Annotated in this window: 50 protein-coding genes (1 of these 50 running past the window's edge); 17 read left to right on the forward strand and 33 right to left on the reverse strand. The window is 62.9% G+C overall.

The features are described 5' to 3' along the window. Window positions 1-91: 91 nt before the first annotated feature. Window positions 92-268: a type II toxin-antitoxin system HicB family antitoxin gene (locus E8Q41_RS21940; protein ID WP_246660288.1), complete on the forward strand. Its 177-nt coding sequence runs from the start codon at window positions 92-94 to the stop codon at window positions 266-268. A 94-nt stretch (window positions 269-362) separates the two neighbouring features. On the opposite strand, the gene E8Q41_RS21945 is transcribed toward E8Q41_RS21940, so the two are convergent. From E8Q41_RS21945 to E8Q41_RS21955, 3 genes are read right to left on the reverse strand one after another with little or no spacing between them, the layout of a single operon-like run. Beyond that, a complete protein-coding gene (locus E8Q41_RS21945) occupies window positions 363-1,118 on the reverse strand; it encodes a hypothetical protein (protein ID WP_137157710.1) in 756 nt (251 codons plus the stop codon). Between the two features lie 8 nt (window positions 1,119-1,126). Further along, on the reverse strand, window positions 1,127-1,543 hold the full coding sequence (locus tag E8Q41_RS21950; protein WP_137157711.1) for a hypothetical protein: 417 nt from the start codon (window positions 1,541-1,543) through the stop codon (window positions 1,127-1,129). 24 nt (window positions 1,544-1,567) lie between these two features. Beyond that, window positions 1,568-2,101, reverse strand: coding sequence for a M15 family metallopeptidase (locus E8Q41_RS21955; RefSeq protein ID WP_137157712.1), 534 nt, complete (start codon window positions 2,099-2,101; stop codon window positions 1,568-1,570). Window positions 2,102-2,560: 459 nt separating this feature from the next. Here E8Q41_RS21955 and E8Q41_RS21960 point away from each other — a divergent pair, with 459 nt between their 5' ends. Then, window positions 2,561-3,280 carry a hypothetical protein gene (locus tag E8Q41_RS21960; RefSeq protein ID WP_137157713.1) on the forward strand — a complete coding sequence of 240 codons (720 nt, stop codon included), beginning with the start codon at window positions 2,561-2,563 and terminating at the stop codon, window positions 3,278-3,280. Here the strand turns inward: E8Q41_RS21960 and E8Q41_RS21965 are convergent, their stop codons facing one another. After that, window positions 3,281-4,294 (reverse strand): AraC family transcriptional regulator, encoded by a 1,014-nt coding sequence (locus E8Q41_RS21965; protein ID WP_137157714.1) that lies wholly within the window; start codon window positions 4,292-4,294, stop codon window positions 3,281-3,283. It lies immediately after the preceding gene. Between the two features lie 121 nt (window positions 4,295-4,415). Here E8Q41_RS21965 and E8Q41_RS21970 point away from each other — a divergent pair, with 121 nt between their 5' ends. The 3 genes from E8Q41_RS21970 to E8Q41_RS21975 all read left to right on the forward strand — a co-directional run bounded on the left by E8Q41_RS21970 (window position 4,416) and on the right by E8Q41_RS21975 (window position 8,079). Next, a complete protein-coding gene (locus E8Q41_RS21970) occupies window positions 4,416-5,858 on the forward strand; it encodes an APC family permease (protein ID WP_137157715.1) in 1,443 nt (480 codons plus the stop codon). Beyond that, on the forward strand, window positions 5,855-6,013 hold the full coding sequence (locus E8Q41_RS25660) for a hypothetical protein (RefSeq protein ID WP_170976577.1): 159 nt from the start codon (window positions 5,855-5,857) through the stop codon (window positions 6,011-6,013). The genes E8Q41_RS21970 and E8Q41_RS25660 overlap by 4 nt, the downstream gene beginning before the upstream one ends. Before the next feature lie 71 nt (window positions 6,014-6,084). Then, window positions 6,085-8,079, forward strand: a complete 1,995-nt coding sequence (locus tag E8Q41_RS21975; protein WP_137157716.1) for a primary-amine oxidase — start codon at window positions 6,085-6,087, stop codon at window positions 8,077-8,079. Window positions 8,080-8,554: 475 nt separating this feature from the next. On the opposite strand, the gene E8Q41_RS21980 is transcribed toward E8Q41_RS21975, so the two are convergent. The 3 genes from E8Q41_RS21980 to E8Q41_RS21990 form a co-directional block, all read right to left on the reverse strand. Next, window positions 8,555-8,761: a hypothetical protein gene (locus E8Q41_RS21980; RefSeq protein WP_137157717.1), complete on the reverse strand. Its 207-nt coding sequence runs from the start codon at window positions 8,759-8,761 to the stop codon at window positions 8,555-8,557. 78 nt (window positions 8,762-8,839) lie between these two features. Continuing rightward, window positions 8,840-9,079: a 30S ribosomal protein S21 gene (rpsU, locus tag E8Q41_RS21985; RefSeq protein WP_137157718.1), complete on the reverse strand. Its 240-nt coding sequence runs from the start codon at window positions 9,077-9,079 to the stop codon at window positions 8,840-8,842. A gap of 170 nt (window positions 9,080-9,249) precedes the next feature. Beyond that, window positions 9,250-9,459, reverse strand: coding sequence for a cold-shock protein (locus E8Q41_RS21990; RefSeq protein WP_137157719.1), 210 nt, complete (start codon window positions 9,457-9,459; stop codon window positions 9,250-9,252). A gap of 435 nt (window positions 9,460-9,894) precedes the next feature. Here E8Q41_RS21990 and E8Q41_RS21995 point away from each other — a divergent pair, with 435 nt between their 5' ends. From E8Q41_RS21995 to E8Q41_RS22015, 5 genes are all read left to right on the forward strand, one after another. After that, on the forward strand, window positions 9,895-10,929 hold the full coding sequence (locus E8Q41_RS21995) for a TRAP transporter substrate-binding protein (RefSeq protein WP_137157720.1): 1,035 nt from the start codon (window positions 9,895-9,897) through the stop codon (window positions 10,927-10,929). A gap of 143 nt (window positions 10,930-11,072) precedes the next feature. Further along, window positions 11,073-11,591 carry a TRAP transporter small permease gene (locus tag E8Q41_RS22000; RefSeq protein ID WP_137157721.1) on the forward strand — a complete coding sequence of 173 codons (519 nt, stop codon included), beginning with the start codon at window positions 11,073-11,075 and terminating at the stop codon, window positions 11,589-11,591. Beyond that, entirely contained in the window at window positions 11,588-12,898 is a 1,311-nt protein-coding gene (locus E8Q41_RS22005) for a TRAP transporter large permease (protein ID WP_137157722.1), read from the forward strand. The genes E8Q41_RS22000 and E8Q41_RS22005 overlap by 4 nt, the downstream gene beginning before the upstream one ends. Window positions 12,899-12,985: 87 nt before the next feature. Beyond that, window positions 12,986-13,234, forward strand: a complete 249-nt coding sequence (locus E8Q41_RS22010; protein ID WP_137157723.1) for a hypothetical protein — start codon at window positions 12,986-12,988, stop codon at window positions 13,232-13,234. Beyond that, entirely contained in the window at window positions 13,231-13,872 is a 642-nt protein-coding gene (locus E8Q41_RS22015) for a hypothetical protein (RefSeq protein WP_137157724.1), read from the forward strand. The genes E8Q41_RS22010 and E8Q41_RS22015 overlap by 4 nt, the downstream gene beginning before the upstream one ends. A gap of 41 nt (window positions 13,873-13,913) precedes the next feature. On the opposite strand, the gene E8Q41_RS22020 is transcribed toward E8Q41_RS22015, so the two are convergent. From E8Q41_RS22020 to E8Q41_RS22035, 4 genes are all read right to left on the reverse strand, one after another. Then, on the reverse strand, window positions 13,914-14,948 hold the full coding sequence (locus E8Q41_RS22020) for a sulfate/molybdate ABC transporter ATP-binding protein (RefSeq protein ID WP_137157725.1): 1,035 nt from the start codon (window positions 14,946-14,948) through the stop codon (window positions 13,914-13,916). Window positions 14,949-14,959: 11 nt separating this feature from the next. Next, entirely contained in the window at window positions 14,960-15,838 is an 879-nt protein-coding gene (gene cysW, locus E8Q41_RS22025; protein WP_137157726.1) for a sulfate ABC transporter permease subunit CysW, read from the reverse strand. Beyond that, a complete protein-coding gene (gene cysT / locus E8Q41_RS22030; RefSeq protein WP_137157727.1) occupies window positions 15,831-16,685 on the reverse strand; it encodes a sulfate ABC transporter permease subunit CysT in 855 nt (284 codons plus the stop codon). Before cysT ends, cysW begins: the two co-directional genes overlap by 8 nt. A 347-nt stretch (window positions 16,686-17,032) precedes the next feature. Continuing rightward, window positions 17,033-18,076, reverse strand: coding sequence for a sulfate ABC transporter substrate-binding protein (locus tag E8Q41_RS22035; RefSeq protein ID WP_137157728.1), 1,044 nt, complete (start codon window positions 18,074-18,076; stop codon window positions 17,033-17,035). Window positions 18,077-18,483: 407 nt separating this feature from the next. On the opposite strand from E8Q41_RS22035, the gene E8Q41_RS22040 reads away from it, so the two are divergent. The 3 genes from E8Q41_RS22040 (at window position 18,484) to cysN (ending at window position 21,867) form a co-directional block, all read left to right on the forward strand. Then, window positions 18,484-19,233: a phosphoadenylyl-sulfate reductase gene (locus tag E8Q41_RS22040; protein WP_137157729.1), complete on the forward strand. Its 750-nt coding sequence runs from the start codon at window positions 18,484-18,486 to the stop codon at window positions 19,231-19,233. Between the two features lie 206 nt (window positions 19,234-19,439). After that, a complete protein-coding gene (gene cysD, locus E8Q41_RS22045; RefSeq protein ID WP_137157730.1) occupies window positions 19,440-20,390 on the forward strand; it encodes a sulfate adenylyltransferase subunit CysD in 951 nt (316 codons plus the stop codon). A 1-nt stretch (window position 20,391) separates the two neighbouring features. Then, window positions 20,392-21,867 carry a sulfate adenylyltransferase subunit CysN gene (cysN, locus tag E8Q41_RS22050; RefSeq protein ID WP_137157731.1) on the forward strand — a complete coding sequence of 492 codons (1,476 nt, stop codon included), beginning with the start codon at window positions 20,392-20,394 and terminating at the stop codon, window positions 21,865-21,867. A gap of 283 nt (window positions 21,868-22,150) precedes the next feature. Here cysN and E8Q41_RS22055 read toward each other — a convergent pair whose 3' ends face one another. Further along, on the reverse strand, window positions 22,151-23,602 hold the full coding sequence (locus E8Q41_RS22055) for a DUF6880 family protein (protein ID WP_137157732.1): 1,452 nt from the start codon (window positions 23,600-23,602) through the stop codon (window positions 22,151-22,153). Window positions 23,603-23,774: 172 nt separating this feature from the next. Here E8Q41_RS22055 and E8Q41_RS22060 point away from each other — a divergent pair, with 172 nt between their 5' ends. From E8Q41_RS22060 to E8Q41_RS22070, 3 genes are all read left to right on the forward strand, one after another. Beyond that, window positions 23,775-25,118 (forward strand): TadE/TadG family type IV pilus assembly protein, encoded by a 1,344-nt coding sequence (locus E8Q41_RS22060; RefSeq protein ID WP_170976578.1) that lies wholly within the window; start codon window positions 23,775-23,777, stop codon window positions 25,116-25,118. A 217-nt stretch (window positions 25,119-25,335) separates the two neighbouring features. Then, window positions 25,336-27,453 (forward strand): S8 family serine peptidase, encoded by a 2,118-nt coding sequence (locus tag E8Q41_RS22065; RefSeq protein WP_170976579.1) that lies wholly within the window; start codon window positions 25,336-25,338, stop codon window positions 27,451-27,453. 105 nt (window positions 27,454-27,558) lie between these two features. Beyond that, the gene (locus E8Q41_RS22070) at window positions 27,559-28,281 is read left to right on the forward strand and encodes a sulfotransferase family 2 domain-containing protein (protein ID WP_137157735.1); all 723 of its coding nucleotides are present in this window, start codon (window positions 27,559-27,561) and stop codon (window positions 28,279-28,281) included. Window positions 28,282-28,421: 140 nt separating this feature from the next. Here E8Q41_RS22070 and E8Q41_RS22075 read toward each other — a convergent pair whose 3' ends face one another. From E8Q41_RS22075 to E8Q41_RS22100, 6 genes are all read right to left on the reverse strand, one after another. Continuing rightward, the gene (locus E8Q41_RS22075) at window positions 28,422-29,807 is read right to left on the reverse strand and encodes an ATP-binding cassette domain-containing protein (protein WP_137157736.1); all 1,386 of its coding nucleotides are present in this window, start codon (window positions 29,805-29,807) and stop codon (window positions 28,422-28,424) included. Further along, the gene (locus E8Q41_RS22080) at window positions 29,804-30,583 is read right to left on the reverse strand and encodes an ABC transporter permease subunit (protein WP_137157737.1); all 780 of its coding nucleotides are present in this window, start codon (window positions 30,581-30,583) and stop codon (window positions 29,804-29,806) included. Before E8Q41_RS22080 ends, E8Q41_RS22075 begins: the two co-directional genes overlap by 4 nt. After that, entirely contained in the window at window positions 30,573-31,523 is a 951-nt protein-coding gene (locus E8Q41_RS22085) for an ABC transporter permease (RefSeq protein WP_246660289.1), read from the reverse strand. Before E8Q41_RS22085 ends, E8Q41_RS22080 begins: the two co-directional genes overlap by 11 nt. Then, on the reverse strand, window positions 31,520-33,022 hold the full coding sequence (locus tag E8Q41_RS22090) for an ABC transporter substrate-binding protein (RefSeq protein ID WP_246660290.1): 1,503 nt from the start codon (window positions 33,020-33,022) through the stop codon (window positions 31,520-31,522). Before E8Q41_RS22090 ends, E8Q41_RS22085 begins: the two co-directional genes overlap by 4 nt. A 336-nt stretch (window positions 33,023-33,358) precedes the next feature. Next, window positions 33,359-34,708, reverse strand: coding sequence for an HlyD family type I secretion periplasmic adaptor subunit (locus tag E8Q41_RS22095; RefSeq protein WP_137157738.1), 1,350 nt, complete (start codon window positions 34,706-34,708; stop codon window positions 33,359-33,361). Next, complete coding sequence (locus E8Q41_RS22100; protein WP_246660291.1) at window positions 34,705-36,825, reverse strand: type I secretion system permease/ATPase; 2,121 nt, start codon at window positions 36,823-36,825, stop codon at window positions 34,705-34,707. Before E8Q41_RS22100 ends, E8Q41_RS22095 begins: the two co-directional genes overlap by 4 nt. 340 nt (window positions 36,826-37,165) lie before the next feature. On the opposite strand from E8Q41_RS22100, the gene E8Q41_RS22105 reads away from it, so the two are divergent. Then, entirely contained in the window at window positions 37,166-39,844 is a 2,679-nt protein-coding gene (locus E8Q41_RS22105; RefSeq protein WP_137157739.1) for a bifunctional acetate--CoA ligase family protein/GNAT family N-acetyltransferase, read from the forward strand. A 793-nt stretch (window positions 39,845-40,637) separates the two neighbouring features. On the opposite strand, the gene E8Q41_RS22110 is transcribed toward E8Q41_RS22105, so the two are convergent. The 15 genes from E8Q41_RS22110 to E8Q41_RS25665 form a co-directional block, all read right to left on the reverse strand. Further along, the gene (locus E8Q41_RS22110; protein ID WP_137157740.1) at window positions 40,638-41,564 is read right to left on the reverse strand and encodes a TIM barrel protein; all 927 of its coding nucleotides are present in this window, start codon (window positions 41,562-41,564) and stop codon (window positions 40,638-40,640) included. A gap of 11 nt (window positions 41,565-41,575) precedes the next feature. Beyond that, window positions 41,576-42,409, reverse strand: coding sequence for a TIGR01459 family HAD-type hydrolase (locus E8Q41_RS22115; RefSeq protein ID WP_137157741.1), 834 nt, complete (start codon window positions 42,407-42,409; stop codon window positions 41,576-41,578). Next, window positions 42,406-43,686 carry an FGGY-family carbohydrate kinase gene (locus E8Q41_RS22120; RefSeq protein ID WP_137157742.1) on the reverse strand — a complete coding sequence of 427 codons (1,281 nt, stop codon included), beginning with the start codon at window positions 43,684-43,686 and terminating at the stop codon, window positions 42,406-42,408. The genes E8Q41_RS22115 and E8Q41_RS22120 overlap by 4 nt, the downstream gene beginning before the upstream one ends. Further along, on the reverse strand, window positions 43,683-44,723 hold the full coding sequence (locus tag E8Q41_RS22125) for a class II aldolase/adducin family protein (RefSeq protein ID WP_137157743.1): 1,041 nt from the start codon (window positions 44,721-44,723) through the stop codon (window positions 43,683-43,685). The genes E8Q41_RS22120 and E8Q41_RS22125 overlap by 4 nt, the downstream gene beginning before the upstream one ends. A 223-nt stretch (window positions 44,724-44,946) precedes the next feature. Beyond that, a complete protein-coding gene (locus tag E8Q41_RS22130; RefSeq protein WP_137157744.1) occupies window positions 44,947-46,473 on the reverse strand; it encodes a glycerol-3-phosphate dehydrogenase in 1,527 nt (508 codons plus the stop codon). Between the two features lie 2 nt (window positions 46,474-46,475). Further along, window positions 46,476-47,129, reverse strand: a complete 654-nt coding sequence (locus tag E8Q41_RS22135) for a class II aldolase/adducin family protein (RefSeq protein WP_137157745.1) — start codon at window positions 47,127-47,129, stop codon at window positions 46,476-46,478. Between the two features lie 7 nt (window positions 47,130-47,136). Beyond that, entirely contained in the window at window positions 47,137-48,174 is a 1,038-nt protein-coding gene (locus E8Q41_RS22140; RefSeq protein ID WP_137157746.1) for a 2-hydroxyacid dehydrogenase, read from the reverse strand. 4 nt (window positions 48,175-48,178) lie between these two features. Beyond that, window positions 48,179-49,765: an FGGY-family carbohydrate kinase gene (locus E8Q41_RS22145; RefSeq protein WP_137157747.1), complete on the reverse strand. Its 1,587-nt coding sequence runs from the start codon at window positions 49,763-49,765 to the stop codon at window positions 48,179-48,181. Then, entirely contained in the window at window positions 49,762-50,886 is a 1,125-nt protein-coding gene (locus E8Q41_RS22150) for an ABC transporter ATP-binding protein (RefSeq protein ID WP_137157748.1), read from the reverse strand. Before E8Q41_RS22150 ends, E8Q41_RS22145 begins: the two co-directional genes overlap by 4 nt. Further along, window positions 50,883-52,001, reverse strand: coding sequence for an ABC transporter ATP-binding protein (locus E8Q41_RS22155; protein ID WP_137157749.1), 1,119 nt, complete (start codon window positions 51,999-52,001; stop codon window positions 50,883-50,885). The genes E8Q41_RS22150 and E8Q41_RS22155 overlap by 4 nt, the downstream gene beginning before the upstream one ends. A 2-nt stretch (window positions 52,002-52,003) precedes the next feature. Beyond that, window positions 52,004-52,861, reverse strand: coding sequence for a carbohydrate ABC transporter permease (locus E8Q41_RS22160; protein WP_137157750.1), 858 nt, complete (start codon window positions 52,859-52,861; stop codon window positions 52,004-52,006). A gap of 9 nt (window positions 52,862-52,870) precedes the next feature. Continuing rightward, window positions 52,871-53,794: a sugar ABC transporter permease gene (locus E8Q41_RS22165; RefSeq protein WP_137157751.1), complete on the reverse strand. Its 924-nt coding sequence runs from the start codon at window positions 53,792-53,794 to the stop codon at window positions 52,871-52,873. 189 nt (window positions 53,795-53,983) lie between these two features. Further along, the gene (locus tag E8Q41_RS22170; protein ID WP_137157752.1) at window positions 53,984-55,429 is read right to left on the reverse strand and encodes an extracellular solute-binding protein; all 1,446 of its coding nucleotides are present in this window, start codon (window positions 55,427-55,429) and stop codon (window positions 53,984-53,986) included. 120 nt (window positions 55,430-55,549) lie between these two features. Next, the gene (locus E8Q41_RS22175; RefSeq protein WP_137157753.1) at window positions 55,550-56,518 is read right to left on the reverse strand and encodes a sugar-binding transcriptional regulator; all 969 of its coding nucleotides are present in this window, start codon (window positions 56,516-56,518) and stop codon (window positions 55,550-55,552) included. A 152-nt stretch (window positions 56,519-56,670) separates the two neighbouring features. Continuing rightward, window positions 56,671-56,822 carry the 3' portion of a hypothetical protein gene (locus E8Q41_RS25665; RefSeq protein ID WP_170976580.1) on the reverse strand. 22 nt of this gene lie beyond the right edge of the window, so 152 of the gene's 174 nt are visible here — the last part of the coding sequence; its start codon lies off the right edge, out of view — the gene reads right to left on this strand; the stop codon is at window positions 56,671-56,673.

Genomic DNA, 56,822 nt, shown 5'->3' on the forward strand with positions numbered 1-56,822 from the left:
ATCAAAAAAGCTCCCAAATCAATGGCAGCCTTGAATCATCATCAATCCCAAAGCGGAAGCCCGTTTATGAGTATACGGCCTAAAGCAGGCGTTGGCCGACTCCATCGAAGACTATCTCGCCTTTTGCGCGGAACGCGGCGAGGAGCCGGAAAAGCCGTTCTCCGGCCAATTCATGGTCCGCGCCGATCCCGTCCTGCACAAGGCGGTCGCCAATGCGGCGCGCCGTGATGGGGTGAGCCTCAACAAATGGGTGACGAAAGCGCTGTAAATTTCTTAAGCGAAGTGGACAATATTATCTATTAAAATTAGTAATTTATGAAGATAAATTTACATTTGCTGAAAATTGAATAAGTACGTTGATTTCATCCCTTGATATTGAAATATATTTCGATACTACTTGAAATTCTTTTCTCTATCGAAAGTCTAACTTCATCCTCAAAAGAATCAGTAACATTGTTCGGCAGTGGTGGACTAGAGAGTAGGGCGACGCAAAATCCGCGTGGTGAATATCTTAGGTTGTCAATTATAAACTTGTGTTTTTCATACAACCCTTCAGTCCAAGAAGTTACGCTTTCATTGTTTATGACCGTGATAGTAAAGCTAAGCCACAGGCCTGGCCGCTCTGCCGAAAATATTTCAGATGGGGTTACGACATTTAACGATGCGCCATCGCCAAGTATGCTATCCGTTTCATTGGTGTCCCCTAAGAAAGGCCTTGTGCATACGTCATCAATTCGCGCTGATTCTACAGAAATCAAATATTTTAGTTTTTCTATAATTTTTGTTGTAGGATTATTTGATTCTTGATATGTAAAAATGTTTTTGTTTGTAGTGTTGCTTTGCAACTTAAGTCCTGATAAGTCGCCTAGGTAGTAAATTACTCCTGTGCCGAAGCAGGTGTAGCAGGTTCTGAATGTATCATATATATTTTTAATGGTCTGGTTTGATGATGTGCGGACTCCCTCAGGCTGTTTTCCCTGTTTTTTGAGTTCCATTACGCGGTTTAGTGTGTTGGTCGGGATACCATTCAATGGCAATTCCTGAGACCTGACTGGAGAGTAATTTAGGATTATAGATGCAGACAAAATTGTCTTTATAACATTCTGAGCGTGCATCATCGGTTCCCTCATTTGACGAATAGCTTGTCTTTAATGCTTGCGATATACCCACCCAGGACAGTTTCAACGCTACCTACTAATATCTTTATGCCGTCGGCGCTTAAAATATTTTCAGTACGAAACAAACCCATGCTATACACTATGAATAGTGCCATTAAAAATGATGCAACTATGCATTGGTAAAAAAAGGAAATCGAGGCGTCAACAGGGGTGTCACCGTCCGGTATATGCATCCTCCCCATGGTGTGTGTAAACCCAGACAAAGCAACAACGGCCAATAAAGGTGATCCCATGAGGATCATTTGTACTGAATCAGTTAACTGGAGCCTGCCAAGCCCGGCAACAATCAATCCAAAGAAAAACAGAGCAACATGTCCGAAAACCAATATCATTGCAAGTCTACGAGACAGTAGTAATTCAGTCATTTGTTTATCTCGCTGGATTGCTAATTAAGTCACTGGCGCTTTCTCAAATATGTTGGGCAAAGGTGGGGCTGGCGGCGTTCCGTGCCATGAACTAATTGCGCTTGCTAGGTTTTCTGCCCAATTAGCGTCCCCGCCGTCAGGGTACCGTCCTTCGCTGAGAGCGTTGCTTGATGTCTCACCGAGTTGAACGTGGGGGGTTTCGAAAGAGAGCGGCGTCAAACCGTTTTTCTTGGCGAGTTCATGATATTTCTTCCACATGCCTTTTTTCGGCTCCGACCAAGTCCATTTGCCCGGTCCTCCAAAAACCATATCGACCGCAAGCCCGTATTGATGATATGAGTACCAAGGTTTTGCGTATGTAACGATCGGCCCTTTTGTTGTGCGACCTTGCGCATAGAGATAAGCCTGACGAACCGGAGTCCGATATGCTTCAAATATTACAAGTGGAATTTCCGCGTCTTCTAGCTCATTTTTTAATCGCTCAATAGCGTCGCGAAAAATTGGATGGAGAAATGATAAATCTACATTTCGACTTGTGGGGCTGATAAGATCAATCATAGGGATCTCCGGATAATCACGCTAAAAAATTATCAGTTTGCAAATCATATTAAAACGTAAAATGTAAAAATGTAAATGGTATTTGCGAAAATTTCGGGTGGATGAAACTATTGTGAAAAGGATGTCGCCTTATCAAGGTCTCTCGGTTTTTGAAGGTAAGTATATGAAAGATATAAGTACATAAATTATTGCAAAGAAAAAGTTGCATCAAGGATGATCTTTGCATGGTCCACCCCGTCCCGTTCCAACACACCACCCACCCCCTCCGCCGCATCCTCTTTACCCCATTCTCATACTTTCGAGCGGAGCGCCTTCGCTTTGCTAATATAGGGTTGCGCTTGCGGGCATGAGGCCCGGGCTTATCGTTCCGGCTCCGGGGAACCGTTCGTCCCCGGAGTCGGGCGCTCCAGGCTCGCCTTGTCGTCCGCTGCGAAAGAGCAGGGGAGGCCGCGCGGAAACATGTTTGCCGGACGCTATCTCAGATGGGCGGCGCTCGCCGTCGGGGCCTGGGTGTTTTTCTCCTTCTATCTCTATTACGCCTCCTGGCTGTTCTTCCGGCTTTCGGGCTGCGCGGCGGCAGTGGGCGGCTGCGGCGATGTCGAGGCGCGGCTCAATGCCGTGGTCAGGCCCTATGGGCTCTTCGCCGCCGCGGCCGTCCTGCTGGCGGCCAGCGTGTTGCGCATCCATTATCTGCGCATGAGCCCGCTCTGGGGGCTGGCGCTGTTCGTCTGGTTCGGGGCGAGCGCGGAATTCCTGGCCTCGGTGGGCAATCTCTGGTTTGCCCGCATTGCGCTCGAAAAAGTGCTGGCCGCGCTGCCTATCGAGGCGCTCTATCTCGCGGCGCTCGTGGCCTTTCTCTGCTTTCCCGTTGAGCTCTTCCGCCGCGCCGCCGAGCCGGGGCTGAGGCTCGTCGCCTATGTCGCCGGCTTCGTCGCCTCCTATTCCTTCTCCTTCACCATCGCCACCTCCACTAGCCTGCCGGCCTATGTGATGATGCTCACCGGCTCGGCCCCCGCCGCGCAGGCCGTTGTCGGCCTGCAGGCGGCGCTCAAGCCATGGGTCGCGCCGCCCGAAAGCGGTCTGTTGCCGACGGTTGCGGCGCTTGCGGTGTTTCTCGCCTGTCTGAGTTTCATTCTCGCCAGCCGCAAGACGCCGATCGGCCGGCCGCTCGCAGCCTGATCAGCTCTTCTCCGCCTTCCATCCGCGCGCCGCGCGCCAGAACACCGTGCCGTCGGCATAGCCCAACGCCTCGGCGATCCGCGCTTTCGGCGTATGTTCCGCGAGCTTCTGGTCCATCAGCGACCTCCGATGCGCCTGCACCATCCCGCGCAGCGAAAGCCCCTGTTCGGCCAGCCGCCGCTGCAGCGTGCGCGGCGACATGCCGAGTTCTGCGGCGAGCGCGGATGCCGAGATCGGCCGATGCCCCAGGAAAATGGCGATCAGCGACGACACCTTTTCCGCAAGCGTCGGCTCATGGTCGGTGTCGCCGACGATGTCGGCGATATGCCGCTCCAGCACGGCGGTCAGCGCCGCATCCTCGCTGCGATGGATCTTGTCGGCGCTGTCCCGAGCCATCACGACGCGGTTGCTCGATTGGCCGAAGCGCAGCGGCGCGCGGAATATGCGCTCCAGCGGGCCGGGGTCGCGAGGGCTCGCATGTTCGAAATGCACCTCCAGCGGCGTCCAGCCGCGATGGAAGCAGGAGCGCGCCAGTTCCACCAGCGCGGCCATCGAGAACTCGCTGTCCTGGCGGCGCGGCCACATCGCCGGGTCGGTCAGCCGATAGCTCCAGATATAGGTGTCGCCGTCCTCGATCAGTCCGGATTGCGTCGCGCCCTGCACGGCGTTGACATGTTTGGCCATGCGTCGAAAGCCGGATTTGATGCTGGGCGAAAGGGAAAACAATACCCCCATCGGGCCGATATCGGCGGGTTTGGTGGCCGATCCCAGTCGGGCGCCGAGATGGGGCTCGCCGAGGATCGAGGCGGCGTCTTCGAACAGCGCGATATAGCGGGCCATCGGCGTCACAGCATAGGGATCCGTCAGCTGACCCCGCAAAATCCCGTGTGAGGCGAGCAAAAGGTCGGTCTTTCCCGATCTTTTGTCGATTTCCTGCACCAGCGGCATCAGCACCGAGGCGCGAATTGAAGCAATCGCAGGCATGCGGGTGATGAAATCAGGAGCAGCTGCCATTTCCACGGTCTCCTCGGCGCCCCTTGGCGCGAAATATCGATTCATTGGCGGAAGTTGCAATTTCCGCGCCAAGATGCCGCGCCTACCCTCTTGATATAAATCAAGCAAAAGAGGGGTTGTCATGACTTTGGAAGCCAGCATGCCCGCATCGTCAGACCGATTGGCGAAAAACTCTGTCGGTCTCGCCCATATCGTCTTCTTCGTGGTGGCGGCGGCTGCGCCGCTCACCGCCGTGGTCGGCGCGACGCCGGCCGCCTTCGCCTTTGGCAATGGCGCGGGCGTGCCCGGCGCCTTCGTGCTCGCCGGCCTGCTCTATCTCGTCTTCTCGGTCGGCTTCACCGCCATGAGCCGCCATGTCGGCGGGGCCGGGGCCTTCTACACCTATATCAGCCAGGGCGTCGGCAAGCCGGCCGGCGTCGGCGGCGCGCTGATGGCGCTCGTCACCTACACCGCCATCCAGGTCGCGGTCTACGGCCTGTTCGGCGTGTTCATGGCGGGCGCCATGGCCGGTCTCGGCGCCGATCTGCCCTGGTGGGTCTGGACGTTTGCGGCGCTCGCCATCGTGCATGTCTGCGGCCAGCGCAACATTGCCTTTTCCGGCGCCATTCTCGGCATCTGCATGGTCGCCGAAATCGTCATCCTGCTGCTGCTCGATCTCGGCATTCTCTTCACTGGCGGCGGGCCGGAAGGCTTCACCATGACGTCGTTTGCGCCGGCCACCGTCTTCGGTCCCGGTCTCGGCGTCGCCCTGGTCTTCGTGGTCGCCTCCTTCATCGGTTTCGAAGCCACCGCCATTTTCGGCGAGGAGGCGGAAAATCCGGAAAAGACCATTCCGCGCGCCACATACGTCGCCGTGCTCCTGATCGCCGTCTTCTACACATTCTCCACCTGGGCCATCACCCTGTATTACGGCCCGTCGAAGGTGCAGGCAGTTGCAGGCGCGGGCCTCGAGACCTTCTATTTCAACGCCTCCGACGCCATTCTCGGCGCCTGGTCGAGCCAGGTCATGAATGTGCTGCTGATCACCAGCCTGTTCGCCTGCGTGCTCTCCTTCCACAACACGCTGAACCGCTACTTCTACGCCCTCGGCCGCGAAGGCCTCGCCCATAAGGGGCTCGGCAAGGCGCATGCGAAGCACGGCTCGCCGCATGTGGCCGGCTGGCTGCAATCGGCCACCGCGGCGGTGATCCTCGCGTTGTTCATCCTCGGCGGCGCTGATCCCTATGCGGTGGTGTTCTCCTGGATGTCGGCGCTCGCGGTCATCGGCATTCTCGCGGTGCAGGTTCTGGTCTGCGTGGCGATCGTGATGTTCTTCCGCAAGACCCCCTCGCGCTATGGCGTCTGGACGACCACCGTCGCCCCCATCGTCGCGCTGGCGGGCCTTCTCGGCTCGCTCGGTCTGGTCATCGCCAATCTCTCCTTGCTGTCGGGCAGCGAAAGCCTGATCGTGAAAGCCTTCCCCTACGCCATCGCCCTTGTCGGCCTCGCCGGCGCGGGTTTTGCGCTCCGGGTCAAGTCCAGCCGTCCAGACCTCTACGCCACGCTCGGAAAGGCCTTCGAATGACCGCGCTCGCAAGATTGCCCATCGCCGACCGGCTGCTCGTCGGGCTCATCCTCGCCCTCTCGCTGGCCGTCGCCGCCGAAGCCCACGCCTTCTGCTCGATCTTCTGCATCCATGGCGAGGCGATGATCGACCAGATCTGCTCAGGCCGCGGCTAAGCCCAACGTCGTCCCGCGAGCCCCAGGCGCCCGCGGGACCAACTCTCCCGTATTATCAAGGAAACACCGCCATGGACGCCGTCGCCGCCCAAACCGCCCATCCGCTCGATCTCCTCAGCCTCGACGAAATCGCCGAAGCCGTCGCCATCCTCAAGGACGAGAAAGCGCTCGCCGAGACCATCCGTTTCCCGATCGTCCGTCTGGAGGAGCCCGACAAGGCCACGCTCTCGGCCTATCGCGCCGGCCAGCCCCTGCCGCGTCTCGCCTTCATCCTGTCCATGGACCTCACCACCGGCGAAACGCATGAGAGCATCGTCGATCTCTCCGCCAAGGCAATCGCCTCGCATATCCGCCTGCCGCTCGACAGCGCGCCCTATGGCCAGCCGCCGGTGATGCTCTACGAATTCGAAACCATCGAGGCCACCGTCAAGGCCGATCCGCGCTGGGTCGCCGCCGTCAAGAAGCGCGGCGTCACCGACGAGGACATTCCGCTGATCCAGATCGATCCTTTTTCGTCGGGCTATTTCGGCCGCGAGTTCGAAAAGGGCGCCCGCATCGTTCGCGCCATCGCCTATTGGCGTGAGGATATCCGCGACAACGCCTATGCCCATCCGATCGACGGCGTCGTCGCGGTGGTCGATCTGATCAACAACAAGGTGCTCGACCTCGTCGACGACGAGAAGATCGTGCCGGTGCCGAAGAAGAAGCGCAATTACGGCCGCGAGACCTTCCCGGTCACCCGCACCGATCTCAAGCCGCTGCACATCGTCCAGCCCGAAGGGCCGAGCTTCACTGTCGACGGCTGGAAGGTCAGCTGGCAGGGCTGGAGCTTCCGCGTCGGCTTCACCCCGCGCGAAGGCCTGGTGCTGCATGAACTCGCGGCCTCCGAAAACGGCAAGGAGCGCAAGGTCATGTTCCGCGCCTCCGTCACCGAAATGGTCGTGCCCTATGCCGATCCCTCATCCAACCATTACTGGAAGAGCGCCTTCGACGCCGGTGAGTATGGCTTGGGCCGTCTCGCCAATTGCCTGGAACTCGGCTGCGACTGCCTGGGCCAGATCCATTATTTCGACGTGCCCTCGGCCGACGATCTCGGCCAGCCCTTCGTGATGAAGAACGCCATCTGCATGCATGAGGAGGATTTCGGCATCCTCTGGAAGCATTATGAATTCCGCAACGGCATTTTCGAAGTCCGCCGTTCGCGCCGCCTCGTCATTTCCTTCTTCGCCACCGTCGGCAATTACGACTACGGATTCTACTGGTATCTCTATCAGGACGGCACGATCCAGCTGGAAGCCAAGCTCACCGGTATCATCCAGACCACCGCGATCGCCGATGGCGACACCTATCGCTGGGGCGGCATGGTCGACGACAATCTCGGCGGCCCCACCCACCAGCATTTCTTCAACGCCCGTCTGCATATGGATATCGACGGCTCCGGCAACACCGTCACCGAGCACGAATTCCTGCCGCGCCCCTGGGGCGAGGACAATCCCTATGGCAACGTCTTCGACACGACGAGCCGCACGCTGAAGCGCGAATTCGACAGTCCGCAGAACGCCAATGGCGAAACCGGCCGCTACTGGAAGGTCCAGAACCCCAATGTGAAGAATGCGGTCGGCAAGGCGCCGGGCTACAAGCTGGTGGTCATGCCGTCGCCGGTCATGCTGGCGCAACCGGACTCCACCGTCGCCCAGCGCGGCGGCTTCGCCAAGAAGCATGTCTGGGTCACCGCCTATGATCCCAAGGAGAAATACGCCAGCGGCGACTACCCCAATGTCCATGCCGGCGGAGACGGCCTGCCGAAATATGTCCAGCAGAATCGCGACATCGAAAACGCCGATATCGTGCTCTGGCACTCCTTCGGCCACACCCATGTCTGCAAGCCCGAGGACTTCCCGATCATGCCGGTCGAATATGCCGGCTTCACGCTGAAGCCCAACGGCTTCTTCGCCTCCAACATCGCCATGGACCTGCCGGCCGAGAAGAACGACCACAGCCGCGACAATCACACCGAGAGTTGCTGCACGCCGAAGGCGGAAACCGGCTGCTGCGGCGGGAAATGAGGGGCAGAGCTGCCGATTGAGGTCTGAAACCTCTCCTCCGTCATGCTCGGGCCCGTCCCGAACATCCGCAACGGCTTGATTTTGTTGATGTCTTAGATCCTCGGCACAAGGCCGAGGATGACGTCGCGCTTGAAGAGTGCGGCGTTGTCGACCAAATGCGCCTTCGCTGCTACGCTACGTCAGCCGATCCTGGGTTTTGGTCAGACTGCTGAGGAGCGACTTATTGGACGACGATCGCAGCGACAGTGATATAGCCAGAGCGGCAAGAGAACGCCGGGTGGTGTCGATTGCCCTCAGTAAACTGCAAGCTCTTGTCAATGAAGGGCTGTCGAGTGGGGCGCCTCAACCATTCGATATGGAAATCTATCTCAGCCAGAGAAGAGACTGCCACGGCGCATCCGGAAATTAATCTCAGCAAGGACATGCCTGGGCTGATCGAAAACGACGCCGCATAATGCGAGCGTAAGCTCGCCTTCTACTTCTTCGCCTTCTTCTTCACCGGCGTCACGACCGGCTCCGCGTCCTGCTGCTCCATGCGCGCCTGGCGCAGGCGCTCGGTCTTCTTTTCGCGAGCGGCGGTTTCTTCGTCGATGATGCGGCGGGCGGTTTGGTTGGTCTGGGCTGCCTTTTCCTGGCTCGTCATCTTGGCCTGGTTGAAGAAGGCGTCCTTGGTCGCGGTCATGCGCGGTCTCCTCTCTGGGGAGCGGCGGCCGCGCGAGGTTTCGCGCGGCGCATTTTCGGAATTGAAAGCGCTCGATAATCAGCGCGAGGGGCGCACGGCGCGCTTCGGCGCGGGCAGCAGGCCTTCGCGCTGCAGCTTCTTGCGCTGCAGCTTGCGCTGGCGGCGAATGCCTTCGGCCTTTTCGCGGGCGCGCTTTTCAGACGGCTTTTCATAGGCCGTATGCTTCTTGGCTTCGCGGAACAGGCCTTCGCGCTGCATCTTCTTCTTCAGAACCCGGAGGGCTTGGTCGACATTGTTGTCACGGACGAGAACTTGCATTCGAACTCCTTGAAGTCTGGCGGGCGACATGGGCGCCGCCGGTTGTGGATCGGTCAGACAGACGCGCAATCCATGGAAAAGTAAAAAAGGCCGGGAGTGGTTCCCGACCTCTCGTCAAACCCTTGCCGCATCGTCGCTGGCGCAAGCCAGCCGGCGGCTCGGAAAAACAATCAAGCCGCGCGCAGGTTGTCGGCGGCGTTCTTGCCGGAACGACGATCGCGGACGATGTCGAACATAACCTTCTGGCCTTCGACCAGGCCCGAAAGGCCCGAACGCTCGACGGCGGAGATGTGCACGAACACGTCGTTGCCGCCTTCTTCCGGAGCGATGAAGCCGAAGCCCTTGGTGGTGTTGAAGAACTTGACGATACCAGTGTTCATGACGATTTTCCTTTCAAATCGCGAGGTTGTCCCACACGGCCAGTCGCATGGGCGATCGAAATTGAGAGGAAATCTGAAAGAGCGCGTCGTCTCGGCCAAAGGTCGCAAGCAAGTATCGATGCGGGAGATATAATCCGATAACGCCCGAAGATCAACCCCGGCCGAAATTGCCGGGCGCGCGGTCGAGTGCTATCCCCTTCAATGGCGCGGGGCGGGACCGGGCATTAGATAAATGTAATGAGTGCTGGTCCGATTACAGTAATAAATATAACCAAAATGCTATGAAAACTCTGAAAGTTTTTATTTGTCGAGGGGCTGGCTTTCATAAACTATGGCGAGAGAGGCCGCGCTCGCCTCGAGGAGGATCTTTTGAGCGCGATGCGGAGGCGGGATCACGTCATGAGACGCCCAAGCCGCCATAGGAGGAGGAATACGATGCAGCGCCACCATTTCGCGGCCGGCTTTTGCGGCCTTGTTTTGACGATGTCGTCCGGTTCCGCCATGTCGGCGGACTATGTCTTGAAACTTCAGCACTTCCTGCCGCCGCAGGCGACGATTCCATCCAAGGTGCTGACGCCCTGGGCGGAAAAGGTCGAGAAGGAATCCGGCGGACGCATCGACATCGAAATCTACCCCGCCATGCAGCTTGGCGGCAAGCCGGGTGATCTTGTCGATCAGGTGGCCGATGGCGTGATCGACATCGGCTGGACCGTCACCGGCTATACGCCGGGCCGGTTCCCCAAGACTGAAGTGTTCGAGCTTCCCTTCATGGTCACCACCGGCGAGGCGACGTCCAAGGCCTTCTACAAATATTACGAGAAGAATCTCAAGGACGAACTCGCCGATTTCCACGTTCTGGCGGTCCATGCGCATGGACCGGGTCTCATTCACACCATCGCCTCCAAGCCCGTCGAATCCGTCGAGGCGATGAGCGGGTTGAAACTGCGCGGCACGTCGAAAGTGGTCAACAGCATGCTGGAAGCCATGGGCGCCGCTGCGGTCGGCATGCCGGTGACGGCGGTGCCGGAGGCTCTGTCCAAAAGCGTGATCGATGGCTCCGTCGCCCCGTGGGAGGTGACGCCGGCGATCAAGGTCGCCGAACTCGCCCCAAATCACACCGAGTTTTCCGGTGATCGCGGACTTTATACCGCTGCTTTCCTGTTCGCCATGAACAAGGACAGTTACGACGCGTTGCCGGATGATCTCAAAAAGGTCATCGACGACAATTCCGGCCTGCCTCTGGCCACCCAGTTCGGCGCGGCGATGGATGCCGGCGATGTCCGCGGGCGCGAGATCGCGGTCAAGGCCGGCAACAGAATCATCACGCTCGACGAGGCGGAAACGGCCAAATGGCGCGAACTCGGCGACAAGGTCGCGACGTCCTGGATCGATGAGATGAATGGCAAGGGGCTGGACGGTTCGGCGCTTTATAACGACGCTCTCGCGTTCATCAACGAAAGCAGCCACTAATTGGACCATCCGCCGAACGGGAGCTATGCGCCTGGCCTCCAGGCGCATAGGACTCGCTTGCGCCGCCCGTCTCGTCCTGTTGCGACTAGGCAGGCTGGCGCAGACCTCGGATATCTGAAGCAACAGACCCAAAGAGGACGATCATGACGACGATGGCGAGGCTTGCCCAAGCCGGTTCAATTGCCGGCGTGCTGTTCGGAGGCTTTTGCCTGCTGATAGCGATGGTGCTGACCGGCCTGTCGATTGCCGGCGCGCTGACCATCCGGCCGTTGCCTGGCGAGATCGAGCTGGTCGAGGCGCTGTGCGGCTTTGCCGTTTTCGCCTTCATGCCCTATTGCCAGTTGCGGCGCGGCCATGTCGGGGTCGATCTCTTCGTGCAGCCGATGGGGCGTGGTGCGATGAAATGGACGCAGCTTGTCGGCGATCTCGTGATCACCGCGCTGTTTGGGCTCGTTGCATGGCGCCATGCCATCGGCATGTTCGACAAGATCCGAAATGGCGAAACCACGCCCTTGCTACTGCTGCCGATCTGGTGGGGCTTCGCCATCGGCCTGGTTTTCCTGGTGATCGCAACCCTGGTCAGTCTCTACACCGTCTTCGTCGACATCGAGGACATTCGCAAAGGCCGTGATGGCGAAGCATCCTTCGGAGGACATGTATGAGCAGCGTCGAAATCGGACTCTGGTCCTTTCCCGTCCTGATCCTGCTCATCTTCCTGCGCGTGCCGATCGGCGCCGCCATGCTCGGCGTCGGCGTGGTCGGCGCCTGGATGGTCACCGGCAAATGGACGGTGATTCTCGCGCAGATGAAGGCGGTGGCGTGGAACACCAACGCCAATTATTCGCTGTCGATCATTCCGCTCTTTCTGCTGATGGGCCAGTTCGCCGCCCGCGGCGGCCTGAGCCAGGCGCTGTTCAACGCGGCGTCCGCCTTCCTCGGTCACCGCAAGGGCGGCGTCGCCATGGCGGCGATCGGCGCTTGCGCCGGTTTCGGCTCGATCTGCGGCTCGTCGCTCGCCACCGCCGCCACCATGGCCCAGGTGGCCCTGCCGGAATTGCGCGCCAAGGGCTATTCCGGCGGTCTCGCCACCGCCTCGCTGGCCGCCGGCGGCACGCTGGGCATTCTCATTCCGCCGTCGGTGGTGCTGGTGCTCTACGCCATCCTCGCCGAACAGAACATCGCCAAGCTGTTTCTCGCCGCCTTCGTGCCGGGCATCATCGCGGCGGCGTCCTATCTCGTGGTCGTGGCGCTCTATGTGCGCTTTCATCCGGGCTCGGCCGGGTCTTCCCCGCGCCTTCCCTGGGCAGAGCGCATCCCGGCGCTGATCGCCGTATGGCCGGTGGCGCTGATCTTCTTCCTGGTGGTTGGCGGCATCTATCTCGGCTGGTTCACGCCCACCCAGGCGGCCGCCATCGGCGCGGCCGGAACCGGCCTCGTCGCCTGGCTGCGTGGCGGGCTGGCCGGCGGCGCGCTGATGCAATGCCTCAGGGAGACCGCGGTGTCGACCGGCATGATCTTCTTCATCGTGCTCGGCGCCACCGTATTCAATTCCTTCCTGGCCTTTTCGCGGCTGCCGCAGATGGGCGCGGAATGGGTGACGGCGCAGGGTTTTGCGCCGATGACGGTGCTGATCATCATCCTGGTCCTCTACATCGTCTTCGGCTGCATCATGGATTCGCTGTCGATGATCGTGCTGACCATCCCGATCTTCTTCCCGATCGTCACGGCGATGGATTTCGGCATGACGCCCGAACATTTCGCTATCTGGTTCGGCATTCTGGTGCTGATGGTCGCCGAGATCGGCATGATCACACCGCCAGTGGGGCTCAACCTGTTCATCATCTCGGCCATGGCTCGCACCGTGCCGATCCGCGAGACCTACAAGGCCATTACCTGGTTCGTCTCCGCCGATCTCCTGCGCATTATCCTGCTCACCGCCTTTCCGATCATCAGCATCTTCCTGGTGTGAGGGAGTTGGCGAACACGGCGGCGGCTTGAAAGCGGGGCCAAGTAGGCCTATTCTGGATCGGATAGAGACCCGGAGAGACGTGTCGCCATGATGTCCGTGCATGATGCGTTACAGGCTTGGCAGGATGGCGACATCACCGCGTCGCGCGCCATGGCGTTGTCGGGCGCGCGCAACGTGATGGAACTCTACGCGCTCGCCAACTCTTGCGAAGTGGCTATCCGGTTGCAGCCGACCGAAGCGGAGGCCCGCGTCGTCGATGCTTTGTCGCGCGCAATCGTCGTCCGAATGCAGGATGAGGACCGTGACCCCGGAGGATCCGGGGTTCGCGCAGCGTGATCAGCTATCGGCGCATACCCGTCAATATCGTGATCGTTGACAGCGGGCCGCTGATCAGTCTCGCAGCAGTCGATAGACTGGATCTTCTCGACAGTTTCTCTCGCCCCGTCACCGTATCCGATGTGGTTGCAGCGGAATGTCTCCGTTATCCGGAAAAGCTGGGCGCCAACCGGCTGGCCGAGTGGTTCAGAGCGTTCGACGGCAAGCGCTTCCGCGTAATGGACACTCCGCTTCTCCCGCTCTGGCGCGATGCTGTCGCAGAGGAAGAGGCCGGATGCGATCACTTGCCGTCCAAAGGCATTGGCGATGCATCGATCGCCTGGCTTCTGCATGAACTGCCGAGGCTCAACCCAGGCGACGAACTTGTTCTGGTCTTGACGGAGGATGCGGGCCTTGGAGACGGACTCATTCGCGGCCTCGGACCGCAATTTTATCTGCTGTCCACGCGCATGTTGCTGAAGACACTCGAAAATTTTGGGGTAATCTCGTCGGCGGAAACATTGTTGCGCGATGTCGCCGCCGCGGGACGATCCGTTTCTCGATATGCCGTCGATCGTCCAGGCCGACTGGAAGGCCAGAGAAAATCGTCCTGGACTGATCCTCTCGTCGACAGAACATCCGGTAGAGAAGGAGAGTAGCGACGACGACATATCGCCGCTTCCCGTCACTCTCGTTTGCCTCACCCCTGAAACACCTTCCACCGCGCTGGCCTGAACGTCACCGCTTGCCCCTTGCTCACCTGCGCCTCCAGCGGAACCTCGATCTCGATCAGCCGCGGCTCGCTCTTGGTTCCCACATCGAGCTCGATGATGCGGGTGCCGGCGAGACGGCGCAGGCCGGTCACGGTTCCGGTCACGCCCGCGCCTTCGGAGACCAGTTCGGCGTCGGCCGGGCGGAAGAACAGCCGGCCCGGGCCGTCCGCCGTCGAGGCGATGCCCACGGGCGCACCGTTATAGAGCGTCCGGCCATTGGCGCCCGCCACCGGCAGCTCCACGCTGTCGCCGATGAAGGAGAAGACGAAGGGCGAGTTCGGCCGGTCATAGACGTCGTCTGACGAGCCGATCTGCTCGATCTTGCCCTGGCTCATCACCACCACGCGGTCGGCGAGCTCCAGCGCTTCTTCCTGGTCATGGGTGACGAAGATGGTCGTGTGGCCGGTGCGGTCGTGGAAGTCGCGCAGCCATTTGCGCAGTTCCTTGCGCACCTTGGCGTCGAGCGCGCCAAACGGCTCGTCGAGCAGCAGCACGCGCGGCTCGATCGCCATGGCGCGGGCCAGCGCCACGCGCTGGCGTTGTCCGCCCGACAGCTGGTTGGGATAGCGCTTTTCGAGCCCGGTCAGCTGCACCATGTCGAGAAGTTCGAGCGCGCGACGACGAATCTCCTGCTTGGGCGGGCGCGTCGCCTTGGGCCTGACCGTCAAGCCGAAAGCGATGTTGTCGAGGATCGTCATGTGACGGAACAGCGCGTAATGCTGGAAGACGAAGCCGACATTGCGCTCCTGCACCGGTTTCCAGGAGGCGTCTTCTTCGCCGAAGAAGATGCGGCCGGTGGTGGCCTGCTCGAGGCCTGCGACGAGGCGCAGAAGCGTGGTCTTGCCTGAGCCGGAGGGGCCGAGCAGCGCGATGAGTTCGCCCGAGCGGATGTCGAGCGACACGTCATGCAGCGCCGGGAAGCGGTCGAATTCCTTGCGGATGTTCTTGATGCGGATTTCCATGGTGGTGAACCTTAATGCGAGCCGTTGCCGCCGGCGATGCCGTGCGAAAACCAGATTTCGAGCACGGTGCGGACGACGAGGGTGAAGAGGGCGAGAAGGGCGAGAAGCGAAGCCACGGCGAAGGCGCCGGCGAGATTATACTCGTTGTAGAGGATCTCGACATGCAGTGGCATCGTGGTGGTGACGCCGCGGATATGGCCCGAGACGACCGACACGGCCCCGAATTCGCCCATGGCGCGGGCGTTGCAGAGCAACACGCCATAGAGCAGGCCCCATTTGATATTGGGCAGCGTGACCCGGAAGAAGGTCTGCCAGCCGTTTGCGCCGAGCGTGATGGCCGCTTCCTCTTCCGACGTGCCCTGTTCCTGCATCAGCGGGATCAGTTCGCGGGCGACGAAGGGGAAGGTCACGAAGACGGTGGCGAGCACGATGCCGGGAACGGCGAATAGCACTTCCACGCCGTTCTCCTTCAGCCAGGGGCCGAGAACGCTGCTCGAGCCGAACAGCAGCACATAGACCAGACCCGAAATGACCGGCGACACCGAAAACGGCAGGTCGATCAGCGTGATGAGAAAGGCCTTGCCCTTGAATTCGAACTTGGCGATCGCCCAGGAGGCAGCGACGCCGAAGACGAGGTTGAGCGGCACTGCGATGCCCGCGACCAGCAGCGTCAGCCGGATGGCGGCCATGGCGTCGGGGTCGCTGAGCGCCTCGACATAGGTCTCAAAACCGTTGCGGAAGGCTTCGGTCAGCACCGCGACCAGCGGCAGCACGATGATCAGGGTCAGGTAGACGACCGCCATCGTCATGATGCCGATCTTCGCGCCGAGGCTTTCGCTGGCCGGCGAGCGCCATGTGCGGATCTTTGCGGAGGAGAGGGCGTCAGACATTGGCGTATCTCCGCGTCCAGGCCTGCAAGAGGTTGATGGCGAACAGCATCAGGAAGGACACCGCCAGCATCACGGTCGCAATCGCGGTCGCGCCGGCATAGTCGAATTCTTCGAGCTTGATGGTGATCAAGAGCGGCGCGATTTCCGAGACGAAGGGAATATTGCCGGCGATGAAGATCACCGAGCCATATTCGCCCGCCGCACGCGCGAAAGCGAGCGCGAAACCGGTCAGGATCGCCGGCGTCAGGGACGGCAGGATCACCAGCCGGATCGCCTGAAGCCGGCTCGCGCCGAGCGTGGCGGCGGCTTCCTCGACCTCGCGGTCGATTTCCTCGATCACGGGCTGCAACGTGCGCACCACGAAGGGCAGGCCGATGAAGATCAGCGCCACCACGATGCCGGCGGGGCCGAAGGCGATCTTGATGCCGAAAGGCTCGAAGAATTGCCCCACCCAACCATTCTTGGCGTATAGAGCCGCGAGCGAAATGCCGGCCACCGCCGTCGGCAGCGCAAAGGGCAGGTCGACGATGGCGTCGACGACGCGCTTGCCCGGAAAGCGGTAGCGCGCCAGGGCCCAGGCGATCGGAATGCCGAAGATGACGTTGACCAGCGCGGCGATGAAGGCCGAGCCGAAGGAGGTCTTGAGCGCGGCCAGCGTGCGGCCGTCGGCGAGCAGCGCCAGATAACCGTCAACGCCGATCGCGGCTGAACGCAGCACGAGACCGGCGAGCGGAATGAGAATGATGAGCGCGAGCCAGGCGACAGTGATGCCGAAACTGAGCCCGAAGCCCGGTATGACGCTGTGCCGCCTGAACCCGATCCTCTCGGTCAGTGGTTGGTTGGACATGGACTTCCCCGTTGTGTGAGGCAGGAGCAGGCTTTGCCCGTCTCCGAAGATTGTTTTTTGTTATGTGAGAGAGAGGGCTGGAATTCGTGGCCACCCCTCTGTTCTGCGATGAATGGCGTGCAAGGCCCCTCATCCCCCTGCCGGGACCTTCTCCCCGCGCCTGCGGGGAGAAGGAGGATGTGGCAAGGTTATCGCTCCATCGCCCTTCGCCCCGCAGGCGCGGGGAGAAGGTGGCGGCAGCCGGATGAGGGGCTGGGCAAAACCTCGCCCCCATCTAATCTCCCCCCTTGAGGGGGAGATGCCCGGCAGGGCAGAGGGGGGTGAACCCACCCTCCTACCTACCGACCTCAGTTCGCCGGCTTGTAGATCTGGTCGAACACGCCGCCATCGCCGAAATGGGTCGGCTGCGCCTTCTTCCAGCCGCCGAACAGTGGATCGTCGATCTTGACGAGTTCCAGCTTGGGGAACTTCGCCACGAGATCGGAGGGCGCCAGCTCCGGCTGGAACGGACGATAGTGATGCTTGGCGGCGAGCGTCTGGCCTTCCTTCGTGTAAAGGTAGGCGAGATAGGCCTCGGCCACCTTGCGGGTGCCCTTGACGTCGACATTGCCGTCGACCACGGCCACCGGCGGCTGGGCGAGGATGGAGAGACTGGGGGTGACGATCTCGAAGCCTTCGTCCTTGAATTCGTCGAGCGACAGATAGGCTTCGTTTTCCCAGGCGATCAGCACGTCGCCGATGCCGCGCTGGGCAAACGAGGTCAGCGCGCCGCGCGCGCCGGTGTCGAGCACCGGGGCCCGTTTGTAGAGATCCGCGATATAGGCCTTGACCTTGGCCTCGTCGCCGCCGAATTCCTTGTTGGCCCAGGCCCAGGCGGCGAGATAGTTCCAGCGCGCGCCGCCCGATGTCTTCGGGTTCGGCGTCACGATCTGCACATCGGACTTCACCAGATCGCCCCAGTCCTTGATGCCCTTGGGATTGCCCTTGCGCACGAGGAATACGATGGTCGAAGTGTAGGGCGCGGAATCGTTGGGCAGGCGGGTCTTCCAGTTGGCCGGGATCTTGCCGGTCTTGGAGGCGATGGCGTCGATGTCGCCTTCCAGCGCCAGCGTTACCACATCGGCTTCCAGCCCGTCGATCACTGCGCGGGCCTGCTTGCCGGAACCGCCATGCGACTGCTTGACCGACACATCCTCGCCGGTTTCCTTCTTCCAGTGAGCGGCGAAGACCTCGTCGAATTCCTTGTAGAATTCGCGGGTCGGGTCATAGCTGACATTGAGCAGCTGCGTTTCGGCGAAGGCTGGCGCGACGCCGCCTCCGGCGAGCGCGAGGCCCATGGCGACTGCGACGGCGCGGGATGCGAGGTGGCGGCGTGTGAGAGAGTAAACCATGCGTTCGTCCTCCTATTCGACGGAATGCATAAACCCTATTAAATTGGTATATTAAGTCAATTCAGTTCTAGCCAGAAAGCAAAACCAGACGCGGTTTGACCGCAATTTTGTTGTTTCAAGGTCCAAAAACCGGCGAATGTTGAAACAGGAAGCGGGGAAAAGCCCGCATCACGAGAAATCTATTCCGGACTGCGCAACAATTTCGGGCCTGGAGCCAGGTTCGGACTCGCGCGCCGTGATAGTGGTGCGACAACAGGGCGACGATTGCGTCCTCACCAGCTTTTTCGCTGAAACAGCGGAATCAAAGAGATATTTGCTCTTGGTCCGGGGAGAGAGGGAAACCCATTTCTGTCTATTTCAGCGATGACTTGCGATTATCGGCGCAATCGGAATTCAGGACCAAAGACATGACAATCATGAATCTCTCCCAGGAAGCGCAGTCGCTCAACGACAAAATGGCCGGCCTCGATCTGGCGGAGCGCCTGTCGCTCGCCGCAAGCTTGGGCGGGCGCGTCGTCTTCACGACCTCGCTCGGCATCGAGGATCAGGTGATCACCCATGTCATTGGCCAGAACCGCTTCGATATCGATGTCGCGACGCTCGAGACCGGCCGCCTCTTCCCGGAAACGGTGGCGTTGATCGCCGAGACGGAAGCGCGCTACGGCATGACCATCAACCGCTATTTCCCGCTCAAGGAAGATGTCGACGCCTATGCGGCCCAGTATGGCCTCAATGGCTTTTATGACAGCGTCGAGGCCCGCCACGCCTGCTGCGGCGTGCGCAAGGTCAAGCCGCTCGCCCGCGCGCTGACGGGCGCTTCGGTCTGGATCACCGGTCTGCGTCGTGGTCAGTCTGGCAACCGCGCCGACACGCCCTTCGTCGAATATGACGCCGAGCGCAATCTGCTCAAGGTCAATCCGCTGGCCGACTGGGACATCGAGCGCATCAACTGTCTTGTGGCCGATGAGGCCGTGCCGATCAATCCTCTTCATTCTCGCGGTTATCCCTCGATCGGCTGCGAGCCCTGCACCCGCGCCATCAAGCCCGGCGAATCCGAGCGCGCCGGCCGCTGGTGGTGGGAAAATGACGAAAAGCGCGAATGCGGCCTGCATGTGCCGGAAGCCGCGCTGCCCTCGCTCAATTCGAGCGAACTCTGATCATCGGGCCTTGAGGCATGCCCCTCATCCCCCTGCCGGGACCTTCTCCCCGCAGGCGGGGAGAAGGGGGCTTGAGGCAAGGTCTTCGCTCCATCGCCCTTTTCCCCGCCAAGCGGGGAGAAGGTGGCGGCAGCCGGATGAGGGGCGGTCTCAGCCCTCTCCACAAGCCCGCCGACAACAACCCCGATCCCGGGAAAAGGTAGACAATGCACATTTCTGAATTCGACGCCCACACCAAGGATGCGCCAGCGCGCCAGCCGCTCGATCCGCATCTGAAGGCTCTGGAAAACGAAGCCATCCATATCTTCCGCGAAGTCGCCGGCGAATTCGAGCGCCCGGTGATGCTCTATTCCATCGGCAAGGATAGCTCCGTACTCCTGCATCTGGCCCGCAAGGCCTTCTATCCAGGTCGCGTGCCGTTCCCGCTCCTGCATATCGACACCGGCTGGAAATTCCCCGAGATGATCGCCTTCCGCGACGCCACCGCGGAAAAGTTCGATCTCGACCTCGTCGTCCACACCAATCCGCGCGGCGCGGCCGAGGGCATTGGCCCCTTCAGCCACGGCTCGGCCTATCATACCGACGTGATGAAGACCGAAGCGCTGCGCCAGGCGCTGGACGCCGGCAAGTACGATGCGGCCTTCGGCGGCGCCCGCCGCGACGAAGAAGCCTCCCGCGCCAAGGAGCGCATCTATTCCTTCCGCACGCCCGACCATAAATGGGATCCGCGCAATCAGCGCCCGGAGCTGTGGAACATTTATAACGGCATGATCCGCCAGGGCGAGAGCGTGCGCGCCTTCCCGCTGTCCAACTGGACGGAAGTCGACATCTGGCGCTATATCCAGGCCGAAAACATCGAATTGCCGCCGCTCTATTTCGCCAAGAACCGCAAATATGTCGAGCGCGACGGCATGCTGATGTGGGCCGAGGATCCGCGCTTCGAAGCGCTGCCGGGCGAACAGGTGCAGGAAGGCATGGTCCGTTTCCGCACGCTCGGCTGCTGGCCGCTGACCGGCGGCATCCGCTCCACGGCGACTACTCTGGATGAAGTGATCGCCGAACTCGAAATCGCCACCGTCTCCGAACGCCAGGGCCGCGCTATCGACCGCGACCAGGCCGGCTCGATGGAAAAGAAGAAGCGCGAAGGATATTTCTGAGATGACCGCCCCCTCCAATCTCGCCGAACAGGCTCTCCTCAACGCTGACAGCCATTCGACTGTCCGCGATTCCCGTCCGCTTCGCCTCATCACCTGCGGCTCGGTCGACGACGGCAAGTCCACCCTGATCGGTCGCCTGCTCTGGGACACCAAGGCGGTCAAGGAAGACCAGGCCGCCGCACTCAACCGCGACAGCGGCAAGCAGAACGATCTCGGCCTGCCCGATTTCGCGCTGCTCCTCGACGGTCTGCAGGCCGAACGCGAACAGGGCATCACCATCGATGTCGCCTATCGCTATTTCGCCACCGACCGTCGCTCCTTCATCGTCGCCGACACGCCCGGCCATGAGCAGTACACCCGCAACATGGCGACCGGCGCCTCGACCGCCGATCTCGCGGTGCTGCTCGTCGACGCCCGCGCCGGCCTGCTCGAACAGACCCGCCGCCATGCCACCATCGCGACCCTGATGGGCATTCGCCAGTTCGTGCTGGCGGTCAACAAGATCGACCTCGTCGGCTACGACAAGGCGGTATTCGACAAGATCAGCCACGATTTCAAGGAACTGGCGCTGTCGCTCGGCGTGCGCCAGGTCACCGCCATTCCGCTGTCGGCGCTCAAGGGCGAAAACGTCGTCTATGACGGCCGCGCCTCCATGCCCTGGTATGACGGCCCGACCATCGTCGAGGCGCTGGAAAAGGCGCCCGTCCGCTCGGCCCAGGCCACCGGCTTCCGCATGAGCGTGCAGCGCGTGTCGCGTCCGGGCGAAAGCTTCCGCGGCTATCAGGGCACGGTTTCGGGCGGCGCGGTGAAGCCCGGCGATTCCATCGTCATCCTGCCCTCGGGCATGATCGCCAATGTCTCCAAGATCGTCACCTTCGATCTCGTGCGCAACGCGGCGGTCGCCGGCGACGCGGTGACGCTGGTGCTCGACCGTCAGGTCGATATCGCCCGCGGCGACCTCATCGCCTCCTATGACGCCCAGCCGATGATCGGCGTCGCCTTCGACGCCCAGCTCGTGGCGTTGCAGCCCGGCGGCATCCAGCCCGGCAAGCGCTACTGGCTGAAATCCGGCTCGCGCCGCCAGCGCGTGCAGGTCGAGCCGATCTCCAAGCTCGATCTCAAGACCGGCAAATGGGCCGCCGCCGAGAGCCTCGACATGAACGCCATCGGCCGCGTGCATCTCGCTTTCGACGAGCAGGCGGTGTTTGACGCCTATGAGCAGAACCGCTCGACCGGCGCCTTCATCCTGATCGATCCCGACACCAACAATACGGTGGCCGGCGGCATGATCACGGCCCGCCGCAGCGAAGTCTCGGCCATCCATGGCGACGACGCCCGCGTGCTCGTCTCGCTCCCGGCCGATCTCGCCGACCAGCTGCTGACGGGTGAAATCTTCGCCGCCCGCCGCGACGAAGTCGAAATCCGCCGCCTCACCGCCGTCCAGGCTCGGAAGGCCATCGACAGCGTCGAGGAATAAGGGTTCATTGTACGAAGTCGGTGAAAAGGCGTCCGCGTGCTCGCCTTTTCACCACGTTGATTTTCTGCCATGAAAGCACTACATTGTTCGTCAGGCAGGCTGACTTTCGAGGTCGCTGTCATGTCAACCAGGGCGAATGTCCTGGTCTCGTAATCCACGGTAATGGACAAGTTTATACGAGGCTCGGCGCAATGCCGGGCCTCAGTCTTTTTAGGGAACGCGTCTTTTTTCAAAGACGAAAAGCGGACAAGATCCTGCGGTCGCATTTCGCCCCGCAGAGCGATCACGCCTTCCCCACTTTGCTCCAGAAACCACTCTTGCGGCCATGCGCCTTTTGCAGGCCGAGTTCATAGTCGGTGTGAGTGTTGAGCCCGAGCCGCGTGACGGCGTCCGCGTCCAGCCGTTTCGCCAGGACGCCCAACTGCGCCAGGTGCCGGGCGCCGTGGCCATAGGCGCTCGAGCGCCCCCGATCCAGAATGTCGTCGAGAAGAGCCCGATAGAGGATGGTGGCGGCCAGCGGATGGTCGTTTTCCAGCGTCTCGGCCACCTCGGACAGGATCTCCCAATAGGCGCCGTCCCACTGCTTCGCCTCGCGCTCCACCAATGCGGCGGCGAGGTCGAGGCGCGGCCAGCCGGCGAGGAAATACAGCGCCCGGTAAATCTGCTTGGCCGACATGACATGGGCGAAGGCGCGGTCGAGCGCCTCGAATTCCTCGAAATCGCCGAGCGCTGCGATATAGGCGCTGAGTGCGCCCGGATCGAGGGTCGTCTCGAACTGTTTCCAACGTAAGGCCTGCGCGGCCTCTTTATCGCCGAGCGCGTCGAGGATGCGCGCCTCCAGTTGTGCGCGGAGGACTGAATCCAAGTCCATGACCATGCCGCCCTCGGCGAGATCGGGGCGGCGCATCACTTTCAGGCCGCCCTTGGACGTCTTGCGCGCCCAGACCAGCGCCTCCTCGGCGCGGCCCGCCGACAACAGCAGTTCGGCCACCGCAAGCGGCTGCTGCCGGTGTTCGGGCAGACCCTCCTCGATGGCGATCAGCGTGTCGATGTCGCCGAGCTTCAGTGCGATGAGCTGGCGGATTTCCGAGGCCTGATGTTCGACCGGATCGTAGTCGAAGCCGCCGCGTCCGGTCTTCTTCGCCTTGGGCTTGGCGAGGGGTACGAGGACCATGTCCCACGCCCGGAGCACCGCCTCGGGTAGATGCGGCAGAACCGCCTGCGCCGCATCGATCAGATAGCCGTGGTGGCTTTCTATTAACGCCGCCTGCATCCGCTCGGGCAGACGCTGGGCGTCTTCGGGACCGAGCTTCGGCGCCAGCGCCCCGATCTGTTCGATCGCAAGCCCATAGACCGCCTGAATACGGCCGCCACTGTCATCGACCCGCTGATAGACGTTCACATGCGTTCCCGCAAAGCGCAAAAGCCGTTCGATCGCCAGCGTGGGGGACGCGGGCGCGAGTTCCTTCATGATCGTGTCGACAATGACGTTGAGATCGTCGCGGAAGGCGCGTTCCTTGTTCCAGTCCACATAGCTCCTCGCACGGTCGAGCGCATCGAGACGCTTGTCGATCAATTTTGCCACCGCCTCCGGCCCGCTCGCGCCGGCCAGCGCCGCCGAGACCAGTTTCTTGAACGCGGCGTCGCGCCCGCATTGGTCGAGCACCAGCGCGGCCAGCTTGTCCGCGCCGAGCGCCTTGAGACTGTCGATGTTCAACTTCGTCGCGCGCGCCATAGGCTGGTCTCCCTCTTTGCCGTGTTGTGCCAGATGCTCACGGCTCCTTTCAAGGGGATGGTGAGGGTTCTTCCACTGACCGAACGCCCGGAGGCGCGCTGTTTCCAGGCCCGTTGGCAGTACCTCAATATTTTACGTGTATATATTGGAAATACAATCAAAGGTAATTTTCGTGCTGCACCGGTTTATCAATTCCCGAGACGGGAATTTCGCGCTTCTCTTCGCTTTCGTCTTCGTGGCGCTGATTGGCGCCGTCGGCGCGAGCATCGATTACGTCCGCGCCTACAATATCCGCGCCGAGATGCAAACCGACCTCGACGCCGCCGTGTTGTTCGCCGCCAGCAAGATCGAGGATATGACCGAAGCCGAACTCAAGGCGGCCATTCTGAAATGGATCGCTGTCAACACCAGCACGCAATCCAGCGCCTCGCTGAGCGCCGAAGAGCTGGAAACAAGCGAGGCCTATTCCGCCTCCGCCGATCTCATCGACATCGATTATGACGCCTCCACCATCACCGCCACGGTGACGGTCGCGGTCCCCACCACCTTCATGCGCATCCTCGGCGTCGACAGCGTCAATGTCACCGTGTCCAGCCAGTCGACGACCGGAGGCAGCAGTTCCTATATCAATGTCTATATCGTGCTCGACAAATCCGCCTCGATGCTTTTGCCGTCGACCACGGCCGGCCAGACGACCATGCTCAAGAAAGCAGGCTGCGTCTTCGCCTGCCATTCGGGCAGCAACTATTCGATCGCCGTGGCCAACAATGTCACGCTGCGCACCGATGTGCAGCTCGACGCCGTCGACACGCTGCTCGACCTGATCGACGACGGCGACGCGACCGAAACCTATATCAAGGTCGGGATCTATACGCTGGGCAGTTCGACCACGGGATCGAGCCTCACCGCGAGCGGCTACAAGACCGCCAATGGCATTCATGTCGTCAAGGCGCCGACGCTCGACCGCGACGCCATTCGCACGCTGTTGACGTCGTCGAGCGAATTGTCGTCCTCGACATCCTACGACTCCACCGACTTCCGGGCGCTTAAGGATTTCGCCAGCACGGTGGGCGAGGGCGGCGACGGCACGACATCGGCCTCGCCCAAGAAGATCGTCATGCTGATCACCGACGGCGCCCAATCCAGCAAGGGCTTCATCACGGAGAGTAAATATTACACCTACATCACCCCGATGAATCCGTCCTGGTGCGACACGATCAAAAACAACGACGTGACGATGAGCGTCCTCTACACGGAATATCTCTCCGAGAGCAACACGGAGTACAACGCCACGCTGGCCAAGACCATGTCGTCGAGCGTCTATGTCTCCGTCTGGAGCGGGACGCTCGCCTCGGCCAAGGCCAGCACGGTGCGGCGGGATTATATCGAGACGGCGCTCACTGCCTGCGCCTCCGACACCGACTATTTCGTCGCCGCCGACTCCGCCTCCGACATCGAAAGCGGCTTTTCGAGCCTGTTCACCACCTATGTCTCCGATGTCAGGCTGAGCCAGTGAGACCAGCTGTATGGGGCGGATTGACGCCGCAGCCAAACCGGCTGCTCTCCGGCGTCCTTCCGGCTCTTCGAGGATTTCGGCGTCCGAACGCGTTCCACCCTGCGATGATCGCGCTATGCGCCCAGAAATGGGACGCTCCCGCTGCGTAAACCTCCTTGCGGCGCTCTGTTGCTTATGATCAGCTAATATTGAGCAAGTGTGGCGCATGGGGGATGACATGGCGACGCCTACGGATACGCTATTTTCTGATCAATGGCATTTGAAGAACTCCGCGGCCGGCGAGTTCGATCTCAATGTGCTGGCCGTCTGGAACGCCTATACCGGCGCAGGCGTCAAGGTCATGGTGATCGACGACGGGTTCGACCATGACCATGAGGATCTCTCCGCCAACTACGATGCGGCGGCTGACCGCGACTATGCTGATCTGGACGACGACGCTGCGCCGGGCTCGTCCACGGACAACCATGGCACGGCGGTGATCGGCATCGTCGGCGCCGCCAACAACGGCGTCGGCGGCGTCGGTGTCGCCTATGGCGCGACCCTGATCGGCGCCCGGATCAGCTATGACGTCACGGCGGACAAGTGGCGCGAGCAGTTCGTTTCGGCGCTGGGCGATGCGGTGGAGCAGGGCGTCGGCGTCATCAATATGAGCTTCGGCGGCGCCGGCGATTACGACACATTCGATGGCGCGTCGAATGTGGCGCTCATGCATGCCGCCATCGAAGATGCGGTCGGCAATGGACGCGGCGGTCTCGGCATCGCGCTGGTGAAGTCCGCAGGCAATTCGCGTGATGACAAGATCGACGTCAATCACAATCAGACCGACAACGATACCCGCCAGATCATCGTCGCCGCCGTCAATCGCGACGGGACGGTCTCGGAATATTCGAGCTACGGCGCACCCATTCTGGTCGCAGCCTTCGGCTCCGGTTATTCCGGCGAGGTGGTGACCACCGATCGCAGCGGCGCCGACGGTTACGATACCGACGCCGGGGCCGATGGCGACTACACCATGACCTTCAACGGCACCTCCGCCGCCGCCCCGATGGTGTCGGGCGTGGTGGCGCTGATGCAAGACGCCAATGCCGATCTCGGCTGGCGTGACATCCAGACCATTCTTGCGATCAGCGCCCGCCATGTCGGCTCTGATGTCGGCGGCAGCATCACAGGTTTCGAACGCACCGGCTGGGGTTGGAATGGCGCGACGAACTGGAATGGCGGCGGCATGCATTACAGCCTCGATTACGGCTACGGCCTGGTCGACGCTCTGGCGGCCGTGAGGCTGGCCGAGAGCTGGAATGTCCAATCCACCAGCGCCAACCAACTCTCGACCTCGGCCGATCTGCTCGATTCCTCGATCAGCCTGCCGGACGGCGATATAGGTGGAACGTCATTGACCGAGACATTCGCCGCCGGCGTTCAGGTGGAGCGGGTGACGGTGACGGTAAGCGTCTCTGCGACCTATGATCAGGACTTCCGTTGCTATCTCACCGGACCGGATGGCCAGAAGCAGGAATTGATCGCCGATGCCGGATATGGCTCTGAGCTCAATGGCAGCTTCACCTTCCACGCTCAGGGTTTTCGCGGCGTGTCGAGCCAGGGCGACTGGACCGTCACGCTTGTCGATGACGGCTTCGGCGACGCCACATCGGTGTCCGATGTGGTCGTGAACCTGTTCGGCGCCGAGGCGAGCAAGAAAGACACCTATTATTTCACCAACGAATTCTCGGATTTCGTCGACAGCCATTCCAAGGCGCTCGCCGACAAGGATGGCGGTGTCGATCTTCTCAACGCCGCTGCCGTGTCATCCGCCCTGACCATCAATCTCTCCACGGGCAAGGGGCGCATCGACGGGGTGGCGGTGACCGTCAACGGCGTCGAGAACATTCAGGGCGGCGACGGCGCCGACAAGCTGACGGGATCGAAGGTAGCCAATACCCTCGATGGCGCGCGGGGCGCGGACAGTCTGACCGGCGGGGCGGGCAAGGATGCGCTCGAGGGCGGGGCGGGGGCGGACCGCTTCATCTTCCTGTCCAGAACGGATTCCGTGGTCGGCAAGGATCGCGACGTGATTTTCGATTTCACCGGCGCCGACCTCATCGACCTCAAGGCCATCGACGCAAAATCCGGGTCCGGCAACGACGCCTTCCGTTTCATCAAGGCGCAGGATTTCCATGATCGCGCCGGCGAACTGCGCTTCGAGAAGATCGACAAGTCCGGCACGGCAAACGACCTGACTTTCATCGAAGGCGACGTCAATGGCGACGGCAAGGCCGATTTCCAGATCGCGCTCAAGGGCCTGATCACGCTGGGCGCGGGCGACTTCGCGCTCTGACCTGAGCGCCCCCGGATCGCCGGGGGCCTTGCCTTTGAGCCGCCGTCTGCTTACACAACCGGTCCATGCGGGCGCGGACCCGCGCCGAGGAGACGGGCCCGGATCATGATCGTATCGCATAAGCATAAGCTGATTTTCCTGAAAGCCCGCAAGGTCGCCGGCACCTCGCTGGAAATCGCCCTGTCGAAATATTGCGACGGAGCCGACATCATCACCCCGGTCTCCCGCGCCGACGAGGCCATCCGCACGCGCCACGGCTTTCAGGGCCCCGCCAATTTCAATTTCGGCTGGGCGCGTCTGTTCGTGAAGGACATGAGCAAGGAGCCGCGGCTCGGCAAATACTGGTTGCCGCTCAAATATTACAACCACATTCCCGCCAGCCTCGCCCGCCGCCGGCTGGGCGGAAAGATCTGGAACGACTACACCAAGCTCTCGGTGGTCAGAAACCCTTGGGACCGCGCCGTGTCGATGTTCTTCTGGAAGAGCAACAAGAAGACCGACAATCCCGACATTTCAGGCTTCACCGATTTCCTGATCGAGAAGAAAGCCTATATCGCCTCCAACTATCGCAACTATATGATCGGCGGACAGGACGTGGTGGACTTCTACATCCGCTACGAACATTTCGAGGAAGACATGCGCCGCCTCGAGGCTGAAAAGCCCGGCCTGTCAGGTCTGTGGGACACGATGACCGAAATCCACGCCAAGGGCTCCACCCGCAACCGCGCGCTCACCACCCAGGACATCTTTGCCGCCCACCCCAAGGCCGACGCGATGATCCGCGAGATCAACGGCTGGGAAATCGAGAAGTTCGGATATCGGTTGTAAGGGGCGGGCCTTTGCTCCCCCATGTCGGGAGAGGGACGACATAGGCCGCCATCTCCGGGTGATCTTCTCAGTCAAGCCATTCTTCGAGGACGCAGGCGAGCCCTCCACAAGCGCACGCCATGTCGTCGCTTCCCATGTCGTCAATTCCCTTTGAGACGGATGACCCGGTCGCAGATGGCCGATAGCAGCGCCTCGTCATGGCTGACGATCATGATGGCCAAGCCTTGTTCCGCGGCGATGTCCAGCATCAGTCGAATGGTCTGCGCCTGTGTCATCGGGTCCAACCGCGAGGTCGGTTCATCGGCGAACAGGAAGCGCGGGTCGAGCAGCAGCGCGCGCAGCAGAGCGATGCGTTGGAGTTCGCCGCCGGAAACAGAGTTCGGAAAGCGCGCGAGAAGGTCGGGCGACAACTTCAATCTGTCCAGCAGCGGCGGAATGCGCGCCTTGTCAATTTTGTGAAGGCGGATCAGGTCATCGAGGCCTTGCCCCAATGTGATGCGGGCTGGAAAGGCGGCGGGCGGGTCCTGCCAAAGCTTCTGGTAAGCCAGCTTCGGCGCCGCCGGATCGCGCCACAGCGAGCCCGTATAGGGCAGTAGGTCGAGAAGGGCGTTGCCAAGGCTCGATTTGCCGCAACCGGACGGGCCGAAGACGCCGAGGATCTGGCCGGCGGACAATTCGAAACTGACGGGAGCGAACAACTGCCGCCCGTTTCGCGAGACCTGCAACTGCTGCGCCCGGATCAGCGGCGCGGCGGCCGCAGGCGCAAGGCGTCGAGGCCATGTCGTCGGATCGGATGCGACAAGCGCCTGGGTATAGGGATGTTCCGGCTCTGAAAGGATGCGCTCGGCCGGGCCGCGCTCCACGACATCGCCGCCCCGCATCACCAAAATCTCGCCGCCCAATCCGGCCGCCAGTTGGAGATCGTGGGTGATGGTCAGAAGACCGCCGCCATCGTCTATTCCCCGCCGGAGCAGCGCCAGCACGTCGTCGCGGCGTCCGGCATCCAGACCCTTGGTCGGCTCGTCGGCCACGGTGATCGCTCCGCCTCCGGCGCGCGCAGCGGCGAAGGCCAGCCGCTGCGCCATGCCGCCCGAAAGCTCCCATGGGAATTTCTGTTCCGCGCCCGCCAGCCCAAGGTCGGCGAGATCGGCCGCGGCCCGGTCGCCGGATTGTGGATCGGACCGCAGGAGCTCATACACTTCCGCCACCTGCTTGCGCGCGGGCATCAGCGGGTCGAGCGCCAGCCACGGCTCCTGTGGCAGCACGGCAATGTGGCGACCCCACAAGGCGCGATTGGCCTGCGGCCTTGCAGGATCGAACGGACGATCATTCACGCTGAGCCTGCCGGCCGCTTCCAGCCCCTGGGGAAGGATGCCGAGAATGGCCTGGGCCAGCAGGCTCTTGCCGGAGCCGCTTTCCCCAAGCACCGTGACCGCCTTGCCCGGGTTCAGTGTCAGCGAGACCGGGTTGACCAGCGCCTGCGCTCCGGCGCGAACCGTGATGTCTTCGGCGATCAACATCGTCATTTCCGCCCTCCGGCGATCAGGTTGAGGGAAAGAAGCAGGATGAAACACGCGAGCACGGGCTGGATCAGCGCCATCGGCGCTTCGCGCCAGCTCGGAAGAAGCTCGACCATCATCAGGCCGAGTTCGGGCGTAGGCGCGCGCATGCCGACACTGACAAAGCCGAGCGCCGCGATTGCCGCGATGGCGTTTGCCACGCCGAAGGCGGCGGCCGTCCGCAGCATCGGTCCGATCTCCGGCCACAGGATACGGCGGAAGATCCAGAAAGGTCCGAACCCTTGCAGGGTCGCGGCTTCCACCGCGGGGCTCGCAAGGTGGCTGCGCGCCGCGCTGCGGGTCAGGCGGAAGAACTCGATCCACTGAATCGCCGCGATGCCGGCCCAGAAGGCGAGAGGTGTCGAGGGAAGGATGACGCCCATCATCAACACCATCAAGAGCGCCGGCAGCGCGAGAAATGAATCGGCGAGCAGGGACAGGCCGCGATCGATCCAGCCTCCGCGCCAACTCGCCAAAGCGCCAAGCGCGACGCCGGTTACCGCCGCTGTCGCCGTCGCCGCAAGGGCGATGAGCAGCGACAGCCGCAACGCATGCGCAAGCCGAGAGAACATCGACCGGCCGAGATGGTCGTAACCGAAGGGGGCCGATCCGTCGGCGCCGGCCAACGCCTTCAAAAGCGATTGCTTGAATGGCCCTACCGTATCGAACGCGGGGCCGATCAGGGCGAAGGCCAGCAGGAGGATGAGCAGCGCCCATCCCAGACGAGAGAGACTAAATGTCATGCCGGAATCCGCGTGGGTCGATGATGCGTGCAACCAGATCGACGAGGGCGTTGATCGCCACGAAAGCCAGACCCATGACCAACGCGGCGCCTTGAACCATCGGCACGTCCCGATGAAACACCGCATGGATGAGGGCGTGGCCGATGCCTGGCCAGCCGAAAATCGTCTCGACCACCACAACGCCTTCGGCGAGCAGCACGAATTGCAAGCCGAGATATGTCACCAATGGCGCGCCGACATTGCGAAGTCCGTGGCGCAACAGGATCTGCCGATCGCCAAGGCCTTTGGTCCGAGCGAAGGCATAGAGGGGACTGGCTGCAACGGCCGCCATGGCGTCGCGGGTAATCCGCGCCGAGGCGGCGGCGAGGCCAAGCGCGAGCGTGGCCGACGGCAGTAGAAAGTGACTGACCTGCCCGTAACCGGCAGACGGCAAAAGCCGGAACTGAACGGCGACGATTACGATCAGGACGAGGCCCAACAGGAATTGCGGTATCGCCCGAAAGGCAGACGCGACAACCAGAAGCGCATGGTCAAACCGGCCGCCCGCGTGCAGGCCGGCATAAAGGCCGAGCGGTGGCCCGATCATCAGCGACATCGCCACGGCAGCCGCCGCCAATTGAAGACTGGCGCCGAGTTGATGCGCGATCTCGTCCCAGACACTTTGCCCCGAAACCAGCGATTTGCCGAGATCGAACTGGAGCAGATCGCCCATCCAGCGCAGAAACTGTGCTAGTGGTCCGGCATCGAGGTTCAACTCATGGCGCACCGCTTCGGCAAGTTCGGCCGAGACGATGTCATAGCCATAGCGCGCGGCTGCGATGCGGTACGCCATGTCTCCAGGCATGGCTTGCATCATCAGAAACGACATCACGCCGACGACGAGAGCAACGCCCGCCGCCTGACACAGGCGGAAGGCGACGACGCGCAAGACTGAAGTCACTCGACGAACTCCGCCGACTTCAGACCCAGGCTGCGTTCATAGGGGTCGATGACAATGCCCTTGACCTTCTTGGAAACGGCGACCCTTTGCTGATACCAGGCGATCGGCAGCACCGGCAATTCGGAATTCAGTGTCGTCGCGAGGGCTGAACGGTCGGCGTCGCCGCCGCCTTCAGAAGCCAGCCTCTGCACAGCGGCGGCGAAATAGGCGTTCCGCCACCCCATGGCGCCCCAGTCTCCCGTCGGCGCATAGTCCTGCAACAGCGTGCCGATCGGATCGGGCGTCAGCGCGAAGTTGCGTGCAAACAGGGCCATCTGCAGCGTGCCGGCCGCATGCTTGGCGGGTATCTCCGAGGAGTTGGTGGAATTGATCGTCACGGCAATGCCGACATCGCGGAACATCTGTTCAAGCACGGCTGCGGTCAACGGCAGTTCCGGCCGGTCGGGATAGGTCAGAAGCTCGACCTCGAAACGTTTGCCGTCATTTTCCAGAATTCCGTCTGCCCCCGGCGTCCAGCCGGCCGCGGCGAAGGCGGCCTTTGCGGCGTTCGCGTCATAGCCGAGCCCTTCCAGCCTGTCGTCATGCCAGCCAGTCATGGCCGGCGGGAACATCTGCGTCGCCGCGGCCGGATAGCGGAGAACCGCCTGCGCCAGTCCTGCGCGGTCGATCGCGAGCGAGAGCGCCTTGCGCTCCTCGACCGTGTCGAAGAAGGGCAGACCGATATTGACTTTCAGGAGCAGCAGACGAGGAAGCGAAACGGATTCCACTGTCAGGCTGTCCACAGACTGCAAACGCGCGACCGAAGCCGGATCGAGATTGACGACGACTTCAGCGTCGCCTGCTTCGGCCATCAGCGCACGGGTCTCTGAGCGGCTGATGCCGCTGTAACGAACGGCCGGAATCTTGGCTGCGCCACCCCAGTAACCGTCAAAACGCTCGGCTTCGAGCGTCATCGGCGGCTCAAGTTTCGTGGCCTTGAACGCTCCGGTGCCGATCAGCGCCGTGACCGCGCCATCATCGGCATAGGCCGCCGGGGCGAGGATGCCGGTCCGATACTCCGCCAGGAACGCCGGCAGCGCGGCGAAAGGCTTCAGGAGCGTGATGACGACGTCGTCGCCCTCGGCTGCGATCGACGCAACCGGAGCCCGCGTCAGGATGCCTTCCTTCTTGCTGGACCAGTTCAGGGCGAGTGCGGCGGCCTTTGCGGTCAGCGGGCTGCCGTCATGAAATGTCACGCCCGGGCGGATATGAAAGCGCCATGTCAACCTGTCGTCGCTCACTTTCCAGCCATCCGAAAGGCTTGGAAGCAATGTGCCGGAGGCGTCGGCATTCACGAGAGTCTCGACGACATCCATCTTTTGGAAGATATCGCCCGAGAGGACCGGATCGGCCGATTTGATCTCGAAAGGCGCAGCGACGTCAAGCGCGCTGGGATCGGCAAGAGCCGCCATTGGAAGGAGGGTGGCAAAGAGGGCGGCAATCGAAAGAGGGCGCAGCACGATCAAACTCCGTAATGTTATAGAGTAACGCTTCTTAGTCGCGCTTGTTTTGTTGTTCAAGACACCCGGTCGAAAAAGCGTCGCGGTCCGCTACAATTCCACAGCGAGTTCAAAACCGAACCAATCCATAGACATGTTGCCAAACCCGGTGGAGGCTCGAAAAGAGCCGGCCCAGCTCAAGCCGGCACGGCAGGTCGCCGCTGCGCCTTCACCGTCGGCGCCGTATTGGCGCCGGCTCTGCATCCCGCGACCGCCAGTGTCCGACCTCGCGTCCTCCCGAAATACAAAAAAGGCCGGGTCACCCCCGGCCTTTTCCATGTCCCAAACTCTTCCGCCTTACCGCTCCAGCATCGACTTGCCGAAATAGCCCGTCAGCGGACGCACCAGGTAGTCCCAGGGCGTGCGGTAGCTGGTGCGGATGAAGGCGTCCACGGGCATGCCGGGGCGGATCTTCTGGGTGGGGCCGATATATTTTTCCTCGCCCGGCAAAAGCTCGATGGAGGCGGTGTAATAGCTCTGGCCGGTGCGCTCGTTGGTGATGATGTCGGCCGAGACGCGGCGCACGCGGCCCTTGATGTCGGGCGTGTGGCGATGGTCGAAGCTCTGGAAGCGGATGATGGCTTCCTGGCCTTCGCGCACCTGATCGATCTGCGAAGGCGGCAACTGCACGCTGATCACCAGCTTCACATTGTCGGGCACGATTTCCATCATCGGCTCGGCGGCGCGCACCACGGCGCGGATGGCGTGGACCTGCAGGTTGAACACCTTGCCTTCCGTCGGCGACTTCACCTCGATGCGCGACAGCGTCTCGAGCGTGGAATTGCGGCGTTCTTTCAGTTCCGCCACCTTGGCGTCGGTGTCGGAAAGCTCCTTGATCGCCTCTTCGCGCATCTGGGCGGAGACATTGATGATGGCGAGTTCGAGTTCGGCCACGCGCGCCCGGTTTTCGGCGATCGAGGCCTGCGATTCCGAAATGCTGCCGCGCGCCTGCGCTGCGTCGCGCTCATAGGCGCTGACGCGGGTCATCTCGGTCAACCCCTTGGCGAGCAGCGCCTTCTGGCGATCCACATCGCCGGTCAGCAGCGTGAACTGCTCCTGCAGCGCGGCGATGCGGGCGCGCAGACCGTCATTCTGCTTTTCGATCTGCGACTTCCGTTCCTGCAACTGTTCGATCTGCTTGTCGCGGGTCAGACGCCGGGCGACCAGCAACTCCTTCTGGCTGCGGATGATCTCGGCGGCCGTGGCGTCGGTTTTGGCGCGTTCGACGAGATCCTTGTCGAACACCGGTTCGGGCAGTTCGTCCTGCTCGGCGATCAGCCGGGCGCGCACGCCGAGCAACGGATAGAGCTGGCTTTCGGTGACGGCGAGTTCGGCGCGGTCGAACGTGTCGTCGAATTCGATGAGAGTCTGGCCGGCTTTCACCAGTTGGCCGTCGCGCACCAGGATCTTGCCGATCACGCCGCCGGTGGCGTGCTGGATCACCTGTCGCTTGGTTTCGACTTCCACCACGCCCTGGCCCACCACGGCGCCGGCCATGGTGGTGAACACCGACCATGCGCCGAAGCCGAAGACGAGAATGAAGAGCGCAATGAAGCCCATGATCATGTAGCGGCGCGCGCTCCAGGCTTCGGATGTCGCTGACGGGGCGCTGGGCGCGGCGCGAAGTTGCAATGCGTCAGGGCTCATTTCTGTTCCCCGTCCTTGGCGGTGGCGTCAGTGGCGTTGCCGGAAGCCGCGTCGTCGCCGTTTGCGGGCTTATGTTCTGCGTCCTCCATAGCGGAGCCCTGTGGCGGCATTGAGGCTTCGCCATCGGCAGGGGGGGCGGCAGGTTTCGGCTTGATGCTGCCGACGCCTGCAATGAGGCCGGTTCCCAGAATGCCGGGCAGTGCGGGCCGCGCTCCGTTGGGCGGCGCGGGCGCCGGCCGGGGCGGGGTGGGCGGAGCGCCGCCGGGGGCGGGAGCGCTGGGTCCTGTCGGACCGGGTCCTGCTGGACCGGGTTGGCCGGGTTGCCCGCCGGCGCCGTTCGGCGCTGGAGGGCGCGGTCCGGGCGGCAGCTGCGGCTGACCGGTCGGCTGGCCGCCGGACTGGTTTCCGGGCGTGATCGATTGGTAATTCTTGAGATGCTGCTTCAGCACTTCGTCGCGCGGGCCGAAGGCCACGCGATTGCCGCCTTCGAGGATGAGGATCAGGTCGCATTCCTCGATCGCCGCCGGCCGATGCGCCATGATGACCACCGAGCGGCCCTCTTTCTTGGCGTTGCGGATGGCGATGTTGAGCGCCGCCGATCCTTCGGCGTCGAGATTGGCGTTGGGCTCGTCGAGCACCAAGAGCACCGGATCGCCATAGAGCGCGCGGGCGAGGCCGATGCGCTGCTTCTGGCCGCCCGACAGGCGCTGGCCCTGGGCCGGCAGCTTGGTGTCGTAACCCTGGCCGAGCTTGACCACGAGATCATGCGCCGCCGCCTTCTGCGCGGCCGACACCACTTTTTCGGAATCGATGTCCAGCGACAGGCGGGCGATGTTTTCGGCGATCGTGCCCTCGAATAGCGCCACGTCCTGCGGCAGATAGCCGACATAATTGGCGAGATCGTCGACATTGTACTGGTCGATCGCCGCGCCATCCAGACGCACCTTACCGGCCTGGATCGGCCAGACGCCGGTCAGCACGCGGGCCAGCGTCGATTTGCCGGAGCCGGATTGGCCGATGACGCCGAGCGCCTGGCCGGGCCGCAGTTCGAAGGACAGGTTGCGCAGCGTCGGCATGCGTTCGCCGGGCGGCACCACCGAGATGTTCTGCACGTCCAGAATGGCGCGCGGCTTGGGCAGCGTGGTGCGCGGCGCTTCGGCCGGCACCTTGTTCAGCACGTCCGCCAGGTTGGTCCAGCCTTGCCAGCCGCGCTGGATCAACGCCCACTGGCCGATCACGCTTTCGATCGGCGACAGCGCGCGGCCGATGATGATCGACGAGGCCAGCATCGCGCCCGAGCTGATATGGCCCTGGATGGCGAGCCAGGCGCCCGCGCCGAGAATGGCCGATTGCAGGAAGATGCGGAAGGTCTTCGACGTGATCGAATAGAAACCATTCTGGTCGCTGTATTCGATATTGGCGTGCAACATGTCCTGTCGGAAGCGCTGCCAGCGCACGGCGGTGGAATTGCGCATCCCGAGCGCCCGCACCGTGTCTGCCTCGCGCTGCAGGGTTCCAGTCCATTCCTCCGACAGGCGCGCGGTGTTCATCGCCTTTTCCTGGTTCTCCTTGGTGCCGTTCTGGTTGAGCCAGGTCAGTGCAATCAGGATCAGGCCGCCGACGACGCCGATCACGCCCATCAGCGGGTGGAAAATGAAGATGATCGCCACGAAGACCGGCGTCCACGGCACGTCGAAGGCGGCGAACGCCGCCGGCGAGGCCAGCCCGCGCTGGATGGAGTCGAGGTCACGCATGGCGGTGTTGGTGTTGATTCCCTGCGAGGCCAACATGGTCCGGTCGGTGACGATACGGAACACCCGCATTTCGAGCTTGGCGGCGAAGCGCGCGCCGATCCGGGCGCCGATGCGGCCGCGCATGTGATCGAGCACGCCCATAATGGCGTAGAGCGCGATCAGCAGAAGGGTCAGAACCACCAGCGTCGGCTCGGAACGGCTGGTGAGCACGCGGTCGTAAACCTGCAAGCTATAGATGGAGCCGGTCAGCACCAGCATATTGACGAAAAAGGAAAAAACAGCAATCGCGACGAATGCGGAGCGGCTATCGGCGAGGGCCGCCCTAAGCTCCTCCACCCCGTTCTTTTTAGGAGCTGCGCTCAAAATAAGCCTCACACGAGAAGAATATGCGTTACTTGTACAGTCTCTGCCTGGGGCGCGGGCGCGACGAATCCCGCCAGTTTTACGCCTATTGGTTAATCGCCATTAACGCGCTTTAAAGACGACAATCAATAGCGCCGGATACAAAGCTTTGTGAAAAACACGGCTTTTATCTACTCGTTTTTCCTAGAATAATTCCAGGATCGACAAAGATGCGCGCCGTTTCGAAAGTTCTGTGCGACATCGTCTGGCGAAGGCGCCCCTTGAGCAATGTCAATGCGTCTCCGGGGGATGCTGTCAATGGTGTGGCGAGGCCCGCTTCCGGGCCGCCAGGGAGACGCCGATGACGATCCGCAATCTCGACGCCGCGTTCGATCCCCGCGCCATCGCCGTGATCGGCGCCTCCGACAGAGAGGGCTCGGTGGGCGCGGTCGTGCTCGCCAATATCCTGTCGGGCGGCTTTGCCGGCGCGGTCTATCCGGTCAATCCGAAATATAGCCGGTTGCGAGATCTGGAGTGCCGCGCCCGCGTCGCCGATCTGCCCGAAGCGCCCGACCTCGCCGTGATCTGCACCCCGCCGGCGACAGTGCCCGGGTTGATCGGCGAACTGGCCGCCCGCGGCTGCAGGGCGGCGGTGGTCATCACCGCCGGCGTCTCCGCCGCGAGCGGGCTGAAACAGGCCATGCTCACGGCGGCGCGGCCGCATCTCTTCCGCATCTTCGGGCCCAACACGGTGGGTCTCATCCTGCCGCACGCCAGGCTCAACGCCAGTTTCGCCCATCGGACGCCTGCGCCCGGCGGCGTGGCGCTGATTTCGCAATCCGGCGCCATCGTCACCTCGCTGATCGACTGGGCGGCCGGCGAAGGGGTTGGCCTGTCGGCCGCCATCTCGCTCGGCGACATGGCCGATGTCGACGCCGCCGATTGCCTCGACATGCTCTCGGGCGACCCGAACACGCGCGTCATCGTCATGTATCTCGAGTCCATCGCTCATCCCCGTAAATTCATGTCGGCGGCCCGCGCCGCCGCCCGCATCAAGCCGGTGATCGCCATCAAGCCCGGTCGCCACGCCGCCGCCGCCAAGGCCGCCGCCACCCATACCGGCGCGCTGTCGGGCGCCGATCGCGTCACCGAGGCGGCGCTGAACCGCGCCGGCGTCCTCAGGGTGCGCGCGCTCGACCAGTTGTTCGACGCCGTCGAGGTGCTGTCGCGCTTTGAGCCTATGCCGCGCATCCGCACCGGCCTCGTCACCAATGGCGGCGGCGCGGGCGTGCTGGCCGTCGACCGGCTGATGGACTGGAAGGGAGACCTCGCCGACCTCTCCACGGAGACGATCGCGGCTCTGGATGCGACGTTGCCGCCCAACTGGTCGCGCGCCAATCCCGTCGACATCATCGGCGACGCCCCGCCCGAGCGTTATGTCGAGGCGGTGAAAGCCGTCGCCCGCGATCCCGGCGTCGATGCGATTGTCGTGATGAACTGCCCGACCGCGCTTGCGTCTCCGATCGAGGCGGCGCGCGCGGTCGCCGCATTGGCCGTCAACGGCCGCATCGAGGGCAAGCCGACGATCGCCTGCTGGCTCGGCGAGGAGACGGCGCGCGAGGGAAGGGCGGTTCTGCGGGCTGCAGGCGTCGCCGTCTATGCCGCGCCCGAGGCCGCCGCCGACGCCATCGGCTATCTCGGCCAGTGGTCGCAGGCGCAGGCGGCGCTGTCGCGCGTGCCGGAGGCCTCGCCCGAAATCGGATCCGAAGCCCGCGCCAAGGTGGCCGCGATCCTTCGCGCCGTCGCAAATGATGGCCGCACGATGTTGGGCGAGGTCGAAGCCAAATCCGCGCTCTCGGCCTATGGCCTGCCGACGCCGGAAACGCTGATCGCCGCCACGCCGGAAGACGCCCGCGCCATCGCCGAACATCTTCTCGAGCGCGGCGGGCGGCTCGTCGTCAAGCTGCAGTCGCGGACCATTACCCACAAATCCGATGTCGGCGGCGTCATCCTCGGCGTCGACAGCGCCGACGCCGCCGTAGCCGCCTGCCGGGAAATCGAGCGCCGCCTTACAGCCCTCGGTCAGGCCGACGCCATCGACGGCTACGCCATTCAGCCGATGATCGAGCGGCCGCATGCCCATGAACTGATCGTCGGCGCCAGCCTCGATTCCGTCTTCGGCCCGGTCATCCTGTTCGGCGCCGGCGGCACGGCGGTCGAGGCGCTCGATGACGCCACCATCGGCCTGCCGCCGCTCGACGCCGTTCTATCAGGCGATCTCATCGACGCCACACGCATCAACAGGCTGCTCAAGGGCTATCGCGACCGCAAGCCCGCCGATCGCGCCGCCATCATCGACGCGATCCAGGCGGTCTCGGCGCTCACAGCCGATTTCGGCGCCATCCGCGCCCTCGACGTCAATCCTTTGCTGGCCGACGAGGATGGCGTCATCGCGCTCGACGCCCGCATCGAAATCGATCCGTCCAGGCTGGACGAGCCCGCGCCCAACCGCGCCCTCGCCATCCGCCCCTATCCCGGCGAATGGGCCGAAGACGTCGATCTCGGCCCGCTCAAGGTCCATATCCGCCCGATCCGCCCCGACGATCTCGCGCTCTACGGCCCCTTCTTCGCCCGGATCAGCGACGAGGATCTCCGCCTCCGCTTCCTCTCGCCGCGCCGGCATTTCCCCGATCAGATGCTCAAGCGGCTGACGCAACTCGATTACGACAGGGAAATCGCCTTCGTCGCGCTCGACCGCGCCACGGGCGACCTCATGGCGATCGGACGCCTCAACGCCGACCCGGACAAGGACAAGGCCGAATATGCGTTGCTGGTCCGCAGCGACCTGCAGGGCCACGGCCTCGGCTGGACGCTTCTGCGCCGCTTGATCGACTACGCCCGCGCGGATGGGGTGTGCAGCATCGAAGGCGTGATCCTGGCGGAAAACGATCGGATGCTGCAGATGGCCCGCGAATTCGGCTTCGCCATCACCCGCAATGACGAGGATCTGAGGCTGATGACGGCGGCTCTCACACTCTGACTTGAAGATCTTTTACCCGGCGCCGATCTTGATGGCGCAGGAAGGATAACATCATCCCCAAGCCCTTTGAGCCAAATGCCTCGCCCAGCATCAGGGCACCCTCAATGGTTGCATAGGCTCGCGCTGTGAATTAGCCTTATCTCCTTCGACAGCAGAAGCAGCACGCGCCGAGCCAGCCGGCGTATCGGGCGAGACGGGCTCGCCCGACTGCGGCATCAGCCTTGCTGTCGAACAGGAGGTGAAGCGATGTGGCGATGGCCAATAAGCATCACGGTTGAAGTGAAGCGGATGCGGACGTGCTGGCAAGTAACGATCCGCATCCGATTCTTTATACTTTAACAAAACGGGGAGTCGGCGAGAGCCGGCTTCCCACTCCTGTAGAATAGGGCAGAATGCCGAGCTTTTCAAGGATCGCCGTCTTGCTCTCCCTCAATAGGGGTGCGTTCTGTCTTTGGCGTTTAGAAGTTGATCACCGTCGCGCCCAGGCATAACATTTCAACCTTCGACAGCAGAAGCAGCGCGCGCCGAGCCAGCCGGCGCATCGGGCAAGATGGGCTCGCCCGACTGCGGCAACAGCCTTGCCGTCGAACAGGAGGTGAAGCGATGTGGCGATGGCCAATTAGCATCACGCTAGAAGTGAAAAGGACGCGGACCAGCTGGACACTGACGCTCCGCGTCCGTTTCATGGTAGCCTAGCAAAACGAGGGGTCGGCGGGAGCCGGTCCTTCACTCCTGTAAAATAGCCGAGAGCGCCCAAGCTTTCAAGGCTCGATGATCGTCGGAGTCCAAAGCGCTAGCCCCGATTGAACCCCGTATCGATATACGGTTCCCAGAACGCCACCGACTCCCTTATCATATCCACCACCAAATGATCGGTCGGCTCGCGTTCGCGGAAGGAGAGTTCGAGGCAGATCTCGTTGTCGGTTCCGCCGCCGGCGCGCACCGCGTCGAGCAGTTTTTCCGGCTGGATGCGGCCGTCCTGGTTGTATTGGGCGGTGAAGGGCCAGTGGCCGCCTTTGTTCATCGAGGATTGCTTGATGTGGATGATCGGGCTTTCCTTGGGAAACGCGCCCGCCCAGGCGTAGGGGTCGATGTCGTCGGGGTTCGGCGAGGTCACGTCGCCATGGTCGATATCGACCATCATCTTCATCGGTATCGCCAAACCCTGTTCGGCCAGCCGCCGGTCGAGCGCCTGGCATTCGGCGATGGTGTGGCCGAATTCGCGGCCCACCGACATCGGCTCCCAGAAGAGATAGGTCAGGCCCGCCGCCTGCGCATGTTCGGCCACCTCCGCCCAGCAGTCGATGGCGATGTTCATCAACGCCTCGCGCCTGACCGGATCGTCATAGTCGCGATGGGTGAAGATGGCGAATTGGGTGCCCATGCCCAAGGCGCCGAGGCCTGCCGAGATGTCCGCGAAGGTCTTGAACCAGTCGACATAATAGCGCCGGACATCGGCGTCGGGATGGCCGAAATGGTTGAGCCGGCCGTAAGGACCGGTCATGCCCGAGGTCACCTTGAGGCCGGTGCGGTCGAGCGCGCGGGCGAAGGAGCGTTCATGTTTGGAAATCGTCGCCGCTGGCCAGCCGGGATTGATGAATTCATGCGTCAGCTGCACATAGCCGATGCGGATCTTATCGGCGATGGTGTCGATGAGATCGTCGGCCTCGGCAAAGCGATTGACCAGCGGATTGGTGTTGAGCGAGAGGGTGAACGCCATATGCGAGCCTTTCAGAGGCGGAAGTCGGGAAGGATGAAATCGGGCGCGGCCTCGTGCAGCGCAAAAAGCGCCGCGCGCTCTGTCGGCGAAGCCTCGGCGTGTATGCCGGTTTCGACCAGAATGGAGGCGATGCCGGCCATGCGGGCGCCGGCGATGTCATGCTCGACACTGTCGCCGATGGCGCAGATGCGCCGGGGCGGGATGGCGCCGAGAAAAATCTTGGCCTGATCGTAGATATCCGGGAAGGGCTTGCCGATCCAGGTCACCGCGCCGCCCAACTCCTCATAGAGATCGGCGATGCGGCCGGCGCCGAAGGCTTTGCCATCAGCGGTCAGCATCACCTTGTCGGGATTGGTGCAGAGGCAGCGCAGGCCACGCTCCGCCGCCGGCTGCAGCAGCGTCTGGTAGTGGCCGAGGTCGTAGCGGTCGCCTTCGCTCGCCGCGATCAGCACGATATCGGCGGTATCAGCGTCCTCGGTTCGGTTGTAATCCAGCCCGTCGAGCGGCGAGGTGTCGCCGTCGCGGCTGATCAGCAGGCAGCGTTTGCGGGCGCCGCCATCCGTCTCCGCCGCCATCATCCGCCAGGCGGTTTCGCCCGAGGTCAGGAACCAGTCCCAGCAGGCCTCGTCGAAGCCGAGCTTGGCGAGCCGCACGGAATTTTCCACCGAGCGCTTGCCGGAATTGGAGAGGATGATGATCTTCTTGCCGAGCGCGCGAAGCTTTTTCAGTTCCGCCGGCGCCTGCGGATAGGGGCCGGCGCCGTCGCGCAGCACGCCGAACTGGTCGATGAGAAAGGCGTCGAACCGGTCGGCCACGTCATGCAGGCCGGTGATCGTCTCCGTCATAACAATCCCTCCGCTATCGCCGCCCTAAGCGCGAGCCTCGCCGCGCCCGCCGCCGCTTCTTCCGAATGGACAGGCGCGGCGGCGACGCCGAGCCGCCTCAGCCGGATTTTTGTCCACACATCGTTCTTCGCCCCGCCGCCGACACTGCGGATCGAGCCGAGCTTGGGGCCACCAAGGCTTTCCAGCCGCTGATAGGCGAGCGCCTCGATCCCGGCAATGCCTTCGAAAATGCCCTTGAGGAAATCGGCGTCGTCAACTGGACGCGGGCTCATGCGGGGGGCGAGTGCGGGGTCGGAAATCGGAAAGCGCTCGCCCGGCTTCGGCAGCGGATAGTAATTGAGGCCGCTATCGGTTTCCGGATCGATGCGGGCCGACAGCGCGGCAATGGCGTCGGGCTCGAAATGCTGCGCCAGCACCACGCCGCCGGTGTTGGAAGCGCCGCCGGCCAGCCAGATATCGCCGATGCGATGGCTGTAAAGCCCGTAGTCCGGCGCAAACAGCGGCGTGTCCGACAGGATCTTCACCGTCAGTGTGGTGCCCAGCGCGCTGACGCCGTCGCCGGGCCGGTCGGCGCCGGTGGCGAGGAAGGAGGCGCAGCCATCCGTGGTGCCGGCCGCGATCAGCACCGTCGGGCTCAGCCCATAGGTCTGCGCCGCCTGCGCCGAAATCCGCGCCATCGTCGCGCCCGCCGGCAGCACATCGGGCAGCAGCGCTATGTTGGCCCTGGTCGCCCCGATCCAGTCGGGCCAACGCCTGCTGATCGGGTCGTATCCCGTCTTCAGCGCATTGTTTTCGTCGCTGAGATCGAAGCGGCCGGTGAGTTGCCCCGCCAGCCAGTCGGCCTGGTGGATCACCCGCTCGACGCCGGCGACAGTCTGGAAGACCATCAGCTTGGCGAGGCCAGAGGTCGGCCCATGCGCGGCGCTGTCGCGCGGCGCATGTTCCGCCACCGTCTTGAGGATACCCGCATCCTCGACCGGATCGTTATACATCATCGGTCGCGCCAGCGGCCGCCCGCGCCCATCCACAGGCAACAGCGTGCCGGAGGTGCCGTCGACCGCGATGGCGACGACGGCGCTGCGGTCGATCTCGGCCAGCGCGCCCGTCAGCGCCGAACGCATCGCCGCCCGCCATCCCTCGGGATCACGGTGATCGTCGCTGAAACTCGTGAGCTTGGCGGCGGCGCTGGCGACCACATGGCCCTCGGCGTCCATCGCCACGGCGCGCGCGCCCGAGGTGCCCATATCCAGACCGATGACGAGGGCGTGCGAGGTCATTGTAGGCTGGCCCCCCGCTTGTTGAGCTCCTGGCGGTATTTCTCTGCGTCCCAGCCCAGCAGTTCGGCATTCTGTTCGGGCGTGAAATAGCTGAGCCGTGCGCCCTCCGGGATGCGGCTCGCCACATCGACGAAGCAGCCCAGCAGAGCCAGCGGCCCCGGCTCGATCGCCTTCTTCACCAGCACGCCCTTGCCGGGAAACAGGAGAACCGGCGGCGGATTGCTGAGCCGGTCTTCCATCTCGACAGCGCTTTCGCCGGGCGCTGCGATCATGAAGCCGGGGCCGAGAAAGATCACATGGTCGGGATAGAGACTGCCGCCGGCGGCGATCCGGCAGTTTTCGAGATCGGTGGCGGCGCCATGCAGGCTTTCATCCGAGGGCAGGGTATAGGAACTGTCGAGCGCAAGTCGCGACAAGGCGGCGAGATCGGGCGCGGGCGCCGGTCGGCGCGGCGAGGCCAGCCGCCGGCAGATGTCAGCGAGCAGCGCCTCGGCCTCTGCCACCGTCTCGCCGGCCACCACAAGGCCGTGATTGCCGAGGATCAGAACGGAAATGTCGGGCCGCATCCGCGCGTGGATGGCGCGCGCCAAGGGCAGGCCGGGCCGGCAATAGGGCACGAAGGCATAGGCCACGCCCTTCAGCTTATCGGCCAGCAGCTGCTCGGCGTCGGCGCGCACCGCGAGCGCGATCGTCTCGACGCAATGCACATGCACCACCACCTTTTGCGGCATCAGCGCATGCACGGTGGTCTCGATCGACGGGCGCAAGCCGTTTTTCGCCAGCGCCGGGTCGACATGCACATGCGCCTTCTCCGCCGAGGGATCGTCTTTGGCGACCGCGTCGAGAATGGCGCCGAGCTTCACGGGCACCATCACGTCGCGCTCTTTGGCATGCGCCAGCCACAGGCCCGACGCCTTGACCCACAACGTGTCGCCATCCTTGATCGACGTATTGCCGCCGGCGGCCTGCACCAGCGCGGGATCCGCGCCGATCCGGGCGGAGAGGTCGATTAGGGCCTGGTATTCGGTGCTGCTCATGGGATTGCCTTTGTGGTTTCTGCGGAGGTGACGCCTGGGTTGGCCATCCGTTTGCAGGACTTCTGAAGGCCCCGCCCCAAACCCCTCCCCACGAGGGGGAGGGGCTTAAACTGCCTCGCCGCTATGCCCTGATTGAGGCAGGCGCGCGCCGCGCGTTCTCTCCCCCCTTGTGGGGGAGATGCCCGGCAGGGCAGAGGGGGTGTTTGGCGGCAGTAGCATTGGTTCACTCCGCCGCCCCCGCCTGCACACGCCGTTGCTCCATCCAACCCGCAAACGCCGCCCGCTCGCTATCGCTCAACTTCAATCCATGCTTCGTGCGTCGGTCGAGAATATCCTCCGCCGTCTCCGCCCATTCCTCGCTGATCAGGAAATAGGCCTCGCGCTCGTAAAACACCCCGCCGAAACACTGGCCCAGATCGCCCATTCCGCGCGCGTCGTCCAGAAGCCGCGTCAGCCGCGACCCATAGAGCCGCGCATAATGCTTGAGCACCGGGGCCGGCAGCCAGGGATAGGCGCGTTTCATGTCGCCTAGGAACTGGTCGAAATCGGCATTCGGCATAGATCCGCCCGGCAGCGTTCCCGTCCGCGTCCAGGCCTCGCCCATTGTTGGGAAGAACGGCTTGATCTTCTCCAGCGCATGTTCCGATAGCTTGCGGAAAGTGGTGATCTTGCCGCCGAACACCGAGAGCAGCGGCGCCCGCTCGCCATCGCCGTCGACCTCGAAAATATAGTCGCGGGTGACAGCCGAGGGATTTTCGGCGTTGTCGTCGTAAAGCGGCCTCACACCCGAGAAGGAATGGACGATGTCGTCGCGGGTCAGCTGCTGCTTGAAATAGCGGTTCACCGATTTGAGCAGGTAATCGATCTCGTTGCCGTCGGGCGCGACATCTTCCGGTCTGCCGTCATAGGGAATGTCGGTGGTGCCGATCAGCGTCAGGTCGTCCTGATAGGGATTGATGAAGATCACCCGCTTGTCCGGGTTCTGCACCAAATAGGCCTGCCGCCCCTCCCAGAATTTGCGCGTGACGATATGGCTGCCCTTCACGAGCCGCACGCTGCGGGCGGAGTTCAGCCCCGCCACCCGTCCGATCACGTCATTGACCCAGGGGCCGGCGGTGTTGACCACACAGCGCGCGCGATAACGGCGCTTTGCGCCCGTGCGTTGGTCGGTGGTCTCGATGTCCCACAGCCTGCCGTCGCGGCGGATAGTCGTGCAGGCGGTGCGGGTGAGGATTTCCGCGCCCTTGTCCTTGGCGTCGAGCGCGTTGAGCAGCACCAGGCGGGCGTCGTCCACCCAACAGTCCGAATATTCGAAGGCCTTGGTGTATTCGGGCTTGATCGGCGCGCCCTCGGGCGCGGTGCGCAGGTTGAGGCTGCGGGTGCCGGGCAGGCGCTTTCTGCCGCCGAGATGGTCGTAGAGGAAGAGGCCCAGCCTAACCAGCCAAGCCGGACGGTCGGCGGGGTTGTGCGGCAGCACGAAACGCATCGGCCAGATGATGTGCGGCGCGCTGTTCAGCAGCACTTCGCGCTCGATCAAGGCTTCGCGCACCAGCCGGAATTCGTAATATTCGAGATAGCGAAGCCCGCCATGCACCAGTTTGCCGGAGCGCGAACTGGTGCCCTGGGCGAGATCGTCCTTCTCCACCATCACCACGCTCAAGCCCCGTCCGGCGGCGTCGCGGGCGATGCCGGCGCCATTGACGCCGCCGCCGATCACGAACAGGTCGATGATGCCCTTGTCAGCCGTCATGCTCAGCTCTCCTTCAGTCCATAGCCCGAAAAGGCCGAGACGACGCCGGCGATCTCCTCGTCGGGCAGCAGCGCCGGCCCGCCGATCAGCAGGCTGTGATAATATTGCTTGGCGATGGTCTCGAGTTCCACGGCGCGCCACATCGCCTTTTTTAAGCTGTCGCCGCAGGCCAGCATGCCGTGATTGGCCATCAGGCAGGCGGTGCGGCCTTCCAGCGCCCGCAGCACGCTGTCGGACAGATCCTGCGTACCGTAGCGCGCATAGTCCGCCACCCGCACGTCGTTGCCGCCGAAAGCGGCGATCATATAGTGACAGGCCGGGATCGGCTTGCGGGCGATGGCGAGAATGGTCGAGAAGGGCGCATGCGTGTGCACCACCGCATTCACATCCGGCCGCGAGCGCATGATGTCGAGATGAAACGGCCATTCCACCGAGGGAACCTTCGGCCCGTCATAGGCGCCGCGCTCGCCGGTGATCGGCATCGAGGCGATCATGTCGGCGGTGACTTCATCATAGGGGATCGAGCTTGGCGAGATCAGCATGCTCTCGCCATAGCGTACCGAAATATTGCCCGACGTTCCCTGGTTCAGCCCCGACGCATTCATCGCCCGGCAGCTTTCGATGATGGAGCGGCGGATGATGTCTTCCGTGCTCATATGAGCCTCAGCAGGGATTGACCGGGGGCAGCCCGGCAATGTAGCGGCGCACCTCTTCCGCCGCCATTTCGGCGGCATAGGTCACGGTCCGCACCGAGGCGCCGGCGATATGTGGGGTCAGCGTCACATTCGGCAGTTGCAGCAGCGGCCAGTCGGTCGGCACCGGCTCGACGGCGAAGGTTTCCAGCATGGCGGCGGAGAGCTGGCCGCTGATCAGCGCCTCATAGAGCGCATCGTAATCGCAGAGCGGCCCGCGCGCGGTGTTCACGAAGATCGCGCCCTTCTTCATCTTGGCGAAGCTGTCGGCATTCATCATGCCCTTGGTCTCCTCGGTCACCCGGGGATGCAGGGTCACGATGTCGGCGCGCGACAGCAGATCGTCGAACGACACCTGCTCGACGCCGCCGTTCAAATCATCGGCGGAAAGCTGCACATAGGGATCATGCACGAGGACTTTCGTGCCGAAGGCGCGGAGGAGACGCACCACCTTCGTACCGATATTGCCATAGCCGACCACGCCCACGGTCATTTCCGAAAGTTCGCGGCCCGTGCGGTCGGCGCGATAGAGATCGCCGCGCCATTCGCCGGCGCGCAGGCTTTCATGTCCCGTGCGGATCAGCCGTGTCTCGGCGAGGATCGCGCCAAGCGTGAATTCGGCCACGGCGGAGGCGTTGCGGCCGGGCGTGTTGACCACGCGCACGCCCGCAGCCCGCGCCGCCTGCATATCGATGTTCACAGGGCCGCCGCGCGACACCGCCACGCATTTGAGATTGGGCAATTGCGCGAACATGCCTGATGACAGCGGCGCAAGCTGCGTCACCAGGATTTCCGCGTCGTCGACAAACGAGACGATCTCTTCGGCAGACCCCATATATTCCTTGAGCCCGGCCATGCCTTCCACCGCATAGCCATGCTCCATCGGCTCGTCCGGCCAAGGTTGTTCGAGCAGGCGGATGTCATGGTCCTCGCCGCAGGCGTCGACGATCTTGTCGCGAAACACGGTCGGCAGCATGAAACGATCGCCGATGATCGCAATCTTCTTCATTCTCTCAGTCCTTTCGAAGCGGGGCTTCGGGAGCCTCCGCGAGCATGTGCCAGATCGGGCGGAGCGCGGTCCGCGTCTGGCGGTAAGGGTCGAAGGCGCGGTCGAAGCGCGCCGCAATCTGAGCATCCGGCGCTTCCACCGGCTTGAGGCAGGGGCTCACCCAGTCGGCGACGCAGGCCGCCATGTCGGGATAGACGCCGAGCGACACGCAGGCGATCATCGCAGCGCCGGCTGCGCCCGCTTCCTCGCGCGTCGAGGTCTGCACGCCGGCGTTCAGCGCGCCGCCGAGAATGGCGCGCAGCGAGGCCGAGCGCGCGGCGCCGCCGGTCAGCCGCACCCGGTCGGGCGTCGGGCCCATCGCCGTGTAGCAATCGCGCGCCGCCATGGCGAGCCCGTCGAACACGGCGCGGACGAGATCGCCGAAGCCGTGATTCATCGTGAGCCCCACCAGCGAGGCCCGCGCGGTGGCGTCCACGAACGGCCCGCGCTCGCCGGCGTCGGAAATATAGGGATGGTAGAGGATCGGGTCCGAGGTCGCGCCGGCGAGCCAGGTGTCGAGATGGCCGAGAAGCTCGCTCTTCGTTTTCTCCACGCCCATGCTTCTCAGAAGCCCCGAAGCCACCGAGATGATCCAGTCGATATTCAGCGTCGCCGCCATGTTGGATTGCATCTGCGCATAGGCGCCGGGCACGGGCCAGCACATCGTGTAGCCGGTCTGGTCTGCGTTCAGCCAGACATCGTCGGGGCTTTCCGCGAAGCGCATATGCATGCCGGTGGAGCCGACGATCGAGCAGCCCGCCTGCACGCCCGGTTCATAAAGCCCGGCGCCGAGGGCGGTGCAGACCACATCGACATAGCCGAGCACGACAGGCGTGCCCACGGGCAGGCCGGTCAGACGCGCCGCCTCTTCGGTCAGCGGATGATGCGTGGTCGCGCCGTCGACGATTTCCGGCAGCAGGCTGCGCTTGTGGCGGAGATCGAGAAAGTCGATCACCTCTTCGCTATAGCTCCGCTTGCGGAAGTCGCCGAACGTGAACACGGCTTCGGACGGGTCGGTGGCGCGCCGACCGGTCAGCTTGAAATAGAGCCAGTCCTTGCAGTGAAACGTGGTGGTCACGCCGTCGAGCATGTCGGGGGCGTGTTCCAGCATCCATTTGAGCTGCGGTCCCTGCTGGCAGGCGGCGAGGCCCGAGCCGCAGGTCTGGTAGCGGGCGATGTCGCCGGCATCGCCGCGCAGCCGGTCGACGATCGCGCCGGCGCGGGCGTCGAGCCACAGCCAGCCCTTGCCGATCGGATTGCCGTCCGCATCGATCCGCCAGGTGCCGTCGCCTTGCGCGGTGACGGCGATCCCCGCCACGCGGTCTTTCAGATTGTCGATCTTGTCTGCGAGGTCGGCGAGCGTGCGGGCCGTGTCCGCCCAGGTGCGGCTCATATCCTGCACCCAGCCCGCACGCCCCTCCGCCTCATAATGGTTGGGGATCGACGCCACCGCCAGCTGGTTGCCGGAGAGATCGAAGGCGACGGATTTCAGCACCGACGTGCCCGCGTCGATGCCGATCACGATGTCGCGTCTCGCCGCTCCGCCGCTCATGCCAGTCGGTCTCCATGCGAAATCGCCATGCCCGTCTCGGCGTCGAACACATGCAGGCTTTTAGGGGCCAGATGGATGCGGATCGTCTCGCCGGGGGCGAGGCTCACCCGGTCATGCTCGACCAGCACCATGGTCCCGCCGGCGAAATCGGCGGCGATATGGGTCTGGTCGCCCAGCCATTGATTGACCGCCACCTTGGCCGCCACGCCGTCATCGGCGCGCTTGACCGCATAGGGCCGGATGCCGATCGTGACGCGGCCGCGTTTGCCGAGCGCCGCCCGCACTTCGGGCGCAAAGGCCGAGGCCGGATAGTCGAGCTTGACGCCGTCGCCGAGGCCGAAGGACACGCTTTCGCCTGATGTTGCGACGCTGGCGGAAAACACATTCATCGGCGGCTCGCCGACAAAGGTGCCGGTGAACAGATTGGCCGGCCGCTCCTTGATCATTTCGGGCGTGTCGAACTGCTGCAGCACGCCGCCCTCCATCACCGCGATCCGGTCGGCCAGCGCGTTTGCCTCGGTCTGGTCATGGGTGACGAGGATCGCGGTTAGGCCGCGCTCCTTGATGTAATGCTTGATGCGGCCGCGCAGCACGGCGCGCAGTTGCGGCTCGAGCTGGCCCATCGGCTCGTCGAGCAGATGCAGGTCGGCGTCGCGGATCAGCGCCCGGCCCAAGGAGGCGCGCTGCTGCTGGCCGCCCGAGATCGAGCTGGGATAGCGGCCGAGAATATCCTCGATCTCCAGAAGCTTGGCGATATAGGCGACCTTTTCCTCCACCTCGGCGTTGGAGAGTTTCGCGGCCTTCAATGCAAAGGCCATATTCTCCTTCACGGTCAGCGGCGGATAGAGCGAATAGCCTTCGAACGCCATGGCGACGTTGCGCTTGACCGGCGCCAGCATATGCACCGGACGTCCGCCGAGCGAAATCTGTCCGCGCGACACCGGCTCGAAGCCGGCGATCATCCGGAGCGTCGAGGTCTTGCCGCAGCCGGACGAGCCGAGCAGCGCGATGATCTCGCCCTTCTTCACATCCATCGTCAGCTTCTTGACGGCATGCACGCCGTAATCCACGGGGCCGTAGAATTTGTCGACGCCGTCGATCCTGAGAGCGGTCTCCGTCATGCCGCGACTCCCTGATGCTTCTGGGCTTTGTCATTGTCGGACAGGCGCGCGCCCGTCTCCTTGTCGAACAGGAAGGCCTGGCCGCCGTCGATGGCGATCGCCGCGCTTCCATGTGTCGGCCCCGGCGTTCCCGCCGGCCGCGACACCAGGATTTCCCGGCCGCGCGCCGTCAGCGCCAGCGTCACGGTCTTCTCGTTGAGCGGCGTTTCCGCCTCCACCGTGACAGGCACGGCGTTGTCGGCGGAGGGGTCGATAAAGCGCAGCGTCTCGGGCCGGAGGCCGAGAATGGCGGGCTTGCCTACCACGCTGGCCGCCACATGCGGCAGCGCCACCCGCATATTGGAGATCGAGCAATAGACGCCGCCCACATCGCTTTTCGGCGTCACGTCGAGCAGGTTGATCGTCGGGTCGCCGAAGAGGCGCGCGATCTCGACATTGGCGGGCCGGAGATAGATGTCCTCGGGCGCGCCGATCTGCTGGATCTTGCCATGCGCCATCACCGCGATGCGGTCGCCGAGCGCCATCGCCTCCTTATAGTCCTGCGTCACATAGATGGTGGTCGCGCCCTGACGCGCCAGCACGCGCGGCAGCTCCAGCCGCATTTCGAAGCGGAGTTTGGCGTCGACATTGCGGAGCGGATCGTCGAGCAGCAACACCGGCGGCGAGCCGGCCAGCGCACGCGCCAGCGCCGTGCGCTGCTTCTGACCGTTCGACAGCGCCTTGGGCCTGTGGGTCAGCACATGGTCGATCTTGAGAAGCTTGGCGACCTTTTCGACGCCCGCCTTGATGGCGCCGTCCTTCTCGCCGCGCGCCTCGAGCGGCGTGGCGATATTGGCAAACGCGTCCATATGCGGAAACAGCGCGAAATTCTGGAACGCCATGCCGATGCCGCGATATTCGGCGTCGAGATCGGTCACATCATCGCCGCCGATCAGGATCTTGCCCTGGTCGGGATCGATGACGCCGGCGATCAGCCTCAGCAGCACGGTCTTGCCGGCGCCCGACGAGCCGAACAGTACGAGCCGTTCGCCTTCCGCAATGCTCAAGGACAGATCATCGATAACCGTATGCGTCTTGAAGCGCTTGGTGATGTTTTGAAGTTCGAGCGTAGCCATGATTATCCTTTCACCGCGCCGAGCGACAGGCCTTCGACGAGGTAGCGCTGGGCGTAGAGCGCGAGCGCCAGCGTCGGCGCGATCGACAGCACGATGGCGGCGGCGATCTGGCCGTATTGAATGCCCGAGGCGGTCACGAAGGCGAGCGCGCCCACCGTCACCGGCTGCTTGTCGGCGGACGCCAGCACCAGCGCGAAGACGAAGTTGTTCCAGGCGAAGATGAAGGCGAGCAGGCCAGCCGCCGCGATGCCGGGACCGGCGAGCGGCAGAGCGATCTTGCGGAAGGTGGCGAACCAGCCGTGACCGGCGATGCGATAGGCGTATTCGACGTCAGCCGAGATGTCCTCGAAGTAGCCGCGCACGATCCAGAGGATGAGCGGCAGGCAGATCAGCTGATAGACCCAGATGAGGCCGATATAGGTGTTGGCGAGGCCCATCCACTGGAAATACTGGGTCAACGGCAAGAGCACGAGCAGCGGCGGCGCAAAGCGGAAAGACAGCAGCGTGAAGGCGATATCCTCCGAGCCCCGGAACTTGTGGCGCGCGAAGGCGTAGGCCGCGGGCACGCCGAGGATCAGCGCGATCGCCACCGACGACACCGACAGCAGCACTGAATTGCCGAGATTGCGCATGAAGGCGATGTCGAGCGTGCCGGCGGCGGAGACGAGCTTGCCGGTGATCAGCGCCTGATAGTTCTCCAGCGTCGGCGAGAACACCACTTTCGGCGGGATCGACAGGATGGTCTCGTTGGTCTGGAAGCTCATCATGAAGATCCACAGGATCGGGAACATGAAGAAGATCACGACGAGGGTGAGGGCGATGCCGCGCAAGATGCGTTCGATGGGGGATGTGGTTTCCATGGTCGAGCCTCACGCTTCGCCGCGCGCGCGTTCGCGCAGCCGCAGCCAGTTCTTGATGAAGAGGTTTGAGAGGAAATAGGTGATGGCCCAGAGGATGATCATCAGCGCCGCCGAGCGTCCGACATTGGTCGCCTGGAAGAAGTTGAGATAGGCCTCGACCTGGAACACCGTCAGCGTGTCCCCGGGCCCGCCCTGGGTCATCGCATAGATGATGTCGAATTGCTGGATGCTGTCGAGCAGCCGGAACAGCGTCGCCGTCAGGATATAGGGCGTCAGCATCGGCAGCGTGATGCGGAAGAACACGAAGCTGCGCGGCACGCCGTCAAGCGCCGCCGCCTCGAAAGGCTGGGTCGGCAGCGAGCGCAGGCCGGCGAGCAGCAGGATCATGATGAACGGCGTATAGACCCAGATATCGACCAGCACGACGGTGAACAGCGCCGTCGACGGCGAGGACGCCCAGCGGAAATCCGACAGTCCGATCAGGCTCGCGCCATAGGAGAGGATGCCGAAGCCCGGATTGGTCATCAGCTTCCACATCAGCGCGGCCAGCGCCGGCGCGGTCATCAGCGGCAGAAGCAGCATGATCGAGATGAAATTGTTCACCGTCGAGCGCTTCTGCAGCAAAAGCGCGATGGCGAGCCCGAGCAGCAGTTCGAGCACGACCGTCAGCCCGGCATAGACGAGCGAGATCTTCAGCGTGTTCCAGAAGCTCGGATCGGTAAAGAAATTGAGGTAATTTTCGCCCCAGTTGAATTTCCGCGCCCAGGGCTGCGACAGCCGGTAGCGCTGGAAGGAGCTGATCACCGCGGTGATGAAGGGAATGAGGATCCCGATGCAGACCAGCAGCGCGGGCAGGCTCAGCACATAGGGCAGGACGCGTTTGGAGATCCTGAAGCCCGACGGGGCCCGTTTTGCGGCGACTGTCTCGGCCATGTTTCGCTCCATTGTCTTGGAGTGTTTTCATCATTGGATGGACGGATCGCTCCGTCCATCGCGCATGTCATGAGAGAAAAGGCGGCCGGGCCAGGGAGAACAACCCGGCCGCCTGCGGGGCGCGACGCTAAAGAGGGGTTACGGTCGCGAAAGGGCGCCCCGCTTTGGAGCCCTTTGGGGAGCTTGGGATCAGCCGAGACCGGCTTCCTGCAGCTGCTTGTCGATCGACTGCGCCAGCTGGTCGAGGCCTTCGTCGACAGGCACTTCCTTGGCCACCATCTTCTGCAGCGTCGCCGCCCATTCGGTCGTCACGTCGAAGAACAGCGGCTGGGCCGTGAACTTGATCGAGGCGCCCGGAGCCGACTTGTCATGCATTTCGACATAGCCGGGATAGGACTTGTTCAGCCGCTCGGTAAACATCGGGTCGGCCCAGACCTTCTTGCGGACGGGGTTGACGAAGTCCATCTTGGTCGCGCCGAAGATGGCGTGTTCCAGACCCGTCGCCCATTGCAGGAAGTACCAGGTGGCGTCCTTGTCCTTGGAGAAGTTGGACATGGCCAGCGACCAGATCCAGATGTTCGGCGTCGGACCTTCAGCCGCCGGATTGGCCGCAAACGGCGCATAAGCCAGCTGACCCTTCATCTTGTTGTCGCCGCCATTCATGAAGTAGCCGAGAATGTCGGCGTCGTAGATCATGGCGGAGGCGCCGGCGCCGAGATCGGTGCCGACCTGATACCAGGTGTAGGTCGACCAGTCTTTCGGGCCGCTGTCCTGGATCATCTTGACCCATTTGCCGTGGAAATCCTTGGACTCCTTGGTGTTCATCGCGGCCGACAGCTTGCCGTCGGCAGAGACGTTGAGGTCCTTCTGGCCGAAATTGGCGTAGCCCGACAGGAAGCCCGGATGGATGGTCGCCCAGGAGCGCGAGCCGCGCACGCCGATGCCGTAGACGCCGCCGCCGACATCCTTGGTCAGCTTGGCCGCGGTGTCGAGCATTTCGTCGATATTGGTCGGAACCTTGGCGCCGACCTTGTCGAACATCGCCTTGTTATAGGAGAGGTTGTTCTGCTCGTAGCCCCAGGGAATGCACCACTGCTTGGCGTCGTCGGAGCCGAGCGCGCCGCCGGGCGTGCCGTTCCAGGCGCAGGAGTTCTTGACGCCGGGCAGGAAGTCGTCCCAGCCGTAGTTCGGGTTGGTCTTGGCCGGGTCGTTGATCCATTCCTTGAGATCGGTGATCCAGCCGGCCGGGCCATAGGTCCAGGTCATATAGGCGCCGGTCATGAAGGCGTCGTATTCGCTGGAGCCCGACGACAGCGCCGCCGTGACCTTGTCGAAATAGACATCTTCCGGGAACACGTCATAGGTGACGTTGATGCCGGTCATGTCGGTGAAGGTCTTGAGGTTGGCGATCATCGCATCGGCATAGGGATGCTTGTTGAGCAGAAGCTTCAGCGACTTGCCCGAATGCGCCTTCCAGTCGAAATCGGCGGCCAGCGCCTCGCTCTGCATCATGCCCATCAGCATGCCGGCGGTTCCCGCGGTCACGCCCAGCGCGCCGAGACCCTTCAACAGGCCGCGACGGTCCACCTGGCCGCGCAGGAAGGCGTCGATCAGATCCTTTTCCTTCTCATGCATTTTCGTTCTCCTCCACAGTTGGGTGTCTCCTCGGCTCTTTCAGAGCCATACCGGCCACCCTGACCGGTAATTCCTCCGCCCGATCGCCACACTCTCCTCGGCGGGCGAACCAGGCCAAACTCAGTCCTGGTCGGCCATCAGCTCGACCGCGGTCCGCTCATCGGTGATGAGGCCGGACAGAAATCCGCTTCTGAGCACGGCGCGGGTCGCCCGCGCCTTGTGCTTGCCGCCCGCCACCGCCACGATGCGGCGGTTCTTCAGCGCCTCGCGCGACAAAGTGAAGGTGCGGTTCGACAGCATGGTCTCGACCGGACGCCCCTCGGCGTCGAAGAAATGGCCGAGCATTTCGCCCACCGCGCCGGCATGCTTGATCTCCTCGATCTCGCTCGTTTCGATCATGCCGGTGGAAACCAGCGACGCCTCGCGCTCGGCGGTACCGATGCCGACCAGCAGCAGATCGGCGCTGTTGGCGAGGTTGAACACGTCGAGCACGCCGCGCTGGGAAAACAGCACGTCGCGATCCTCCACCGTATTGGCGAAGAAGGGCACGGGCATGACATAGGCTTCCGCCGCCACGCGTTCGGCCAGCCTGTGGATCACGTCATGCGGATTGGCCGAGAATTTGCGGGTGAGGCCGCCGAGCAGCGACACGAAGCGGGCCTTGGTGTTGGCCATGCGCGGCAGGTAATCGACGCAGGCGGCCAGCGTCCGGCCGTGGCCGACGCCGATCAGCTTGGTCTCGCCGCTTTCGATCTCGCGCTTCAGGAACTGCGCGCCGGAGATGCCCAGCGCCTTGAGCGGAAGCTCGTCGCTGTCGAAATCGGGAGCGACCTCGCAATAGGTAAGGCCGAAGCGTTCGCAGAGCTTCTGTTCGAGCTCGACGCATTCGGAAACGTCGGAGTCGATATAGACCTTCACCAGGCCTTCCTGATTGGCCTTCATGATCAGCCGATGGGCTTTGAGAGAGGTCAGGCCCAGGCGTTTGGCGACTTCGGCCTGGGTAAGGCCGCCGGCGTAGTGCAGCCAGGCGGCGCGTGTCGCCATGCTGGTCTCGTCGTCGCGAATTCCGCCCGTCGCCGATAGCGCCATGATCCCGGTTTCTCCTCCTGTCGGCCTTCCGATCGCTCGGTTTAGCTGCGCTGCATTCGCTGCAGTGCGTGATATTTTTTTATCCGGCCGCAAAAAATTTCACGAAAGAATTTTCACGTTCTGAAATTTTTGTCAATGGCGCTTTCGCCTCGTCACAGGGGAATGTTGTTTTGCACTGCGTCAGGCCATGCGGCGCCGCAGCGAGAGAAAATCGTCAAATGGGTGAAAAACAGCGCTTCCCAGTCAGCACGGTCAGCGCCGGTCTGTGTGATGTCGGCTTCAAATCTAACATTTAAAGCAATCA

Source organism: Rhizobium sp. FKL33 (assembly GCF_005222915.1).
In the GTDB taxonomy this organism is placed as follows: Bacteria; Pseudomonadota; Alphaproteobacteria; order Rhizobiales; family Rhizobiaceae; genus Rhizobium_E.

What these genes read in the sequence shown, in the direction of transcription:
- E8Q41_RS22075 (WP_137157736.1), bottom strand. Translation starts at nt 29,807, where the DNA reads ATGACGATGTTGATCGCCGAAGACATCACGGTTCGCGCCGGAGCGCAG.
- E8Q41_RS21965 (WP_137157714.1), bottom strand. Translation starts at nt 4,294, where the DNA reads ATGGCAGCTGCTCCTGATTTCATCACCCGCATGCCTGCGATTGCTTCA.
- E8Q41_RS22070 (WP_137157735.1), top strand. Translation starts at nt 27,559, where the DNA reads ATGATCGTATCGCATAAGCATAAGCTGATTTTCCTGAAAGCCCGCAAG.
- E8Q41_RS21955 (WP_137157712.1), bottom strand. Translation starts at nt 2,101, where the DNA reads ATGATTGATCTTATCAGCCCCACAAGTCGAAATGTAGATTTATCATTT.
- E8Q41_RS22095 (WP_137157738.1), bottom strand. Translation starts at nt 34,708, where the DNA reads ATGAGCCCTGACGCATTGCAACTTCGCGCCGCGCCCAGCGCCCCGTCA.
- E8Q41_RS22105 (WP_137157739.1), top strand. Translation starts at nt 37,166, where the DNA reads ATGACGATCCGCAATCTCGACGCCGCGTTCGATCCCCGCGCCATCGCC.
- E8Q41_RS22040 (WP_137157729.1), top strand. Translation starts at nt 18,484, where the DNA reads ATGACAATCATGAATCTCTCCCAGGAAGCGCAGTCGCTCAACGACAAA.
- E8Q41_RS22130 (WP_137157744.1), bottom strand. Translation starts at nt 46,473, where the DNA reads ATGACGGCTGACAAGGGCATCATCGACCTGTTCGTGATCGGCGGCGGC.
- cysT (WP_137157727.1), bottom strand. Translation starts at nt 16,685, where the DNA reads ATGTCCAACCAACCACTGACCGAGAGGATCGGGTTCAGGCGGCACAGC.
- E8Q41_RS22035 (WP_137157728.1), bottom strand. Translation starts at nt 18,076, where the DNA reads ATGGTTTACTCTCTCACACGCCGCCACCTCGCATCCCGCGCCGTCGCA.
- E8Q41_RS22000 (WP_137157721.1), top strand. Translation starts at nt 11,073, where the DNA reads ATGACGACGATGGCGAGGCTTGCCCAAGCCGGTTCAATTGCCGGCGTG.
- E8Q41_RS21960 (WP_137157713.1), top strand. Translation starts at nt 2,561, where the DNA reads ATGTTTGCCGGACGCTATCTCAGATGGGCGGCGCTCGCCGTCGGGGCC.
- E8Q41_RS21975 (WP_137157716.1), top strand. Translation starts at nt 6,085, where the DNA reads ATGGACGCCGTCGCCGCCCAAACCGCCCATCCGCTCGATCTCCTCAGC.
- rpsU (WP_137157718.1), bottom strand. Translation starts at nt 9,079, where the DNA reads ATGCAAGTTCTCGTCCGTGACAACAATGTCGACCAAGCCCTCCGGGTT.
- E8Q41_RS22140 (WP_137157746.1), bottom strand. Translation starts at nt 48,174, where the DNA reads ATGAAGAAGATTGCGATCATCGGCGATCGTTTCATGCTGCCGACCGTG.
- E8Q41_RS21995 (WP_137157720.1), top strand. Translation starts at nt 9,895, where the DNA reads ATGCAGCGCCACCATTTCGCGGCCGGCTTTTGCGGCCTTGTTTTGACG.
- cysN (WP_137157731.1), top strand. Translation starts at nt 20,392, where the DNA reads ATGACCGCCCCCTCCAATCTCGCCGAACAGGCTCTCCTCAACGCTGAC.
- E8Q41_RS21970 (WP_137157715.1), top strand. Translation starts at nt 4,416, where the DNA reads ATGACTTTGGAAGCCAGCATGCCCGCATCGTCAGACCGATTGGCGAAA.
- E8Q41_RS25660 (WP_170976577.1), top strand. Translation starts at nt 5,855, where the DNA reads ATGACCGCGCTCGCAAGATTGCCCATCGCCGACCGGCTGCTCGTCGGG.
- E8Q41_RS22125 (WP_137157743.1), bottom strand. Translation starts at nt 44,723, where the DNA reads ATGAGCAGCACCGAATACCAGGCCCTAATCGACCTCTCCGCCCGGATC.
- cysW (WP_137157726.1), bottom strand. Translation starts at nt 15,838, where the DNA reads ATGTCTGACGCCCTCTCCTCCGCAAAGATCCGCACATGGCGCTCGCCG.
- E8Q41_RS22110 (WP_137157740.1), bottom strand. Translation starts at nt 41,564, where the DNA reads ATGGCGTTCACCCTCTCGCTCAACACCAATCCGCTGGTCAATCGCTTT.
- E8Q41_RS22145 (WP_137157747.1), bottom strand. Translation starts at nt 49,765, where the DNA reads ATGAGCGGCGGAGCGGCGAGACGCGACATCGTGATCGGCATCGACGCG.
- E8Q41_RS22135 (WP_137157745.1), bottom strand. Translation starts at nt 47,129, where the DNA reads ATGAGCACGGAAGACATCATCCGCCGCTCCATCATCGAAAGCTGCCGG.
- E8Q41_RS21945 (WP_137157710.1), bottom strand. Translation starts at nt 1,118, where the DNA reads ATGATGCACGCTCAGAATGTTATAAAGACAATTTTGTCTGCATCTATA.
- E8Q41_RS22020 (WP_137157725.1), bottom strand. Translation starts at nt 14,948, where the DNA reads ATGGAAATCCGCATCAAGAACATCCGCAAGGAATTCGACCGCTTCCCG.
- E8Q41_RS21990 (WP_137157719.1), bottom strand. Translation starts at nt 9,459, where the DNA reads ATGAACACTGGTATCGTCAAGTTCTTCAACACCACCAAGGGCTTCGGC.
- E8Q41_RS22080 (WP_137157737.1), bottom strand. Translation starts at nt 30,583, where the DNA reads ATGACATTTAGTCTCTCTCGTCTGGGATGGGCGCTGCTCATCCTCCTG.
- E8Q41_RS21950 (WP_137157711.1), bottom strand. Translation starts at nt 1,543, where the DNA reads ATGACTGAATTACTACTGTCTCGTAGACTTGCAATGATATTGGTTTTC.
- E8Q41_RS22005 (WP_137157722.1), top strand. Translation starts at nt 11,588, where the DNA reads ATGAGCAGCGTCGAAATCGGACTCTGGTCCTTTCCCGTCCTGATCCTG.
- E8Q41_RS22010 (WP_137157723.1), top strand. Translation starts at nt 12,986, where the DNA reads ATGATGTCCGTGCATGATGCGTTACAGGCTTGGCAGGATGGCGACATC.
- E8Q41_RS22120 (WP_137157742.1), bottom strand. Translation starts at nt 43,686, where the DNA reads ATGACCTCGCACGCCCTCGTCATCGGTCTGGATATGGGCACCTCGGGC.
- E8Q41_RS22165 (WP_137157751.1), bottom strand. Translation starts at nt 53,794, where the DNA reads ATGGCCGAGACAGTCGCCGCAAAACGGGCCCCGTCGGGCTTCAGGATC.
- E8Q41_RS22115 (WP_137157741.1), bottom strand. Translation starts at nt 42,409, where the DNA reads ATGACGGAGACGATCACCGGCCTGCATGACGTGGCCGACCGGTTCGAC.
- cysD (WP_137157730.1), top strand. Translation starts at nt 19,440, where the DNA reads ATGCACATTTCTGAATTCGACGCCCACACCAAGGATGCGCCAGCGCGC.
- E8Q41_RS21980 (WP_137157717.1), bottom strand. Translation starts at nt 8,761, where the DNA reads ATGACCGCGACCAAGGACGCCTTCTTCAACCAGGCCAAGATGACGAGC.
- E8Q41_RS22170 (WP_137157752.1), bottom strand. Translation starts at nt 55,429, where the DNA reads ATGCATGAGAAGGAAAAGGATCTGATCGACGCCTTCCTGCGCGGCCAG.
- E8Q41_RS22055 (WP_137157732.1), bottom strand. Translation starts at nt 23,602, where the DNA reads ATGGCGCGCGCGACGAAGTTGAACATCGACAGTCTCAAGGCGCTCGGC.
- E8Q41_RS22175 (WP_137157753.1), bottom strand. Translation starts at nt 56,518, where the DNA reads ATGGCGCTATCGGCGACGGGCGGAATTCGCGACGACGAGACCAGCATG.
- E8Q41_RS22150 (WP_137157748.1), bottom strand. Translation starts at nt 50,886, where the DNA reads ATGACGGAGACCGCTCTCAGGATCGACGGCGTCGACAAATTCTACGGC.
- E8Q41_RS22160 (WP_137157750.1), bottom strand. Translation starts at nt 52,861, where the DNA reads ATGGAAACCACATCCCCCATCGAACGCATCTTGCGCGGCATCGCCCTC.
- E8Q41_RS22155 (WP_137157749.1), bottom strand. Translation starts at nt 52,001, where the DNA reads ATGGCTACGCTCGAACTTCAAAACATCACCAAGCGCTTCAAGACGCAT.
- E8Q41_RS22065 (WP_170976579.1), top strand. Translation starts at nt 25,336, where the DNA reads ATGGCGACGCCTACGGATACGCTATTTTCTGATCAATGGCATTTGAAG.